The sequence below is a fragment of the Pseudomonas sp. GL-B-12 genome, assembly GCF_019955895.1.
Lineage (GTDB): Bacteria > Pseudomonadota > Gammaproteobacteria > Pseudomonadales > Pseudomonadaceae > Aquipseudomonas.
The window spans coordinates 57,672-115,342 of sequence record NZ_JAHBCX010000002.1 but is presented as its reverse complement, the minus strand read 5'-3'; the positions used below and the strand labels follow the sequence as shown (position 1 = coordinate 115,342).

Annotated in this window: 50 protein-coding genes and 1 other RNA gene (2 of these 51 cut by a window edge); 43 read left to right on the top strand and 8 right to left on the bottom strand. The window is 60.1% G+C overall.

Annotation, left to right across the window (positions count from 1 at the left end):
- From sctC to KGA85_RS01090, 28 genes are all read left to right on the top strand, one after another.
- A protein-coding gene (gene sctC, locus KGA85_RS01225) for a type III secretion system outer membrane ring subunit SctC (RefSeq protein WP_223542847.1) crosses the window boundary here: on the top strand, positions 1-1,423 show its 3' portion. Its footprint begins 224 nt before the window's first position; 1,423 of the gene's 1,647 nt are visible here — the last part of the coding sequence; its start codon lies off the left edge, out of view; it ends in the stop codon at positions 1,421-1,423.
- Positions 1,420-2,526, top strand: a complete 1,107-nt coding sequence (sctW, locus tag KGA85_RS01220; RefSeq protein WP_223532534.1) for a type III secretion system gatekeeper subunit SctW — start codon at positions 1,420-1,422, stop codon at positions 2,524-2,526. The genes sctC and sctW overlap by 4 nt, the downstream gene beginning before the upstream one ends.
- A gap of 23 nt (positions 2,527-2,549) precedes the next feature.
- Positions 2,550-4,601, top strand: coding sequence for an EscV/YscV/HrcV family type III secretion system export apparatus protein (locus KGA85_RS01215; RefSeq protein ID WP_223454970.1), 2,052 nt, complete (start codon positions 2,550-2,552; stop codon positions 4,599-4,601).
- Positions 4,602-4,614: 13 nt separating this feature from the next.
- Positions 4,615-5,022, top strand: coding sequence for an Invasion protein B family (locus KGA85_RS01210; protein WP_223532536.1), 408 nt, complete (start codon positions 4,615-4,617; stop codon positions 5,020-5,022).
- On the top strand, positions 5,019-6,305 hold the full coding sequence (sctN, locus tag KGA85_RS01205) for a type III secretion system ATPase SctN (RefSeq protein WP_223532599.1): 1,287 nt from the start codon (positions 5,019-5,021) through the stop codon (positions 6,303-6,305). Before KGA85_RS01210 ends, sctN begins: the two co-directional genes overlap by 4 nt.
- Positions 6,302-6,757 (top strand): type III secretion protein, encoded by a 456-nt coding sequence (locus KGA85_RS01200; RefSeq protein ID WP_223454964.1) that lies wholly within the window; start codon positions 6,302-6,304, stop codon positions 6,755-6,757. Before sctN ends, KGA85_RS01200 begins: the two co-directional genes overlap by 4 nt.
- Positions 6,754-7,647 (top strand): invasion protein, encoded by an 894-nt coding sequence (locus tag KGA85_RS01195; RefSeq protein ID WP_223454962.1) that lies wholly within the window; start codon positions 6,754-6,756, stop codon positions 7,645-7,647. Before KGA85_RS01200 ends, KGA85_RS01195 begins: the two co-directional genes overlap by 4 nt.
- Entirely contained in the window at positions 7,644-8,567 is a 924-nt protein-coding gene (locus KGA85_RS01190) for a FliM/FliN family flagellar motor switch protein (RefSeq protein WP_223454960.1), read from the top strand. Before KGA85_RS01195 ends, KGA85_RS01190 begins: the two co-directional genes overlap by 4 nt.
- Complete coding sequence (locus KGA85_RS01185) at positions 8,564-9,223, top strand: EscR/YscR/HrcR family type III secretion system export apparatus protein (protein WP_223454958.1); 660 nt, start codon at positions 8,564-8,566, stop codon at positions 9,221-9,223. The genes KGA85_RS01190 and KGA85_RS01185 overlap by 4 nt, the downstream gene beginning before the upstream one ends.
- A 9-nt stretch (positions 9,224-9,232) precedes the next feature.
- Complete coding sequence (locus KGA85_RS01180) at positions 9,233-9,487, top strand: EscS/YscS/HrcS family type III secretion system export apparatus protein (RefSeq protein ID WP_223542846.1); 255 nt, start codon at positions 9,233-9,235, stop codon at positions 9,485-9,487.
- 4 nt (positions 9,488-9,491) lie between these two features.
- The gene (sctT, locus tag KGA85_RS01175; RefSeq protein WP_223454956.1) at positions 9,492-10,298 is read left to right on the top strand and encodes a type III secretion system export apparatus subunit SctT; all 807 of its coding nucleotides are present in this window, start codon (positions 9,492-9,494) and stop codon (positions 10,296-10,298) included.
- Positions 10,273-11,307, top strand: coding sequence for an EscU/YscU/HrcU family type III secretion system export apparatus switch protein (locus KGA85_RS01170; RefSeq protein ID WP_223454955.1), 1,035 nt, complete (start codon positions 10,273-10,275; stop codon positions 11,305-11,307). The genes sctT and KGA85_RS01170 overlap by 26 nt, the downstream gene beginning before the upstream one ends.
- Before the next feature lie 119 nt (positions 11,308-11,426).
- The gene (gene sicA / locus KGA85_RS01165; protein WP_223454953.1) at positions 11,427-11,918 is read left to right on the top strand and encodes a type III secretion system translocator chaperone SicA; all 492 of its coding nucleotides are present in this window, start codon (positions 11,427-11,429) and stop codon (positions 11,916-11,918) included.
- A complete protein-coding gene (gene sctE, locus KGA85_RS01160; protein WP_223542845.1) occupies positions 11,911-13,680 on the top strand; it encodes a type III secretion system translocon subunit SctE in 1,770 nt (589 codons plus the stop codon). The genes sicA and sctE overlap by 8 nt, the downstream gene beginning before the upstream one ends.
- Before the next feature lie 25 nt (positions 13,681-13,705).
- Positions 13,706-14,815 (top strand): cell invasion protein, encoded by a 1,110-nt coding sequence (locus KGA85_RS01155; RefSeq protein WP_223454949.1) that lies wholly within the window; start codon positions 13,706-13,708, stop codon positions 14,813-14,815.
- A 14-nt stretch (positions 14,816-14,829) separates the two neighbouring features.
- Positions 14,830-15,915 (top strand): IpaD/SipD/SspD family type III secretion system needle tip protein, encoded by a 1,086-nt coding sequence (locus KGA85_RS01150; RefSeq protein ID WP_223454947.1) that lies wholly within the window; start codon positions 14,830-14,832, stop codon positions 15,913-15,915.
- Positions 15,916-16,033: 118 nt separating this feature from the next.
- Positions 16,034-16,279, top strand: coding sequence for a phosphopantetheine-binding protein (locus tag KGA85_RS01145; protein WP_223454945.1), 246 nt, complete (start codon positions 16,034-16,036; stop codon positions 16,277-16,279).
- Positions 16,280-16,438: 159 nt separating this feature from the next.
- Positions 16,439-18,100: a winged helix-turn-helix domain-containing protein gene (locus KGA85_RS01140; protein WP_223542844.1), complete on the top strand. Its 1,662-nt coding sequence runs from the start codon at positions 16,439-16,441 to the stop codon at positions 18,098-18,100.
- Complete coding sequence (locus KGA85_RS01135; protein ID WP_223454941.1) at positions 18,097-18,549, top strand: transglycosylase SLT domain-containing protein; 453 nt, start codon at positions 18,097-18,099, stop codon at positions 18,547-18,549. The genes KGA85_RS01140 and KGA85_RS01135 overlap by 4 nt, the downstream gene beginning before the upstream one ends.
- A 126-nt stretch (positions 18,550-18,675) precedes the next feature.
- Positions 18,676-19,848: a PrgH/EprH family type III secretion apparatus protein gene (locus tag KGA85_RS01130; protein ID WP_223542843.1), complete on the top strand. Its 1,173-nt coding sequence runs from the start codon at positions 18,676-18,678 to the stop codon at positions 19,846-19,848.
- A 10-nt stretch (positions 19,849-19,858) separates the two neighbouring features.
- Positions 19,859-20,119: a type III secretion system needle filament subunit SctF gene (gene sctF, locus KGA85_RS01125; RefSeq protein ID WP_223454938.1), complete on the top strand. Its 261-nt coding sequence runs from the start codon at positions 19,859-19,861 to the stop codon at positions 20,117-20,119.
- A gap of 60 nt (positions 20,120-20,179) precedes the next feature.
- Positions 20,180-20,488, top strand: coding sequence for a type III secretion system inner rod subunit SctI (sctI, locus tag KGA85_RS01120; protein ID WP_223454936.1), 309 nt, complete (start codon positions 20,180-20,182; stop codon positions 20,486-20,488).
- Positions 20,485-21,207: an EscJ/YscJ/HrcJ family type III secretion inner membrane ring protein gene (locus tag KGA85_RS01115; protein ID WP_223454934.1), complete on the top strand. Its 723-nt coding sequence runs from the start codon at positions 20,485-20,487 to the stop codon at positions 21,205-21,207. The genes sctI and KGA85_RS01115 overlap by 4 nt, the downstream gene beginning before the upstream one ends.
- Positions 21,194-21,760: a secretion system protein gene (locus KGA85_RS01110; protein ID WP_223454932.1), complete on the top strand. Its 567-nt coding sequence runs from the start codon at positions 21,194-21,196 to the stop codon at positions 21,758-21,760. The genes KGA85_RS01115 and KGA85_RS01110 overlap by 14 nt, the downstream gene beginning before the upstream one ends.
- Positions 21,732-22,451: an oxygen-regulated invasion protein OrgB gene (locus tag KGA85_RS01105; RefSeq protein ID WP_223454930.1), complete on the top strand. Its 720-nt coding sequence runs from the start codon at positions 21,732-21,734 to the stop codon at positions 22,449-22,451. The genes KGA85_RS01110 and KGA85_RS01105 overlap by 29 nt, the downstream gene beginning before the upstream one ends.
- Positions 22,441-22,878: a hypothetical protein gene (locus KGA85_RS01100; protein ID WP_223454928.1), complete on the top strand. Its 438-nt coding sequence runs from the start codon at positions 22,441-22,443 to the stop codon at positions 22,876-22,878. Before KGA85_RS01105 ends, KGA85_RS01100 begins: the two co-directional genes overlap by 11 nt.
- 43 nt (positions 22,879-22,921) lie before the next feature.
- Entirely contained in the window at positions 22,922-24,286 is a 1,365-nt protein-coding gene (locus KGA85_RS01095; protein ID WP_223532550.1) for a hypothetical protein, read from the top strand.
- A 129-nt stretch (positions 24,287-24,415) separates the two neighbouring features.
- Complete coding sequence (locus KGA85_RS01090; RefSeq protein ID WP_008048626.1) at positions 24,416-25,435, top strand: quinone-dependent dihydroorotate dehydrogenase; 1,020 nt, start codon at positions 24,416-24,418, stop codon at positions 25,433-25,435.
- Between the two features lie 192 nt (positions 25,436-25,627).
- On the opposite strand, the gene rmf is transcribed toward KGA85_RS01090, so the two are convergent.
- Positions 25,628-25,843: a ribosome modulation factor gene (gene rmf, locus KGA85_RS01085; RefSeq protein ID WP_003223300.1), complete on the bottom strand. Its 216-nt coding sequence runs from the start codon at positions 25,841-25,843 to the stop codon at positions 25,628-25,630.
- A gap of 530 nt (positions 25,844-26,373) precedes the next feature.
- Between rmf and rlmKL the strand changes: the two genes are divergently transcribed.
- Both rlmKL and KGA85_RS01075 read left to right on the top strand, forming a co-directional pair.
- Complete coding sequence (gene rlmKL, locus KGA85_RS01080) at positions 26,374-28,644, top strand: bifunctional 23S rRNA (guanine(2069)-N(7))-methyltransferase RlmK/23S rRNA (guanine(2445)-N(2))-methyltransferase RlmL (protein ID WP_223542842.1); 2,271 nt, start codon at positions 26,374-26,376, stop codon at positions 28,642-28,644.
- A gap of 142 nt (positions 28,645-28,786) precedes the next feature.
- Positions 28,787-31,186 carry a GGDEF domain-containing protein gene (locus KGA85_RS01075; protein ID WP_223542841.1) on the top strand — a complete coding sequence of 800 codons (2,400 nt, stop codon included), beginning with the start codon at positions 28,787-28,789 and terminating at the stop codon, positions 31,184-31,186.
- A 137-nt stretch (positions 31,187-31,323) separates the two neighbouring features.
- On the opposite strand, the gene dacB is transcribed toward KGA85_RS01075, so the two are convergent.
- The gene (dacB, locus tag KGA85_RS01070) at positions 31,324-32,784 is read right to left on the bottom strand and encodes a D-alanyl-D-alanine carboxypeptidase/D-alanyl-D-alanine-endopeptidase (RefSeq protein ID WP_223454921.1); all 1,461 of its coding nucleotides are present in this window, start codon (positions 32,782-32,784) and stop codon (positions 31,324-31,326) included.
- A gap of 234 nt (positions 32,785-33,018) precedes the next feature.
- Between dacB and KGA85_RS01065 the strand changes: the two genes are divergently transcribed.
- On the top strand, positions 33,019-33,363 hold the full coding sequence (locus KGA85_RS01065; RefSeq protein WP_223454919.1) for a YggL family protein: 345 nt from the start codon (positions 33,019-33,021) through the stop codon (positions 33,361-33,363).
- A 60-nt stretch (positions 33,364-33,423) separates the two neighbouring features.
- On the opposite strand, the gene KGA85_RS01060 is transcribed toward KGA85_RS01065, so the two are convergent.
- Positions 33,424-34,614, bottom strand: a complete 1,191-nt coding sequence (locus KGA85_RS01060; RefSeq protein WP_223542840.1) for a benzoate/H(+) symporter BenE family transporter — start codon at positions 34,612-34,614, stop codon at positions 33,424-33,426.
- A 257-nt stretch (positions 34,615-34,871) separates the two neighbouring features.
- On the opposite strand from KGA85_RS01060, the gene KGA85_RS01055 reads away from it, so the two are divergent.
- Positions 34,872-35,636 (top strand): GntR family transcriptional regulator, encoded by a 765-nt coding sequence (locus tag KGA85_RS01055; protein WP_007993504.1) that lies wholly within the window; start codon positions 34,872-34,874, stop codon positions 35,634-35,636.
- Positions 35,637-35,814: 178 nt separating this feature from the next.
- Here KGA85_RS01055 and guaD read toward each other — a convergent pair whose 3' ends face one another.
- From guaD to xdhA, 4 genes are all read right to left on the bottom strand, one after another.
- Positions 35,815-37,119: a guanine deaminase gene (gene guaD / locus KGA85_RS01050; protein WP_223454915.1), complete on the bottom strand. Its 1,305-nt coding sequence runs from the start codon at positions 37,117-37,119 to the stop codon at positions 35,815-35,817.
- Positions 37,120-37,142: 23 nt separating this feature from the next.
- Positions 37,143-37,985, bottom strand: coding sequence for a xanthine dehydrogenase accessory protein XdhC (xdhC, locus tag KGA85_RS01045; protein ID WP_223454914.1), 843 nt, complete (start codon positions 37,983-37,985; stop codon positions 37,143-37,145).
- A gap of 118 nt (positions 37,986-38,103) precedes the next feature.
- Entirely contained in the window at positions 38,104-40,503 is a 2,400-nt protein-coding gene (gene xdhB / locus KGA85_RS01040) for a xanthine dehydrogenase molybdopterin binding subunit (protein WP_223535022.1), read from the bottom strand.
- A complete protein-coding gene (gene xdhA, locus KGA85_RS01035) occupies positions 40,496-41,950 on the bottom strand; it encodes a xanthine dehydrogenase small subunit (protein ID WP_223535020.1) in 1,455 nt (484 codons plus the stop codon). Before xdhA ends, xdhB begins: the two co-directional genes overlap by 8 nt.
- Before the next feature lie 278 nt (positions 41,951-42,228).
- Between xdhA and KGA85_RS01030 the strand changes: the two genes are divergently transcribed.
- From KGA85_RS01030 to ffs, 6 genes are all read left to right on the top strand, one after another.
- On the top strand, positions 42,229-42,888 hold the full coding sequence (locus tag KGA85_RS01030) for a GntR family transcriptional regulator (protein WP_223454909.1): 660 nt from the start codon (positions 42,229-42,231) through the stop codon (positions 42,886-42,888).
- Between the two features lie 2 nt (positions 42,889-42,890).
- Positions 42,891-46,379 carry a chromosome segregation protein SMC gene (gene smc, locus KGA85_RS01025; protein ID WP_223532556.1) on the top strand — a complete coding sequence of 1,163 codons (3,489 nt, stop codon included), beginning with the start codon at positions 42,891-42,893 and terminating at the stop codon, positions 46,377-46,379.
- A gap of 284 nt (positions 46,380-46,663) precedes the next feature.
- The gene (gene zipA / locus KGA85_RS01020) at positions 46,664-47,524 is read left to right on the top strand and encodes a cell division protein ZipA (protein ID WP_223454905.1); all 861 of its coding nucleotides are present in this window, start codon (positions 46,664-46,666) and stop codon (positions 47,522-47,524) included.
- A 233-nt stretch (positions 47,525-47,757) separates the two neighbouring features.
- On the top strand, positions 47,758-50,115 hold the full coding sequence (gene ligA / locus KGA85_RS01015; protein WP_223542839.1) for an NAD-dependent DNA ligase LigA: 2,358 nt from the start codon (positions 47,758-47,760) through the stop codon (positions 50,113-50,115).
- Between the two features lie 170 nt (positions 50,116-50,285).
- A complete protein-coding gene (locus KGA85_RS01010; protein ID WP_223532560.1) occupies positions 50,286-51,452 on the top strand; it encodes a putative zinc-binding metallopeptidase in 1,167 nt (388 codons plus the stop codon).
- Positions 51,453-51,563: 111 nt separating this feature from the next.
- An RNA gene (ffs, locus tag KGA85_RS01005) (signal recognition particle sRNA small type) lies at positions 51,564-51,660 on the top strand.
- 60 nt (positions 51,661-51,720) lie between these two features.
- On the opposite strand, the gene KGA85_RS01000 is transcribed toward ffs, so the two are convergent.
- Positions 51,721-52,518, bottom strand: coding sequence for a substrate-binding periplasmic protein (locus KGA85_RS01000; protein ID WP_223454899.1), 798 nt, complete (start codon positions 52,516-52,518; stop codon positions 51,721-51,723).
- A gap of 123 nt (positions 52,519-52,641) precedes the next feature.
- On the opposite strand from KGA85_RS01000, the gene dnaX reads away from it, so the two are divergent.
- The 5 genes from dnaX to KGA85_RS00975 form a co-directional block, all read left to right on the top strand.
- Positions 52,642-54,723, top strand: coding sequence for a DNA polymerase III subunit gamma/tau (dnaX, locus tag KGA85_RS00995; RefSeq protein ID WP_223454898.1), 2,082 nt, complete (start codon positions 52,642-52,644; stop codon positions 54,721-54,723).
- A 67-nt stretch (positions 54,724-54,790) separates the two neighbouring features.
- Positions 54,791-55,129, top strand: coding sequence for a YbaB/EbfC family nucleoid-associated protein (locus tag KGA85_RS00990; RefSeq protein ID WP_007971455.1), 339 nt, complete (start codon positions 54,791-54,793; stop codon positions 55,127-55,129).
- A gap of 199 nt (positions 55,130-55,328) precedes the next feature.
- A complete protein-coding gene (locus KGA85_RS00985; protein ID WP_223454896.1) occupies positions 55,329-56,363 on the top strand; it encodes an NADP-dependent oxidoreductase in 1,035 nt (344 codons plus the stop codon).
- 79 nt (positions 56,364-56,442) lie between these two features.
- Positions 56,443-57,045 carry a recombination mediator RecR gene (gene recR / locus KGA85_RS00980; RefSeq protein WP_223454894.1) on the top strand — a complete coding sequence of 201 codons (603 nt, stop codon included), beginning with the start codon at positions 56,443-56,445 and terminating at the stop codon, positions 57,043-57,045.
- 191 nt (positions 57,046-57,236) lie between these two features.
- Positions 57,237-57,671: the start of an acyl-CoA dehydrogenase family protein gene (locus tag KGA85_RS00975; protein WP_223454892.1), read on the top strand. It continues 714 nt past the right edge of the window; the window shows 435 of its 1,149 coding nt (coding positions 1-435); its start codon is at positions 57,237-57,239; the stop codon falls past the right edge of the window.

The following is a 57,671-nucleotide window of genomic DNA, read 5'->3' as shown; positions in this document are numbered from 1 at the left end:
GCAACGGACCTTCGAGCGGGTCAGCGCACAGATGGGGTTGATCTGGTACAGCGATGGCCAGGCGATCTATCTGTACGACGCCGCGGAAGTGAAAAACTCGATGATGTCGCTGCAGACCCTGACCGTGGCCAGGCTTCAGGCGTTTCTCGAGCGGTCCGGGCTGCTCGATGGCCGTTATCCGTTGCGCCATGACGGCCTGCATACGTTCCATGTGTCGGGGCCGCCGATGTATGTAGATCTAGTGGTGCAAGCGGCCGGTCTGATGGAAAACCAGCGCTCGGAACTGTTGCTGGGCAGGCAGCAGATCGGCGTTATCCAGGTGCACAACACCTTTGTCAGCGACCGTAAATACGAGCTGCGCGATGACAAGGTGACCATCCCCGGGTTGGCAACCGTGATCGAGGATCTGTTGCGCGGCGAGAAGCGCGAGGTCGAGCCGGCCGTTGCGCAAGCCCCGGCGCAGCGAGCGATGCCGGCGTTTCCCCTGGAAGGCCTGGCGACCACATCCCCCGATCAGGACCCGGCCGCGCCGCGGATCATTGCCCGGGAGATGGCCGCCGGAAACATTCGCGTGGTGGCCTATCCGGACACCAACAGCCTGCTGGTCAAGGGTTTGCCGGAGCAGGTGCGCTTTATCGAGAATCTCGTGAGTGCACTGGATACGCCGAAACGACATGTGGAGTTGTCGTTATGGATCATCGATTTGCACAAGGACGAACTCAATCAGTTGGGCATCAACTGGCAGGGCGCATTGAAGTCCAGTGGGACATTCACCGTATCGCTCAACGCCGGCTCGGCGACCACCCTTGATGGCGCTTCGTTCGTCGCCCAGGTCATGGCCCTGGAGCGCACCAACCGGGCGAATGTGGTCTCGCGTCCGGTGATCCTGACACAAGAGAACGTGCCGGCGATCTTTGACAACAACCGCACGTTTTATGCGCCGCTGGTGGGGGAGCGCAGTGTCGATTTGCAGCACGTGACCTATGGCACGCTCGTCAGCGTTCTGCCCCGTTTCGCCAAGGCGGACGAAATTGAAATGTCACTCAGTATTGAAGACGGCAACGAAGTAGAAAAACCTGACCGGGACAAGCAACCCGGCAGTTTGCCGACGGTCGGGCGTACACGGATCAGCACGGTGGCGCGGGTGCCCCAGGGCAAGAGCCTGTTGGTCGGCGGTTTCACCCGCGATGACAACAGCGAGCAAATCGGACGGATACCGGTGCTGGGTTCGATTCCGTGGGTCGGCCGATTGTTCAGCTATCGGCAGAACCGCTCGGCCAATACGGTGCGGGTGTTCCTGATTCAGCCCAAGGAAATTCTCGACGCCCTTGAGCCCGCCACGGTTGAGCCGGATGCGCGATTGCTGAGCCCACAGCAGCATGAGCGGGTGCGTCGATCCTTTTTCCGGGCGGCAGAAAAATGATCCTGCCACCGATTTCCACCGGTGGGCGAGCGGCCCAGGCACGCTTGAATGCCGAGAAGGCCGCCCAGCATCCGCAACCGCAGGTCGATGCAGAGCTTGATCTTGACGATGGCACAACGGCCGACGTGGCCCGGCGCTTTGTGCAGATCAGCGATGAAATGTCTGCAGCCTTGACCCAGTTCCGTGGCCGGCGGCAGTTCGAGCTCAAGTCCGATGCGTTGACCGACTCCTTCGAAAAAGTCCTGGAGGACGATACCGTGCCCAAGGCGCGGCAGGTGCTGAGCCTGGCGCGGCTGGCGGACAAGTCCGACAGCTGGTTGCTGCAGATGGTACGCAACCTGTTTCCCGACGATAGCGACCTGGCATTGGTGCTGCGCGAACTGCTGCGCCGGAAAAAACTCGAGACACGGACTCGTCAGCGGCTTGAAATGCTATTGCAGACGGTGGTTGCCCAAGGCTCCCCCAAGCGCATGAGTGCCGGGATCAATACCGCCCTCAAAGCCAGAATGTTCGGTGCGAGCATGACGGTGCGTGCAGGCCTGTTGCGCGAGACCTACCGGGATTTTATCGAGTCCGATTGCGGGCCGGTCAGTTGTTATCAGGACTGGATCGCCCTGTACGGTCCGTCGCAACGCAGCGCTGTGCTGGCCTTCATTGAAGCGGCATTGCTTACCGACATCAGCGCCCAGGATCCCAGTTGTTCGCAAGTGGAGTTCGGTCAACTGCTGGCCCGGGTGAACGACCTCAAACGCCTGCGTTCAGCCGATGACCTGTTTATCCGCGGCCTGCTCGGTGATGCACTCATCTGCCGGCACAACCCCGATGAGCCCGACTGGCTGGTGTTCCTGTTCGGTGTGCTGACCTACCCCGATGAACTCGACCAGCTGTTGCTCGGCGTCCTGGGTGAGCGAGTGCTGTTGAGTGCGCACCATGAGCGTTCGACGGTGCTGCAGAAGGTGCGCCGGCTCAGCCTGCAATTACCGGCGCCGCTGTTTGCCGATGAACAGGCGCCGCTGCGTCTGGCAGAGCAGTTCACGCGCCTGGCGGACATTGCCTATGCCCTCGAATGTATTGAGCGGCGTCGTCCCGGCGGCAGCTCATGACTTTTTCCCGGAACTGACCCGCCATGCTCAATGTGTTTTTGCGCAACGTCAGCGCTCGCCCGGAGCTGCTGATCCTGTCGCTGATGGTGATGATCATCGCCATGCTGATCATTCCGCTGCCGACGGTGCTGGTGGATTTTCTCATCGGCCTGAACATCGTGATTTCGCTGCTGGTGTTCCTGGGGTCGTTCTATATCGAACGCATCCTCAGTTTCTCGACCTTTCCGGCGTTGCTGCTGTTGACCACCCTGTTTCGCCTGGCGCTGTCGATCAGCACCAGCCGGCTGATCCTCAGCCAGGCTGATGCGGGGGAGATCATCGCCTCTTTCGGTGAGTTCGTGATCGGTGAAAGCCTGGTGGTGGGCTTCGTGATCTTTTCCATTGTCACTATTGTCCAGTTCATCGTGATCACCAAGGGCTCGGAGCGGGTGGCCGAAGTCGCGGCGCGCTTCTCGCTGGACGGCATGCCCGGCAAGCAGATGAGCATCGACGGCGACCTCAAGGCTGGCGCCATGACAGCCGAGGAAGCCAAGGAAAAGCGCAGCGTGCTGGAGCGCGAAAGCCAGTTGTACGGCTCGTTCGACGGCGCGATGAAGTTCATCAAGGGCGACGCCATCGCCGGCATCATCATTATCTTCGTCAACTTCATCGGCGGCATGGCCATTGGCGTCGGGCAGATGGGCATGGACCTGTCCACAGCTTTGTCGACCTACACCCTGCTGACCATAGGCGATGGTCTGGTGGCTCAGATTCCGGCGTTGCTGATCGCCATCGGCGCCGGCTTCATCGTTACCCGCGTCAACGGCGATGATGCCAACCTGGGGCGCAACATGCTCGCCCAGATGCTGGGTCATCCGTTCGTGCTGGGGGTGACGGCGCTGCTGGCGGTGGGTGTCGGCCTGTTGCCCGGTTTTCCGCTGCTGACCTTCCTGCCCATCGCCGCGGCCCTGGCAGTGCTGGTGTTCGTTCGCCGGCGCAAGGCCTCCAGGGTCGAGGGCCAGGGTGACAGCCGGCCATCGTCGACGCAGGGTGAAGCCTTGCAGACCGGCTCGGGCCTGCTCGAGGACATCGATAATGTCGCCACCGAAACCATCCCGCTGATGTTGTTGGTGCCCACCGCGCGCCTCGATGAGTTGACCAGGGCCCGTTGGGCGGCGCGTTTTCGCAGCCAGTTTTTCGTCGATTACGGTCTACGCATACCCGAGCCGCAATTGCGCGCCAGCGAAGCATTGCCGGCGCATCAAGTGGCGGTGCTGATCAACGAAGTGCGCGCCGAGCAGTTCGATATCCATTTCGATCACTGGCGGTTGCTCGACTACTCGCCGGAGCTGGAATCCATGGGCTTTGCCCTGGTGCACGGCAGTGACAGCAATCGCCTGGGCGGGGTGTGGGTCAACGCCACCGACCAGGAACGGGTGCAGCAATTGGGCTATCACCTGCGCCCGGCGGACGAGGAATGCTACCGCTGCCTGGTCACCTTGCTGGCGCGCAACATCCAGGAGTTTTTCGGCGTGCAGGAAACCAAGCAACTGCTCGACGAAATGGAAACCCGCTGCCCCGATCTGCTCAAGGAAGTCTATCGCCACGTCACCGTGCAGAAGGTCACCGAAGTGCTGCAGCGCCTGATCGGCGAGCGTATTTCCGTGCGCAACATGAAGCTCATTCTTGAGTCCCTGGCCCATTGGGCGTCCCGGGAAAAAGACGCGCTGGCGCTGGTCGAGCACGTTCGTGGCTCGCTGGCCCGCTACATCAGCAACAAGTTTGCCCAGGGTAATGACTTGCGGGTGTTGCTGTTGTCGGCTGAGTTCGAAGAGGTGGTGCGGCGCGGGATTCGGCAAACCTCGGCCGGCAGTTTCATCAACCTCGAGCCGGCCGAATCCGAAGAGCTGATGGATCGCCTGAGCGTCGCCCTGGACAGTGTGCACATTGCTCAAAAGGACATGGTGCTGCTGTGTTCGGTCGATGTACGGCGCTACGTCAAGAAGCTTATCGAGGGGCGTTGTCGCGAGCTGGACGTGATGTCGTTCGGCGAAGTCTGCGAGACCGTCTCCGTCAATGTGATCAAAACCCTGTAAGGAAACCCCGTAAATGATGTCAATGGATATTGCCGATCTGTTGCGCGAAGCGCTACGTCATAGTGGCTGCAAGGACAGCCAGATAGGGCATTTCGATAGTCACAGCACCATTGAAATGCAGATGAAGAATCTGCCCGATATCAACGTGGCGATGGTCGATGGCGATGTCTGGGTCTGGACGACGGTCGCAGAAGCGAGCCCGGGTGCAATGAACCATTGTGCCTTCGATTTGATGCGGTTTTTGTTTGAGGGCAATGCTTTTTCCCGCACCGGGCAATTGCACCTTTGCGTCGTTCAGGAACGGCTCGAACTGCGTTTGATGGCCAATTCCCATGCCCTCGGCGACGCTGAACACTTCGCGCAAGCCCTGGATGCTTTCGTGCAGGCAACCGAAACGCTGTGCGAACTTTTACGTCGATGAACACCCGGCTGGAAAGGCATGCGGCCCATCCCTTGCGTTTGAGCGGTCCCCTGATCGAAGCCGTTTTGGGCGATGTGGTAGTGGGCGAGGTCTGCGAAGTACGGCGGCATTGGCGCCTGCCTCAGGTCGTGGCCCGGGCGCAGGTCATCGGCTTCAAACCCGACGCTGTTCTGCTCAGCCTGCTCGGTGATGCGAAAGGCTTGTCCAGGGAATCGATGATTGTGCCCACGGGTTCGACCCTGCAACTGACGTGCAGTGACGCCTTGCTCGGCAGCGTAGTCGACCCTCAGGGCACTATCGTCGAGCGTCTGGCACCGTCTACGGCGCTGGCGCAACAGGACTATCCGGTGGATGCCGACCCGCCGTCGTACCAGCAGCGGCGCCCGGTGGTGGAGCCGTTGTGCACGGGCATTCGGGTGATCGATGGATTGTTGACCTGCGGTATCGGTCAACGCATCGGCATTTTCGCCGCCGCCGGCTCCGGCAAAACCACCCTGATCAATATGCTGATCAACCACACCGACGCCGATGTGTTTGTCATCGGCCTGATCGGCGAGCGCGGCCGCGAAGTGACCGAATTCATCGCGCACCTGCGCCAGTCGGAAAAACGCGCCCGCTGCGTGGTGGTGTACGCCACGTCGGATTTTTCCTCGGTGGACCGCTGCAACTCGGCGCTCCAGGCCACCGCCATCGCCGAGTATTTCCGTGACCAGGGCCAGCGTGTGGTGTTGTTGCTGGACTCGTTGACGCGCTATGCCAGGGCCCGTCGCGACCTGGCCCTGGCTGCGGGTGAAGCACCGGCGCGACGGGGCTATCCGGCCTCGGTGTTCGATGCCTTGCCGCGCCTGCTGGAACGACCGGGTGTGACCGCTTCCGGCAGCATTACCGCCTGGTACACGGTGCTGCTGGAAAGTGACGACGAGCCGGACCCGATCGCCGAGGAGATTCGTTCGATTCTCGACGGACACATCTACCTCAGTCGAGCCTTGGCGGCCAAGGGTCACTACCCGGCAATCGATGTATTGCGCAGCGTCAGTCGCGTGGCGACGCAAGTCACCCCGCCGCAGGTGCAGCAACTGGCGGCGGCGACCCGGGATACGCTGACGCGGCTTGAGCAGTTGCAGGTTTTTCTCGACATGGGGGAGTACAGCCCAGGCGCGGACGCCGCCAATGACCAGGCGCTGCAACGCCGCGCAGCCCTCCACCAGTGGTTGCGCCAGCCCACGGGCGAATGCTGTGAACCGGACGAGGCCCTGGGCCAATTACAGGGGCTCATGGCATGAATCCATTAGCCGATCGCCTTCGCCTGTTGGCGCTCAGCCAGTTCCGTCGGCAACGCGCTGAACTGCTGATAGCGCGTACCCGGCAGCAACTGCAGCCGCTGGTGCAGGAGCGGGCCGCTTTCGACGGACAAGAAGCGGCGCTACACAGTTTGTTGGCCAGCCATCGCGCCAATGACTGTGTGCTCGATCACGGGCAACTGTTGGCACTGTTGCGAAGGCAGGCGGTCATTCGGCGGCAGATAGATCTGTTGCGCCTGGAGCGTGACCGGGTCGATCAGCAGTGCCGGGAGATTGAGCAAGCGTTGCAGGAGCAGAGCGAGCAACTGCGGTTCGCGCAGCGCAAGCACGACAAGTACGAAGGGGCTGTTCAGCAGCTGTTACGCAGGCAACGGCTGGAGCAGATGCGCCGGGATGAAAGAGAAGTGGAAGAGATGAACGGAGTTCCGCGATGAGCAATGTATCTGTAATTTCACCCTTGCCGGTTCAACCCTTGGACCCCGTCACCGAACAGCCGATGGATGAGTTGCACGACAGGCTGGTGCCGGTGCAGGAGGATGAGCTGCCACAAGGTGTTCTGGAGCTGATGGCGCCGTTGATCCTGTGTCATCGACCCCTGATGGACACTGGTCGCGCAATCACTTTGCAGACGATGGTCACGCTCCCGGAAAAGCTGGTTGCTGAACTCGACGAAGTACGGCCGCTCACACCGCAGTCTCATCCACAAGCGCAGCCGCTGTTGAGTAAACCTGTGCAGCCTCGGTTGTTGTCACCTGTGGCTGACGTTGCGCCTGTTGTCGACAGAGTTGTCGCGTCGGCACCGATAAACCTGGCGACTCCGATCATTGTTGAGTCAGGGCCGATCCAGCCCCCATCAAACATCGTCGAACCGCTCCCGGTCGAACGTGCCGCCATTCCAGGTGCACCCCCGATACCTGAGTTCGAAGGGCAAAGGCCCGAAGCCTTATCGAGCCTCCCGACCGCACGCCATGTGCCGACAGTTGCATCACCTGCGGCCTCGGCGCCCGTGATGCCGCCAGCACCGCATGCCCTCGACCCGATCATCGAAACCTTGTCGGTTGCCGACCGGAGCTTGCTGCAGGTTCCGTTCAACAAAGGAACCGTCAGCGGGCAGGTGACGATCAGCCGCGTGGCCGATGAGCCCACCCGCAACCTGCAACTCAGCCCGAGCAATGCCCAGGTTTTCGAACAACTCAAAGTGTCGCTGGAGCACGTCCGCGAACCCGCCTGGCACCTGACCGATAGCGACGGCGAACAGCAGCGCCAGGGCTCGCGGCAGCCGCCGGACGACGAGCAGACCGAAGACGCCGGGCAGGGCGCATGAGCGCACTGAAGTTGCGCCGGATCAACGCCCAGGCGCATACCGCCGCGCAAGCGATACGACGCTGGCGGAGCGCGGATGTCGACGCCGGTTCAGGCCATCCGCCAGGGCAATCGGGCTACCTGTGTTTTCGCGCATCAGGCGAGGGCGGGGAATGGCGGGGTTTGATCGACGCCCGCGACTGGTTGTATCAATCACTCCCGGGTTTGCGGTCGTTACTGACGGTCGAGTGCTCGCTGATGAACATCGCCGAACTGTTCCGCGCGGTGCCGCAACCCTTGCTGCTGGAGGTAGACGACTTGCACTACCAGCAAGTATCCGACGTCGATGGGGTCCTTCCCGGGCAATTGCCGCCGCAAGAACTGCCATGGCTCGACACGCCTCGTGGGCGCCTGTGGTTGACCCGATTGCCACCGGCACGGGCCGCCAGCCTGCCCCTGGACGCCGACTCATGGCTGAGCGATTTGCCGCTGCGCCTGGAGCTGATGCTGGGGTCGAGTCATCTCAGACATGGGATACGGCTGAAGGCGGGCGATGTCCTGCGAATCATCCAGCGTTCGCAACGATGCTGCCTGGGGCATCAATGCCTCGGCGTTTTCACCTTTACTGAACAGGGGATACACATGCAATCGACCGCGACCGACGTCCAAGGCTCGGCAGATTCCGATCCCGATTTTGACCTCGGCGCTTTGCCGGTGCGTCTGCAATTCGTGCTCGCGACCCAGGAAATCAATCTGGCCACGCTGTCGCGGATCATCGAGGGACAACTGATCCCGCTGACGGACGATGCGGCGCGGCACATCGAAGTGCGCGCCAATGGCAAGCCGGTGGCCCGTGGCGAACTGGTGCAACTGGAAGAGCAGTTGGGTGTGGAGTTGCTCGAGGTCTATCGCAACGGCTCACCGGACGGAATGCCGCGATGAATGACGTCTCGCTTATCGCGCTGCTGGCGTTCGCTTCACTGCTGCCGTTTCTGGTGGCGGCAGGCACCTGCTACATAAAATTTTCCATTGTCTTTGTCATAGTGCGTAACGCCTTGGGCTTGCAGCAGGTGCCCTCGAACATGGCCCTCAATGCGATTGCCTTGATGCTGGCGATTTTCGTGATGACGCCGGTGCTCAAGCAAGGCTATGACTATTACAAGGAAGAACAGGTGGCTTTTACCGACATCGAGTCGGTGGTGAATTTTGCCGAGAACGGGTTGGGGGGATACAAGGAATACCTGCGTAAATACACCGACCCGGAACTGGCACTGTTCTTCGAGCGGGCGCAAGCGGTGCAGAGTGAGTCCGACATCGGTCTGCCCGCCGATGAAGAACTCACGCCGTCGCTGTTTTCCCTGCTGCCGGCCTACGCATTGAGTGAAATCAAAAGCGCCTTCAAGATCGGCTTCTACTTGTATTTGCCGTTCGTCATCGTCGATCTGGTGATCTCAAGCATCCTGCTGGCGCTGGGCATGATGATGATGAGCCCGGTGATCATTTCGGTACCGATCAAACTGGTGTTGTTTGTTGCACTGGACGGCTGGGCGTTGCTGTCCACCGGGCTGGTCAAGCAATACCTGACCTTGCTGGCGTAGGGGCGGCTCATGAACGACCTGGTCTATGCCGGTAATAAAACCCTGTGCCTGATCCTGTTGATGGTGGCCTGGCCGATCATTGTCGCCACGGTGGTCGGCCTGGTGGTCGGGTTGATTCAGACCGTGACCCAATTACAGGAGCAGACACTGCCGTTCGGTTTCAAGTTGTTGGCCGTCGCCGCGTGCCTGTTCCTGCTCTCGGGCTGGTACGGTGAAACCCTGCTCGATTTCAGCCGTGAAGTCATACGTCTGGCGTTGGGTTAGCGCAATGTCGGTGACGTTGTTTTTCGATCTGTACGCCTGGTTCGCCGCTGCCATTCTTGGGGTTGCACGCCTGGCGCCGATTTTTTTCATGTTGCCGTTTCTCAACAGCGGCGTGCTCACGGGGGCGCCACGCCAGGCCGTCATTGTGTTGGTGGCGACGGGATTCTGGGTCTATGTGGGCGTGCCGCTGCCTGCTCTCGACGGGTTGGCATTCTTCGGTCTGGTGTTGCGTGAGGCCGGCATTGGCGTGCTGCTTGGATGCCTGCTGTGCTGGCCGTTCTGGGTGCTGCATGCCATGGGCAACCTGATCGACAACCAGCGCGGCGCAATGCTCAGCAGCACAGTGGACCCGGCCAACGGCGTCGATACCTCGGAGCTGGCGAATTTTCTCCAGTTGTTCGCCGCGGTGGTTTATCTCGAAGGCGGCGGCATGTTGCTGATGCTCGAAACCGTTGGCCACAGCTACCGTATTTGCACGCCGGCCAATGGTTGCGAGATGCACCTGCCATCAGTCCTGAGCCTGCTCGATGCTCTGGTGAGCAAGACGCTGGTGATCAGCGCGCCGGTGGTGGCCACACTGCTGGTCAGCGAAGCGCTGCTTGGCTTGCTCTCGCGGTACGCGCCACAAATGAACGCATTCTCGGTGTCGCTGACGGTCAAGAGCCTGGTGGCGCTGGTGGTGTTGATGCTGTATTTCGGCGTGCACCTGCCGGATGAAGTCATGCGCATGGGCATGAAATCCCATGGGCTGGAGCGCTATCTGGGTGTCGACGGGGAGGCCGCCGATGTCGTCCAGCGCCTCGAAGACTGAGAAACCCACCGCCAAGCGACTGCGCGATGCGTCACGCAAAGGGCAGACGTTCAAGGCCAAGGATCTGGTGGTCACCTGCCTGACCCTCTGCGGCATCACTTACATGGTGTTCAACAGCTCATTGTTCGAGGTCATGGAAGTCTATCGGCGCATCATCGCCAGTGACTTTGACGTGGAGATGCAAGTGTACTCGGCGATGCTGGTGCTGGTCGGGCTCAAGGCATTGCTGCCGTTGCTGCTGGTGTGCGTCTTGGCCAGTGCACTACCTGCGTTGTTGCAAAGCGGCTTTGCACTGGCCAGCGAGGCGTTGAAGCTCAATCTCGGTGCGCTGAATCCGATCAATGGATTCAAAAAACTGTTCAGCCTGCGCACCGTCAAGGACACGGTCAAAGCGTTGTTGTACCTGGGCAGCTTTGCCATGGCGCTGTGGATCGTCTGGATCACGCAGCGGCAACTGCTGTTTGCCCAACTGTTCACCCAGGCACCGGAGCTGTTCGCGATCTGGGGGCACTTATTGCTGGTGCTGGTGTTGGCGTTCCTGGGATGCGTGCTGCTGATCGTCGTGCTGGATGCGTTGAGTGAATACTGGTTGTTCATGAAAGATCAGATGATGGACAAGGACGCAGTCAAGCGCGAACACAAGGAGCAGGATGGCAATCCACAAATCAAGGGCCGTCGGCGTGACCTGCATATGGAGCTGCTGTCCGAGCAGGTCAAATCCGATGTGCGCAGCTCGCGGATGATCATCGCCAACCCGACCCACATTGCCATCGGTGTGTACTTCCGCCCGGAAATCACTGTGCTGCCGTTCATCTCACTGATGGAAACCAACCAACGCGCCCTGGCGGTACGAGCCTATGCCAGGGAAGTCGGGGTACCGGTGATCAATGACATCGCATTGGCCCGGCGGATATTCAAAACCCACCAGCGCTACAGCTTCCTTCAGGTGCAGGAAATCGAAGAAGTATTGCGTCTGTTGATCTGGCTCGAACAGGTCGAGCAAGCCTGATTTCTCCCTTTTCCGTTTTCCCCCGAACGTTGGCATGAGCGCAATTTGGCAGCGTGCTCACCAGCGCTTTGGCTCAATGCAGTCGTCAGCAGCGCTGACGTTTTTCAGGAGTGTGGCTGATGAGTCGCGACAAACAACAAGATGAACAAGTGGCCCTCGAAGTCGTGGATGCAGTGCTCGGTGGCGCGGCGTTGAAAGACGTACAAGGCATCAGTGACGAGCACATGAACAGCCTCTACGCCTTCGCTTTTCAGTTCTATGAACAGGGACGGCTGGATGATGCCGAGAAGTTCTTTCACTTCCTGTGCATCTACGACTTCAACAACAGCCATTACTGGATGGGGTTGGCCGCCGTACACCAACTCAAGCACAACCACCAGAAAGCGATCGATCTGTATGCGATCGCCTTCGCCCAAGGCAAGAACGACTACCGGCCCATGTTGTACACCGGCCAGTGCCACCTGGCGCTGGGCAAGATCGGCAAGGCCAGGTTGTGTTTCGAATATGTGCTTGAACAAGCCACGGAAGACGATCTGCACAAGCAGGCTCAGGTGTATCTCGACACCTTGAGTCACATTGAAAAGGATTGTTCGGAGACAGAACATGAGTGAGATCAGAAGCACCTTCAACCCGATATTTTCAGGCTCGACAGGTCGAGACGAGGCCTTTGAGAAATATGGCAAGGCGGCCAGCCAGGTCGCCAGGACGGCTGACTTTCAGAAGGCCGGCCAAGAGGCATTGGCGCGCCTGACGTCGGTGAGCTACGAAAGCCAATCCGGCCCATCCGTCGCCAATGCTGGCAGGCCCGTGCTACATACGCCACCACCACGCGCGGACGGCAACAAACAGGAAACCAATGGTGACCTGTTCACCCTGTTGATGGCGATGATCAGCGAGATGCTCGGCGAGGTCGACGTCAACAAACTGAAAAATCGCCTGGCGATGCTGCAAAGCATGGCCGGTGCCAGGCAGCAGGGGCATGAAAAACTGGCGGCTGATTACGCTGCAGCCGTCGAGGCGCTGGAGGTTGCCGAGGGCGAGATCGGGAGCAGCCAGGAGCACCTCGATCAGTTGCAGGAACGGGTTCGGCATGTCCAGGGATTGCTGGATGAGAGTGAAGCACGGCTGGCGGGGCTGGATCCGGAGTCACCAGAGTATGCGAGTGAGCTGGCGCTACGTGACAAACTCAAAGGTGAGCTGGCGGGCCATACCCAGACACTGCAAAAGGCGACCGACGCCCACCTGAAACTGATCGAGCTCGCCAACGCCTGCGCCAAAACGCTGGCCGCGGTGGCCGTGAAAGTGCAGGAAACCGGGCTCGGCGGACCCTCGGTGAAGGAGTCCAACGAAAAGGCGCTGAGCAGCAGCGCACTGGCATTGCTGAACCGCTTGAAGATCATTGAATTGCTGGGTGATGCCGCGCAGAACAAGGAAGAGATCAATCAAGAGCTGTTCCTGGAGCTGCAAGCCAAGCTTCAGGAGCACATGAAGCTCGAGTCGGAAAAGTATCTGGAAGAAGTCCGCAAGGCCGAGGCGTTGCAGAAAACCATGGGTTGCATTGGCAAAATCGTCGGTGCGATCTTGACCGTCGCGACCATCGTCGCCGGCGTGTTGACCGCCAACCCGGTGCTGATCGCGGTGGGTGTGATTGGTGCGGCGATCATGATTTCCGACGCCGCGGTTGAGGCGGCGACCGGTATGTCGTTCATGGCCGAAGCCATGAAGCCACTGACCACTGTGATGCAGGAAGCGATCAAGCTGTTCACCGAGCTCTATACAAAATTGCTGGTGGCATTTGGTGTCGACCCTGAGACCGCCAAAGACATCGCGCAAATCGCCGGCATGATCCAGGGGATCGCGGCAACGCTGGCTGCCGTTGCGTTGGTGGCCGTGGTCGGGGCACAGGTGATCGGGCCGATGGTCGGCGCCATCGCCTCGAAACTGGCCTCGGCAATCAGTGGTGTCGCGCCTGCCGCGATGCAGGTGTTCAAGCAGGCGGCCTCATCGGCCAGTAACTCACTGACCCAGATGCTGACCCAGTTGCGCGGCTTCATCACCAATGGCGCCGATGCTGTGTCCCTGGCCCGTTACGGAGCCAATCTGCAGATTGCCCAGGCCGTCACTGAGTTCGGCAATGTGGCCGTGCAGGGCGGTTTGCAGATCGCCAGCGGCGATCACCAGGCCCAGGCCGCCGTGCACCTGGCTGACGTGCGGGTACGTATGGCAATCAGCGAAGAGATCACCGCCTACCTCACCCGCCTGGTCGAAGACTACGGCCAGGCGATGCAGGTCCGTACCCGACAAATCGAGCAGGTCTTTGCCGACATGCAACGCAGCCATTCCGTCAGCCTGCAAATGGCCCGGCATGTTTGAATTCACTGATTAAAGGTAATTTGTCATGTCCACCATTCACACCACGATCAGGCCTGCGCCAACGGTATTGACTCACGTTCTGGACAAAGATCGGATCAACGATGCCGGGCTGAGCGAGTTGATCGCTCAGGAGCAATTTTCCAAGGATCTTAAAGGCAAGCGTCTTTCTGGATCGGCAATCGATCAACTCGCGACCAAACAAGTACTTCCGAACACCAAATTCACACTCCCTACCGCTGCGGAACTCAAGAGTGATATCGACGCCTACCAGCCCGATGAAGCGAGTTGGCAAGATTTCAATGCGGCTTTGATGATGCTCCCCGATGAAGTGCGCGAGGATCTGATGTTCGACCCGGGTGCTTGGGAAAAACATGCGAATGTACTGATCGCTGCCATTATTGCGCTGAACATCGCCAGGGTCGTCAACGCACAATTGCGCGGGCATTTTGGCGTCATGGCGGCGGAGGCGGCGAAGTCCCAGGGCGCAGCCATTGTGGAGTCCGGCAATGCGGCCTTCTACAGTGCCGTTACTGCTGCCGTAGTGTCCGGAGCAATCGCCGGTTTCGCCATGTTCAAGGCGCTCCAGGGGCTGGGGCTTAAACATACGGATATCAACCTGCATAAACGCAACGCCCTGGATGCCAGCAATATCAAGAGCGACCTTGAGCAGCATCGTTCTCGTAATGAATGGGACCCGCAAACCACCTACAAGATAAAAACCTTCGATGACTTCGGCCGCACGACTTCAGTCGATTTCAAACCCAAAGGTTCCACCTTGACGCCTCAGGAGCAGGCGTGGTTTGACGGGGAAATCCTCAAGACGCAAAAGGTTGGGCAAACCTCCGACTGGCTGAGCCAAATGGGCGGCAAGGGCATAGAGAAGAAACTGGAAATCGGCCGCTCGCTCAGCGCAATGTCGATGAACCTGAGTCAGGTCGTGTCCAACCTGGTTCGTATGGCCGAACACACAGCGCGGGAGAAAGAAGTCCTGCAGCAAAGCGCACAAAATACCCAGAAGAGTTTGAGTGACGAAGTCGGCCAGAAAGACTCGGCTGATGCTGCACTCCTGCAAAAAATCATGGACATCGTGATGCAGCTTTTCCAATCGCGTGCGGATGTGATGAAGATGGCCTAAATGAGGAAAACAATATGAGAATTGCAGAGTCCTCACATCCAGGAAACAGTTTGCCCGCTGACTCCAATGCCATCGTTGATGCACCGCTGCCTGCCGAAATACCTGTCGAGGTCCATGCGGGGTTTTCCCTTACACAGTTGCTCGAAGTTTCGGTAAAGGCGCTGAATCGTAATCTGGAAAATATGCTCAAGTGCCCGGCGGGAGTTCCAAGGGAGCTTCAAGGGTCGCCTGCCGAGATCTTGGCGCAATATTTCTCGTCAGCTGAATTTGCCGAGCAGGTCCACGCAAAACGTATTCGATCGCTGATGTGGACACACCCGATGCGGCAGAGTGGAACGGTGTTCAACCATTGCCTCGAAACGCTGCCAATGGAGCAACGTCAGCAACTCTACGATGAGAAAGATCGTATTCTCGATGAGCTGAGAGAAATGTCGGTGCCGGATGAGATCGCTGACGAGTTCGATCTGAGAATTAATTCTTCAAATGAGTTTTTTGACAAGCTGCTCGATCTGATTGACCTGATCAAGAACGGTTACCTGGCTGGTTACGAACATATCATCGCGGCCTACTCGAACTTCTTTTCCGACTTCAATGCGGAAGTTACCGCGAAGATGAAAGACTGGATTAACGGCGCCAATGAGGGCAAGGATGTCAATTTGAATGCCGGTGAGTTGAGAACCGCACTTTATAACCTGATTACTAAATACACCCATCCAAATCCTGCATCCGTGCTGTTTCCCGAACCCGGAAAAGGAGGCGTGAGCAGGGCGGAAGCAGAAAAATGGCGAGAAGCGCTGGGGCTGCCTGCAAGTTGCCTCAAGCAAAATTCCGACGGCAGTTACTGTGTCGTCATAGACACCGGGCCGCTATGGAGAATGCGCGACAGTGTTTCAACAGGCAACTGGGTCACTTGGGACACCGCAAAATTCCAAGCCTGGCAAACCGGCTTCAATGCCCAGGAAGAACGCATGAAAAACATGCTGCAGTCCTTCACCCAGAAGTATTCGAATGCCAACTCTTACCACGATAACTTCAATAAGACCTTGTCTTCACATCTGAATCAGTACGCAGATATGTTGAAGGCCATGTTGAATTTTTGAAGCGAAACTACCGCCTATCAATAAAAGTAAAAGAATGTTCTTGAAGCGGGCATGCTCCGGGCTTGTCCAGTCTGGAGTTGTGCCCGATTTTTTGTTGGAGGGAGTAATGTCGGGTTCCATGAGTGATGATCTTGAACGTCAGGTTATAAAGTTGCTGTCAGGCTATTTGCGAGTTGATCGACGGACGATCAACTCGGATTCACGACTGGTGGAAGATTTGTGCGTTGATTCCGTGGGTGTTGTAGAAGTTGTCATGTCAATCAATGAGGCGTTTGATATCGATCTGCCAGATGCTGATGTGACGGAGTGGCGAACGGTCGGTGACATTTGTTGTTTGGTAAGAAAGTGCATAATTTCTAAATAAAGCCTACTGCTTATGTCGTATTTTCCTACGTCATAGAATTACTAGTCCTACGGAATCCTCCCTCTCAACTTCCTATAGTCACGCGGCTTGTCATCTCGAGCCTGATTACCCACAGGCTTGATTGCGCTTGAGTAACTTTCTATAGAGAAATTTCAAAATATGGACAGTGCAACTGATCAATCGCCGGTCAAGTCATTCGTTTTTGACCATTGGCTATTGCAAGGCGATGGAACGCTGATGCGGGATGGAGAGGGGGTTCACGTCCCACCCAAAGAGTTGAGCGTACTGCGCCTGCTGCTGAAGTCGGCGGGGTCGGTCGTCAGCAAGGATTATTTGCTGGACCAGGTATGGCCCGAGATGGATGCAGCCGAAGAATCGTTGACCCGCTGCATTTATGCATTGCGCAAGCTGCTCAGGGAAAACAAGGATTTCATTGCGACCGTGTACGGCCAGGGTTATCGATTTACCTGTGCGGTTGTCGAACTCGACACACCGGGTCAGGCGAGGGCCGTGGCGCCTTCGCTGGCTGTCCTGCCGTTTCGCAATCTGGGGGAGACGGCAGCGCTGGATCTGCAGGATGTGATGATCCGTCAGTTGACGTTGGCGTTCGGCGAGGTGTTGCACGTCATTCCCTCGGGATTGATGGCGGCCTATGCACAACCGGTCGATATGCGGTCGCTGATCGGGCAGTTGTCTGCGAACTACTGCTTGAGCGGGCGCTGCAGCGGCCCGAGCGATCAGCAGCAATGGTCGGTCGAGTTGATCCGTGGCCGCGATCACGCTCTGCTGCATGGGCAGACACTGGATGCCCGTGATCCCGGGGCGTCGCTTGGGGCATTGACGTGCCTGGTTGCGCAGCGCATTCCCGGTTTGAGCCTGGTCGGTGATGCCTGCGCGTCATACCCGGCCGCGGTGGCGTACCTGCGTGGTTTGTGCAGCGTGCAGCAGCACACTCCGCAGAGTCTGCGCGATGCGCTGGTACAGTTTCGCCAGTGCCTGAAGCTCGATACCGGGCACACACTGTCCTGGTATGGCCTGGCGGATGCCTGGCTGGGGCAGGCAATGATCGGATCCTGTGATCAGGGTCGGGCAATCGATGAGGCACAATCGGCGATTTCCAATGCCCTGGCATTGGACCCTGGCAACATCCCTGCATTGGCTCGCCTGGCTTTGCTCACCAGTCTGCGCGGCAGCGAACAGGCGGCCCAGGTGCTTTTCCGACGCTGTCTGCTGAATGCCGATCAGGCTGACGTTCATTACTTGCATGCCTGGCATCACTGGTTCTGGCGGCGCAACGAGCAGGCTGCGCAAAACATCGACAATGCTCTGCGCCATGATCCTGATTGCGTAAGGGCGCAGGTCTTGCGTATGCGCATTGCGCTTGTCGCAAGTCCCGAGTTGGCCTTGCAGATGGCGCGTCGAGCCCTGCAACAAGGCGCCTCGGGCAATTCGTTGCTGGTGATTCTGTATGCCGTGGTATTGGCTTATTTTGACCAGCACGCGGCAGCCTGGGGTGAACTCGAGCAGGCCGGGCTCTGCGAAAGCGCAATCGGTGAACAGGGCCTGGCTGCCTGGAATGTGCTGTTCGGCGTCAATCCATTCAATGCCCGCGACCTGTATGCGAACTGGTTGGCTCTGGCCAGGCTGCGATCCGTTGATGACATGTCGCCAACCCGTGGGTCCGGTTTGACAAGTAGTCCAGTGGTCGCGCCGCTCTGGAGCTCTTTGCAACGAGAACCTGATGTGGGCTACCAGGCATCGACGCAGGATCATCCTGCCCGCGAGCGACCGACGCTGGTCAGCGAGCGGCATCTGGCATGACGCCGCGCAGAATCAAGTGGCTAACGGTGCTGGTGTGCCTTGGCGCGAGCCAGGCACAAGCCTGGTGCTGGAGCCAGGCGGGGACGCGACATGCGATCGAAGCGGAACTGCTTCGAGCGATTGCCGATGTCGAATCAGGACAGAATCCGAATGCGATTAACTACAACAAGGACGGTTCGCGAGATATCGGGTTAATGCAGATCAACAGCTATCATCTGCCCCGTTTGAGCGCTCAGGGCATCACTGAGCAGCGCCTGTTGGATGATCCTTGCCTGTCAGTTGAAGTCGGTGCGTCGGTGCTTGCCGAATTTATCGGGCGTTACGGCTACAACTGGACGGCAGTGGGTGCCTATAACGCCGGCAACTCTGCGCAACGGCAAGCCGCGCGCCTGCGCTATGCGCGCAAGGTCTGGCAGCGTTATCAGGAGTATTCCCAGGCTCGACAATGAGGGTGCCATGAGAGCAGGCGCAAGATTCTGATCCTGCGCAGGGCGCGATCGGCAGAATTCGATCATGAAGGCTGCAGCCAGCCTTTCTACCATGCCCGTTCATTTCATAGCCCTGGAGCTTGAACGGTGACACTTCTTTCGGCCCCCGCCCCGCAACCTTGCGTTCTACGGATACTCAACGGCGCGCTGCAAGGTTGCGAATTCCCCCTCGGCGAAAGCACAACCCTGTTCGTGGTAGGGGCAGTGGATCTGCTGGGAGAGGGGGGACTGACTGCCAGCGTCCCGGCGGATGCCATCTTCGTTCCGCTGGAGTCGGGGGGATGCAATTTTGAGGTGTTGGCCGATCAAGTCACGCCGGATGGCCTGCCGCTGCGGGTGCTCGAAGAGTCAACGGAAATACGCCACTGTGCTTTCCACACCAGGGTGCAGATCGGCGGCCTGCAAATCGCCTTGCGGCCTGAAGACCAATCCTGCGCACCTGAACTTCTCGGGCTGCAACCTGACGCTACCTCTGATGCCGCCGTTGTCGTGTGGTGGCGTGCCCCTTGGTCTGGATGGGTCGCCAGCGGTCTGGCGCTGGCTGCCCTGGTCACCGCGGTCGGCATCTGGTCGGTGCCTGGACCCACACCTGAAACCGATGTTCGCGCGTTGATCACCGGAGCCAGTGACGAAGCCAAGGTGTTGAGCGGTCGTGACAATGCGATCTATGTGTTCGTGGCTTCCGAACGCGATGCGGGTTGGAGTCGGCAAGTGCTGGTGCGCCACAACACGCTGAGCGGCAAAGTGCTGGTGATGGACCAGGAGCGTCGTCGGCTGGAGCATTTGCTGGTTGACCATGATCCACAACTGGCCTGGCACTCCATTGATCTGAAGGATCCATCGGTACCGCGACTGTTGCTGAGTGCACAACGCAATCTGCTCACACCTCAACAACAGGCAAAACTGCTCGATGCACTGCTCTCGGCCGCGCCTTATGCCCAGGACATAACGGTGCAAATGCAGGATGACAGCCTGCTCGTCGATCTGGCGCAAGAGGGTTTGCAGCGCCTGTCACTGGCCTTCAGCCGCATTGAGCACGAGGACAGTGTCACGTTTGCCGTTGCAGGCAATTTGCAGGATTCCGAACTGGCGAACGCCCGCCGGTACATCGACAGCTTTTACCGGCAGTGGGGTGATCGCTACGTGCACTTCACCGTCGAGCTCAAGGACGACTCGCTCAAGGACAAGTCGTTCCAGACCGGCCCGCAGGGCTACATCAAGATGACCTCGTCATCCTGGCATTTTCCTACACAACACTAAAAGGTGACTCATGGCCGACATTGCTATCCCCATCGACTTTGCCGATGACTTTCTCGGGCGTCAGGCCGAGGCGTTCGAAAACGGTGCCGCCTCCCTCAAGACCGCGCTGGACAAAGCACTGGATGACTTGAAGCAGGATGCATCGGACCCTGGTCTGCTGGCGGCTTATCAGGCCGCGTTTTCGTCCTACACGGTGTTTCGAAACGCCCAGACCAACACGATCAAGGGCTTCAAGGATATCGACATGGCGATCATCCAGGCAGCCCGCTGACTCTTCCTTTTTTGACCGGCCATTGGTACGTGTCAATGGCCATTTTCATGAGTGCATTGCATGGCTATTCAAAACATTTCCCTGTCTGGCATCGGCCGGGCAGTCTTTACGGAATTGCGCGGCCCCCACGAAGGACCGATCGTATCCCTTGAGTCCCGATTGATCGAAGCGTTTGCCGGTTCCGCGGTCAATAGCGAGCAGGACGTTTCAGCTATCAATCAGATGCTGCAGCGCCCGGATATCACCCATCCCGAAGTACTGGCCCAGTTGCAGGAGCTGACCGGACAATACAACGTGGACATCAACTTGCTTAACGTACTGGTCCGCAAAGCGGTAGGCACTGCCGAAACCCTGCTGCGTGCCTCATGAAGCCAGGCGTTTTGTTGATACTGTTGTGCCTGGTGCTGTCGGGGTGTCGCCAACCCAATCTGCTCGAAGGGCTGGATCAGCAGCAGGCCAATGAAGTGCTTTCGGTGCTGCAGCGCAACAACATTGCTGCGGTGAAAGTCGATGCCGGCAAAACCGGCTATGCGGTGAAAATCAATCAGGTCGATTTTTCCGCGGCGGTCGATTTGCTTAACCTCTATTCCTTGCCTTCGCGGCCGCGCCTGCAAGTGGCAGAGATGTTTCCTGCCGACTCGCTGGTAGCCTCGCCCCGCGCTGAAAAAGCCCGGCTTTATTCGGCGCTGGAGCAGCGAATCGAACAGTCGCTGGGTGTGCTCGAAGGCGTGGTGTCGGCGCGAGTGCATGTCAGTTACGACCTGGAGGCTGGCGAAGGCGGGCGCAAGACGCCGCCTGTCCACCTCTCGGCAGTGGCGATCCATGAGCTCGACGTCGACCCGCAATTGCTGATCACCGACATCAAGCGTTTTCTCAAGAACAGTTTTGCGGCGGTCGAGTACGAGAACATCTCGGTGGTACTGTCCAGGCGTTCCCCGACCCAGCATGTCGCGCCGTCCGTGGCCGCAACGCAAGGGCACTCGCACTGGGTCTGGTGGTTGACCGCGGTGACCGCATTGCTGTTGGCCAGTGGCGCAGCCTGGGCTTACCGCCAATCAAGCGCAGGGCAGCGTAATGTCGCACGCTGAGTGCTTATCGGAGATTCTCGCCGAGCCCCTGAGCTATCTGCATCCGCAGCGCCTGCCTTTGCCGGAGGAATTTGCCGGGCCTGAGGCACGAGGTCTGCTCAACCGAATACTGCTCGAGGGTCTTGAAAAACGGGGGGCATCGCCTGCGACGCCGCTGACGGCCGTGGCGCAGCAATGGGTTCGCCATTGGCGACAGTTACCTTATATCGCCAGGCTGATGGGCGCTTATCGCTTGATGCCCGATCTGGCGCGAGGCGCGACGTTGCTTCGCCTGCCATTGCCTCTGCGTCGGTTCGCCGGTTGCAGCCTGGGTGTTCGATGCGCCCTGCCGATCGGGAACTCGCCTGTTTCGATAGAACAGGTCGAAGCCGCCGGCCTCAATGCGTTATGGAGTTGGTACGAGCAGGTACCGCCAGCCTTGCTCGAACGCCTGACCCTGCAATTTTCCGAACCGGTTGTTCGCCTGCACAGGCAATGGCCCATCACGCAACCCGATACAGCTCTTTTCTTTTTGGCGGTGCAACATGCTCGACGCTATCCGAACCCTGACTGACCTTCCCGCGGCGAGCGATGCGCTTGTGTCCCGCGAAGACATCGCCGCCGCGCGTCGGTGTCGAGCGTTGCAGCAACAGGCTCAGCGCTGGGCCCGTGATTGTGTAGAGCAGGCTCGGCGTGACGCCGAAGCGGTGCATGCCCAAGCCTTTCAGGAAGGCTATGCCGCGGGCATCTTGCTTGCGACCGAGCATCTGGCCAAGGGCTTGCTTGAATCCCAGGCGTTGGGGCAGCAATTGCGCAGCGACCTTGCTCAGGCCGCCCGCGATTTGCTCGCAGACGCGTTGAAGCGTCCCGAATGGCTGGACGAAATGTTCGAGCGTTGGCTGATGGCACAACCGGCCGGCTCGGGCGCGGTGTTGCAAGTGCTGTTGCCGATGCATTGTCGGCCGCAGGGCAATGAATTGCGCGAGCGCTTGAGCAGGCTCTGGTCCGGCGAACTGGTCCTCGACTATCACCCGCAAGAGCGCTATGTGGCGCGGCTTGCGGATCAACTGCTGGAATTCGATCTGGAAACGACGAGGCAACGACTGGAACCGCGCTTGCTGGCGTGCGTGGCGAACCTGCCGGAGTCGGTTCGCGCTCTGGACCGGGCTTCCATGCAGGCGCTCACGGATCTGTATTCGACCTTTGCCGAACGCTCGGCCGGTTCCACGCAAACTGCCCCTACCGAGGTCCGCCATGAAGATTGAAAGCGGTTTGAGTCTGCGCACGACTGAGAGCGGGGGGCGCGCAACGGTCGAGTCGCTTGAGTCACGTGTGCTTGCGGCCAACCAGAACGTGCCTGAAAACAAGCGCCCGGATCCCGAATTCGAGCGTTTGTATGAACGGCTGTCAGCCATGGAGGGGCAGGGAGAAAAGGCTATCCATGCGTTTCTCCGTTCGCTTCGAGGTGCAGATGGCGAATCACCCGCGTACCCCACTGCGAAGGCGTTGATGGCGATCACGCTGCAGGTGCTGTTCCGATTGAAGGACGACGGGCTGGAAAAGTCGCAGCTTTATAAGGAAATCAAAGGTGCCAATGGCCTCGCGTTCAGCATGGACGTCTTCGTCAAGGGGATCATGCGTGATGTGTTTCAACCGATGGAGGATGAGGCTTGGCAGAAGAGTGAGTGGTGAGGCAGAGCAGTAAGAATTCAATTAGCTGATCAGGGAGACGAGGATGATTAACTCGATTGGTGGTTCAACAGGAAACATCTTTGCCATTTCAGGCAATGACACCTCACGCGTCAGTTCAGCTGCCAGCGGTTTGATGGAAGCTCTTGATCTCGTGAGCCCGGATTTTCATGCGGGAAAGCTGGGATCACCCAGGCAAATTGCTGCGGGGGTGACGCTCCTGCGTAACAAGATTGATAGCGAGTTGGAGTTGCTCCTTGAGGCGCAGGGCGAGACGGGCCGCGATTTGGCGGCAGCGGTGTGGAGCTTCATTGGCGATGGGCCCCCTCTGAAAGGGGCGCAACATGGGGCGCTAGCCGTTGTAATCGACGGGTTCCATGCACGTGATACCCAGCAAACCCGCGAAAGTCGAATGCAGTCCGTTGTTGCTGCGGGCATGGAGTTTCTTGAGAGCGCCCGAGGGCCCGGGCTGAACCTGCTTAATGTTGCGGCACGCACAGGTCTGGTCGTCACGCTGACCACAGTATTGCGTCAGTTGGTCGGTTTCTACGTGGAGAAAGCTATCCGGGAGGGCGATTCACCCGAGGCATCTCGCGCATGGGAGGTGGCCGCCATCACGATGATTGGTCCCGCGATGAGTCTGATGGGCGCCATCCGCGACGAGTGCGCGGGAACGGCCAGTCTTCAGTCACGACTGGGGCGCGTGTGCATGGCCTGCATTACGATGGGCGCGCTGTTTGCCGCGCACCTGAACGGTGCTTCGAGCAACATGCTTTCGGGCATCATCAATACCAATATCTATACGGTGGCTCGAGATCTGGCCAACGCCTTCTTCCCTTTGCAGGACAACGCAGGCGCAGCCAGTATCGGGGCTACCGGGGTCACCACGGTAGCTTTTGGCACCGTGCAATTTTTGCTGGCGGAGTTGGGAGCCTTGATGCCGCTGAGCGGTCCGGGTCGATACGCGGCCGAACTTGGCTACAGCCTGGGCGCGGATGTCATCCAGGGTGCACTGAATGCCACGGGCGCGGTCATTGACGATTTCATTTTTATCCTGTGCAGAAGCTGGCCCTTGTTGTCTCCTTCGGCTGGACTGGGTTCAGTGCTGTCCGACCCGGAGTCACTGCAGCAAAGTGTGCTGCAAGTACGTGCCGGGGCACGCCTGCCGTCACGGGAACAGCTGGCTGATGCGCTGCTGAATGTCAGCGCGTCCCGGACTTCGGCATTTCAGGCCATCAATCTAGCGGTGGCGGCGGCAGCGGTCGAGTTGGCTTTTTCTGATATGGGAGAGAATGCTCAAGGTCACGTCGTGAATGTCTGTTTAATGGCGATGCTGATGCTTATCTACTTCCCGTTCATCTGGTCGTGCTCGCAACGTCCTCCTGACGCCAAGCCCGAGTTACCGAGATAAAGGCAAGAGGGGAGAGCGCAGCGGATTCTGTATGGGTCTGGCGCTCTCCTTTCATGCATCTCTCGCTCATCACCCTTCAGCCCGGCTATAATCGCCGCCACTTTTCGCCGCCCTGAGTCCAACCCGCCCATGTACACCCTGGCCCGTCAGCTGTTGTTCAAACTCTCCCCGGAAACCTCCCACGATCTGTCCCTGGACCTGATCGGAGCGGGCGGGCGTCTTGGGCTCAACGGCTTGCTGTGTAAGGCCCCGGCGAAGCTGCCGGTGAATGTCATGGGCCTGGACTTCCCGAATCCGGTGGGGCTGGCCGCCGGCCTGGACAAGAACGGCGCGGCCATCGATGGTTTCGCCCAGCTGGGTTTCGGTTTTGTCGAAATCGGCACCATCACCCCGCGCCCGCAGCCGGGCAACCCGAAGCCGCGCCTGTTCCGTTTGCCGGAAGCCGAGGCGATCATCAACCGCATGGGCTTCAACAACCTCGGCGTCGATCACCTGCTGGCCCGCGTGGCGGCGGCCAAGTACAAGGGCGTATTGGGCATCAACATCGGCAAGAACTTCGATACGCCGGTCGAGCGTGCCGTGGACGACTACCTGATCTGCCTGGACAAGGTCTACGCCCACGCCAGCTATGTGACGGTCAACGTCAGTTCGCCGAACACGCCGGGCCTGCGCAGCCTGCAATTTGGCGACTCGCTCAAGCAGTTGCTGGCCGATCTGGCCGAGCGCCGCGCGGAACTGGCATTGCGTCATGGCAAACATGTACCGCTGGCGATCAAGATCGCGCCGGACATGAGCGACGAAGAAACCGCACAAGTTGCGCAAGCGCTGATCGAAACCGGAATGGATGCGGTCATTGCGACTAACACCACCCTGAGCCGCGTAGGCGTCGAAGGCATGGAACATGGCGAAGAAGCCGGTGGTCTGTCCGGCGCACCGGTTCGTGACAAGAGCACTCACACCGTGCAAGTGCTGGCGTCGGAGCTAGGCGGGCGTTTGCCGATCATTGCGGCGGGCGGCATTACCGAAGGCAAGCACGCGGCCGAGAAAATCGCTGCAGGCGCGAGCCTGGTGCAGATCTACTCGGGTTTCATCTACAAAGGCCCGGCGCTGATTCGTGAGTCGGTAGACGCAATCGCAGCGCTACGCTAAAGGTTGCTTGGGGGCTTTTGTGGCGAGGGGGCTTGTCGGATCGCCACACAGGGTTCCTCGTTAAATTTGTTGCAGGCATAAAAAAGGGCTCCATAAAGGAGCCCCTGGGCCGGAGCCCGCCGTCCGGATGGGACGTGCGTGGTTAATTCAGTACAAAATCAGATTGTCGTGTCGGAGTGTTGTGCCCTGTAATTAGCCGACGGCGTGAAGTTCGTTGAGTCTGTGGATTCCCGCAGTGCCGGTCATACCGTCCCAGTTGTCGCCGCGTCCTTCTCGCCAGCCGTTGATCCAGGCTTGACGTACCGACGGTAGAGTAAATGGGCAAAGCTCACGGGATTTGCCACCAACGCCATATTGATATCCGCGCAAAAAAGCTCTTTCCAACGGATCACGCTTAAGTCTTCTCATAGGGTGTTGCCCTCACTTGTTGACTGTATTTATCGCGTCGACCTCTATTGAGGTCTGGCAGAAAAACTCTGCCGTTGGCGGCTCGTTGCCGGCGTCACGAGCCAAGGTGTTGGCGTCATTGCGGCGCCAACCTGTATTGAGTTCTAACCAATGCGTCACATCGAGGGAATGATCGTTTTGTCATAAGGACGTAACTATTGATGTGCTAAGGCCATAAGTAACAGCGTGTTTTTAGCGTATTTATTGGCCAAACCCCGGTATGATCGGCTCTGCGCTGGATGATGGGCTTAATCCTTTAGTGAGAATGGCTCCCGTTGCCGGGATGCACTATTCGACGAAGGGTCGATTTATGACATTTTGTTGCATCAACTTTTTTATCTGTCCTTGCATCTAAGCTCATTTAACCCGGGCAGCAGGGGTGGAACGGCACACCTTCGTGCCACGCGGGCGCTCTTCGAGAAAAGCGCCTGATTGAAAACCGGACCGGCAATGCGTTGCCCGGTCACTCAGCTAAAGGTTCTGGAATTCCCATGTCCGATCATTTCGAACTCTTCCTCACTTGCCCAAAAGGCCTTGAAGGCCTGCTCATCGAGGAAGCCGTCGGGCTTGGCCTTGAGGAAGCGCGCGAGCACACCTCTGCCGTACGCGGCATGGCCACCATGGAAACCGCTTATCGCCTGTGCCTGTGGTCGCGCCTGGCCAACCGCGTGCTGCTGGTGCTCAAGCGTTTCCCGATGAAGGACGCCGAAGACCTGTACCACGGCGTGCTGGACATCGAGTGGCAAGACCACATGCTCAATGACGGCACCCTGGCCGTCGAATTCAGCGGCCATGGCTCGGGTATCGACAACACCCACTTCGGCGCGCTGAAGGTCAAGGACGCCATCGTCGACAAACTGCGCACCCCGCAAGGCGACCGTCCGTCCATCGACAAGCTCAACCCGGACCTGCGCATTCACCTGCGCCTGGACCGTGGCGAAGCCATTCTTTCCCTGGACCTGTCGGGCCACAGCCTGCACCAGCGCGGCTATCGCCTGCAGCAAGGTGCGGCGCCGCTCAAGGAAAACCTCGCGGCCGCCATCCTGATCCGTTCCGGCTGGCCACGTATCGCGGCCGAAGGCGGCGCGCTGGCCGACCCGATGTGCGGTGTCGGCACCTTCCTGGTCGAAGCGGCGATGATCGCCGCCGACATCGCGCCGAACCTGCGTCGCGAGCAGTGGGGCTTCACCGCCTGGCTCGGTCACGTGCCGGCGTTGTGGAAAAAACTGCATGAAGAAGCTTCCGAGCGCGCCGCTGCCGGCCTGGCCAAAACACCATTGTGGATCCGCGGCTACGAAGCCGATCCACGGCTGATTCAACCGGGCCGTAACAACGTCGAGCGAGCCGGCCTGAGCGAGTGGATCAAGATCTACCAGGGCGAAGTCGCGACTTTCGAGCCGCGCCCGGACCAGAACCAGAAAGGCCTGGTCATCTGCAACCCTCCGTACGGCGAGCGTCTGGGCGATGAGGCGAGCCTGCTCTACCTCTACCAGAACCTCGGCGAGCGCCTGCGTCAGGCCTGCCTGAATTGGGAAGCGGCGGTGTTCACCGGCGCGCCGGACCTGGGCAAGCGCATGGGCATCCGCAGCCACAAGCAGTATTCGTTCTGGAACGGCGCCTTGCCGTGCAAGCTGCTGCTGATCAAGGTGCTGCCGGATCAGTTCGTCACTGGCGAGCGCCGTACTCCGGAACAGCGCCAGGTCGAGCGTGAGCAAGCCGCTTACGATCAGGCGCCGAACGAACCGCAAGAACGCAAGTTCAACAAAAACGGCAACCCGATCAAACCGACGCCGACACCGGCTCCGGTGGTCGAGCAGCCGCGCCTGAGCGAAGGCGGGCAGATGTTCGCCAACCGCCTGCAAAAGAACCTCAAGACCCTGGGCAAGTGGGTCAAGCGTGAAGGCATCGACTGCTACCGCGTGTACGATGCCGACATGCCGGAATACTCCATGGCCATCGACCTGTATCAGGATTGGGTCCACGTCCAGGAGTACGCCGCACCGAAATCCATCGATCCGGAAAAGGCCTCGGGGCGCATGTTCGATGCCCTGGCAGCCATCCCGCAGGCGTTGAACATCGACAAGAGCCGCGTGGTGGTAAAACGCCGCGAGCGTCAGAGCGGCACCAAGCAGTACGAGCGCCAGGCGGCGCAGGGCAAGTTCGTCGAGGTCAATGAAGGCGGCGTGAAGCTGCTGGTGAACCTCACCGACTACCTCGACACCGGTCTGTTCCTCGACCATCGGCCGATGCGCATGCGTATCCAGAAAGAGGCGGCGGGTAAACGCTTCCTCAATCTGTTCTGCTACACCGCGACGGCCAGTGTGCATGCGGCCAAGGGCGGCGCGCGCAGCACCACCAGTGTCGACCTGTCGAAAACCTATCTGGACTGGGCGCGTCGCAACCTGTCGCTGAACGGTTTTTCCGACAAGAACCGCCTGGAGCAGGGCGATGTGATGGCGTGGCTCGAAGCCAGTCGTGACGAGTACGACCTGATCTTCATCGATCCGCCGACGTTCTCCAACTCCAAGCGCATGGAAGGTGTCTTCGACGTGCAGCGCGACCAGGTGCAACTGATCGACCTGGCCATGGCGCGACTGGCGCCAGGCGGCGTGTTGTACTTCTCCAACAACTTCCGCAAGTTCGAACTGGAAGCCAATCTTGGCGAGCGTTATGCGGTCGAGGAGATCAGCGCCCAGACCATCGATCCGGATTTTTCCCGCAACGCCAAGATCCATCGCGCCTGGAAAATCACGGCTCGCTAAATAGCTGTGCTGATTCCCTGCAGGAGCGAGCAAGCTCGCTCCTGCAGGACCCGATCAATGCTGGTCAAATTAGTGGCTAATAGCTATAACTCAACGCACAGCCAAAGGGCTTCCCCGCACCTGGCGTTTTGAGTTGCGTTCTATGTCGTTGCACGCCGTGCGCCCCAAGATCCTGGGATTTATCAGCGAAGATGTCTCGGCCTGGCTGGTCGCACTGCTGGTATTGCTGGTTGGCGGGGTGCTCACCGGGTTGCTGGCGTGGTCGACACTTAATCTGTTTCACCATCAATTGCGGCAACGTTTCCAACTGCTGGCCAGTGAACGTTACAGCCGTATCGAAGAGCGTTTCGAAGATCAGGAGCAGCGCCTCGATGGCCTGCGCCGGTTTTTCGCCAATTCCGATTCGGTTTCCCGAGCGGAATTCGACGGCTACACCCAACCTTTACTTCTGCGAACCCAGGCTTATTCCTACGCCCAGCGGGTCACCCGTGACGAGCGGGCGGCGTTCGAGCGTCGGGTGCGTGACGAAGGCTTGAGCAGCTTCACCCTGAGAGAGCTCAACGCCGACGGCCAATTGCAACTGGCGGGCGAGCGAGATGAGTACGTGGCGGTGCTGTATAGCCAGACGCAAAGCAAACTCGGCGCTCCCCTCGGTTACGACTTGCTGGCCCAGCCGCTACGGCGTGCCACGCTCGATCGGGCCGATCAACTTGGCGGCATGGCGGTGTCGCAACCGATGCATCTGGTGAGCATCGAGCCGGCTTATGCGCGCGGCGTGCTGCTGGTCGCGCCGGTCATGCAGCGCAACAGTCAGGACCACAAAACCACGAAGCCCTACGGTTATGTCATGGCCGTGATCAGCATGCGCCAATTGCTGGCGGACGGCCTGCCGGAAGCGAGCCGTGACTATCTCTCGGTGCGCATCCTCGATTTGTCGATCGACGACCAGCACGAAGTGCTGTTCGAGTCGCCCAACCCGCCGGCCATCAGCGAACTGTCCGCCACGCGCCTGTTGCGCATGGCCGACCATGACTATCAAGTCGATATCCAGCCCAGCGACGCGTTCGTGCAGGCCAACCATTCCTCCGTCACCAGTCTGGTGGTGTTGGGTGGATTGCTCAGCGTGATGCTCAGTGCCTTGTTGTATGTGTTGGTCAGTCAGCGGCAGCGGGCGTTGAAACTGGTCGAGCAACGCACCCGGGAGCTGCGCGATCGAGAACAGGAGCTGCACGGCACCCATGGCCAGTTGCGTGGCGTGCTGAATGCCGCCACCCAGGTCGCGATCATCGCCACCGATCTGCGTGGCGTCATCAGCACCTTCAACGCCGGTGCCGAGCAGATGCTTGGCTATACCAGTGCCGAAGTGGTCGGCCATATGACCCTGGAGAACCTGCACCTGCCCCGGGAACTGCTCGCTCGCTCGGCAGAGTTGGGCGCACGCTATGGCAAACCGGTGCCGACCTGCCAGGCGATGCTGGTCGAAGGCGACGTGGAGGGCGGCCACGAGGCGCGGGAGTGGACGCTGGTGCGCGGCGATGGCAGCCATTTGATGGTCAACATGCTCGCCACGCCAGTGCTCGACGAGCAAGGCCTGTGGGTCGGGCACCTGGCGGTGTGCATCGACATCACCGAACGCAAACGGGTCCACGAAGCGCTTGCGGCGCGGGACCTGCTGTTGAAGAAACTCAGCGCCCACGTGCCCGGTGGCATCTACCAGTTCAAGATGGAGTTCGACGGGCGTTTTAGCGTGATCTACGCCAGCGACGGTATTCGCGAGATCTACGAGCTGGAACCCGACGTGCTGCTGCTCAATGCCGAAGCGATTTTCACCCGGATTCACCCCCAGGACACCACCCGTGTCCGCGCCTCGATCCGCGCCTCGGCCGACACCCTCAGCCCCTGGCGCGAAGAATACCGTGTGCAATTGCCGCAACGCGGTCTGCGTTGGGTGCGTGGCGAGGCCACGCCGGAGGCGCTGCCCGGTGGCGGCGTGCTGTGGCACGGCTACATCTCGGACATTTCCGATATGAAGCGGGTGGAAGAAAAGCTGCGCGCGTTGTCGGTCACCGATTCGCTGACCGGTATCCACAACCGGCGCTATTTCCAGGAACGCCTGACCACCGAAATGGCCCGGGTGGAGCGCGGTGGTGGGGATCTGTCGGTGATCATGCTCGATATCGACCATTTCAAACGCATCAATGACCTGCATGGCCATGCCATCGGTGATCGGGTGTTGCAGGCCGTGTGCCAGCGGATCGGCCGCCGGCTGCGTCGCACCGATGTGTTCTGCCGCCTGGGCGGTGAGGAGTTCATGGTGCTGTGCCCGGATATCAGCGGCGAAAATGCCTATATATTGGCCCATCAATTGTGGCAAGGCTTGCGCAGCTCACCCATTGAAGGTGTCGGTACGGTCACCGCCAGTTTCGGGATTGCCAGTTGGCGGGTCGGGGAGGGTGCCGATGCCTTGCTGTTGCGCGCGGATTCGGGAGTTTACGCGGCGAAGCAGGCGGGAAGGGATCGGGTAGAAGGGGAGATGAATTAACCCGGGTTGTACGCTAACCCTGTGGGAGCGGGCTTGCTCGCGAAAGCGGTTTGCCTGTCACATCGATGTTGGATGTGCCGCCGTCTTCGCGAGCAAGCCCGCTCCCACAAAGGATCAACTGTGTTCTTTAGGTCCGGTTACAACACCGAAGCCGTCTGCGGCATTTTCGGTTGTCGGTACAGGTCCAGCAGCACCTGATCGAGCACCGACGAAGCGCCGAACGGGGCCTTGTCGTTGAGGATCGCCACCACCGCCCAGGTGTTGCCGTTGACGTCGCGACTGAAACCGGCAATCGCCCGCACGGTGTTCAGGGTGCCGGTCTTGACGTGGGCTTCACCGCGCATGGCAGTGGTCTTCAGGCGTTTGCGCATGGTGCCGTCGGTGCCGGCAATCGGCATCGAACTGATGTACTCGGCGGCATACGGGCTGTGCCACGCAGCTTCGAGCATCGAGGCCATTTCCCGGGCGCTGACGCGCTCGGCACGGGACAGGCCGGAGCCGTTCTCCATCACCAGGTGCGGCGCGGTGATGCCCTTTTTCGCCAGCCACTGGCGCACGACACGCTGGGCGGCCTTGGCGTCGTCACCATCGGCATCGGTGCGGAAGCGTTGGCCGAGGCTCAGGAACAACTGCTGGGCCATGGTGTTGTTACTGTATTTGTTGATGTCGCGGATGATTTCCGCCAGGTCCGGCGAGAACGCCCGGGCCAGGACCTTGGCGTCTTTCGGAGTTGGCGCCAGCACATCCTTGCCCTGAATGCTGCCACCCAGCTCCTTCCAGATCGCGCGGACGGCGCCGGCGGTGTAGGTCGCGTGGTCGAGCAGCGACAGGTAAGTCTGCGAGCTGCAGCCTTCACCCAGTTGGCCGCCGACCGTCACGGTCACGCTGCCATCGGCCTGTGCCACCGGGTTGTAGCGCACGCCACCGGTGCATTGCTTGGAGTTGAGGGCCTTGACCTGGTTGTCGATGCGGATGGTCGCAATCGGCGGCTCCACCGAGACCAGCACCTTGCCCGAGTCATTGCGCGCGACGAAGCGCAGCGCCTTGAGGTTGACCAGCAGCGAGTCGGGTTTGACCAGGAACGGCTTGTTCTCGTCGTTGCCGTCGTCATTGAACTCCGGCAGTTGCGGTTGCATGAAGAAGGTTTTGTCCAGCACCAGGTCGCCGGTGACCTGGGTGACGCCGTTGGCACGCAGATCGCGCATCAGCAGCCAGAGTTTTTCCATGTTCAGCTTCGGATCGCCCCCACCCTTGAGGTAGAGGTTGCCGTTGAGAATGCCGCCACTCAAGGTGCCGTCGGTGTAGAACTCGGTTTTCCACTGGTGGTTCGGGCCGAGCATTTCCAGCGCCGCGTAGGTGGTGACCAGTTTCATGGTCGACGCCGGGTTGACCGACACGTCGGCGTTGAACACCGTCGGGGTGCCGGGGCCGGTGAGCGGGATCATCACCAGCGACAGGGCGTTGTCCTGCAACTTGCTGGCTTTCAGGGCTTTTTCAACGCTGGGCGACAACGCGGTATTGATTGGAGCGGCGGAAACGGAGAGGGCCAGGGGGAGAAGAAAACCGGCCAGCAGCAATGGACGCAAAGATTTGATCATCTGAAATAAAACCCTACAGTCGAGGGGAAAAAAGACGAGGGCATGGAGATAAATTCCCTCAATGGTCATGAAAGTGTCGGCATTATGCCCCAAGGTGTCACGGCTTGTGCCGTGCGCGGGCATTCTGATCGGCTATTTTTTTACCGACGGTAGGCGTGGTGGCCCAGAGAGTCAGGCAATCGGCGGCTTAAACTGCTAAAGTGCCGCCCGTTATTACTTAAGAGGATTGTTCCAATGGCGACTAACCGTTCCCAGCGTCTGCGCAAAAAACTGTGCGTCGATGAATTTCAAGAGCTGGGTTTCGAACTGAACCTGGATTTCAAAGAAGATTTGGCTGATGAAGCCATTGATGCTTTCCTCGATGCGTTCCTCAAAGAAGCCATGGAAGCCAACGGTCTGGGCTATGTTGGCGGCGACGACTACGGTCTGGTTTGCCTGCAGAAGCGTGGCTCGGTCAGCGCTGAACAGCGCATTGCCGTTGAAGCCTGGCTCAAAGGCCGCACCGAGCTGACCAGCGTTGAAGTCAGCCCGCTGCTGGACGTCTGGTACCCGGAAAAGCCGATCAATCCGGTAGCTTGATGTTCTAAAAAAACGGCGACCCAAGGGTCGCCGTTTTTTTATGCCCGGGTTTTGTGTATTTCAGGCCTTGCGCCAGTTCAGAATCACCAGCGTCACTACCCCCGCGACAATCCCCCAGAACGCCGAACCGATGGAAAACAGCGTCAGCCCCGATGCCGTGACCATGAAGGTGATCAGCGCCGCTTCACGTTCCTTCACTTCGCTCATGGCGATGCTCAAGCCGTTGATGATCGAGCCGAACAGCGCCAGCGCCGCAATCGACAGCACCAGTTCCTTGGGCAGCGCGGCGAACAATGCCGCGAGCGTCGCACCGAACACGCCGGCGATCCCGTAGAAAATCCCGCACCAGACGGCTGCGGTGTAGCGCTTGTTTCGATCCTCATGGGCGTGCGGTCCGGTGCAGATCGCTGCGCTGATCGCCGCCAGGTTGATCCCGTGGGAGCCGAACGGTGCCAACAGCAAACTGGCGATGCCGGTGGTGGTGATCAGCGGCGAGGCTGGCACCGTGTAACCATCGGCGCGCAATACGGCGATGCCGGGCATGTTTTGTGAGGTCATGGCGACGACAAACAGCGGGATGCCGATGCTGATGGTCGCGGCCAGGGAGAAGTGCGGCGTGGTCCAGACCGGCGTGGCCACTTCCAGGTGGAAACCGCTGAAGTCCAGCAGCCCCATGAAGTCTGACAATGCCGTGCCGATCAGCAATGCTGCCAACACCGCGTAGCGCGGCGACAGGCGCTTGACCACCAGATAACTGACAAACATCCCCAGTACCAGGGCGGTGCGGTGTTGCGCCGCGACGAAAATCTCGCTGCCGATCTTGAACAGGATCCCCGCCAGCAGGGCGGCGGCCAGGGATGCCGGAATCTTTTTCATCAGTCGTTCGAAGCTGCCGGTCAGCCCGCAAATCGTCACCAGCACCGCGCAGGTGATGTAGGCGCCGATGGCTTCGCCGTAGCTCACGCCGCCCAGGCTGGTGATCAGCAGCGCGGCGCCGGGGGTCGACCAGGCAATGGTGATCGGCGTGCGATAGCGCAGTGACAGGCCAATGGAGCACACCGCCATGCCGATGGAAATCGCCCAGATCCACGACGAAATCTGCCCGCTGCTCAGGCCCGCCGCTTGCCCGGCCTGGAACATCAGCACCAGGGAGCTGGTGTAGCCGGTCATCATGGCGATGAAGCCGGCAACGATGGCCGAGGGCGAGGTGTCGGCCAGCGGGCGGATTTGCGTGTGGGTGGCGTCGTTCATGACGGTGGTGTTCCTTTTACAGATGAAGATGTCCGCTCCCACAGGGATTACGTCAAAAGGCGGATTCTGCGAACAAGCCTAAACTCAAAAGTAATCAGGCGTTGCAATACAGCCGAGGCAACATTCAGCCGTACAGTCGTGTTGCCACCCTCCATTGTGTACAATTGCAGTGTTTTTTACGCGATACTTGCCAGCGACCCACTGTGCCGTATTACAGTCGCGGTCAATTCGCCGCAGTTCTTCCGACTCGAGTGCCCATGAACGAACAGTTGCAACCCCTAAAGAAACAACCGCGAGCAGGCAAAGCCGGCCGCAGCGGTACCCAGGACGATATTGTCTACGCGCATATCTTCGAGGCCATCCTCGAGCAGCGTCTGGCGCCCGGCACCAAGTTGAGCGAAGAAGCGCTGGGGGAAATTTTCGGGGTCAGCCGCACCATCATTCGCCGCGCCTTGTCGCGCCTGGCCCATGAAGGCGTGGTGTTGCTGCGTCCGAATCGCGGCGCCGTGGTCGCCAGCCCGAGCGTCGAAGAAGCCCGCCAGGTGTTCATGGCCCGCCGTCTGGTGGAGCGAGCGATCACCGAGCTGGCCGTTCAGCACGCGACCGCCGAGCAGATTGCCGAATTGCGCCAGATGGTCAACGACGAACGCGACAGCTTCTCCCGTGGCGATCGTGGTGCCGGCATCCGCCTGTCGGGCGAATTCCACCTGAAACTGGCCGAAGCGGCGAAAAACGCGCCGCTGATCAGCTTCCAGCGCAGCCTGGTGTCCCAGACGTCGTTGATCATCGCCCAGTACGAAAGCGGCAACCGTTCCCATTGCTCCTACGACGAGCACACCCAGTTGATCGACGCCATCGAAAAACGCGACGCTGAACTGGCGGTCGACCTGATGATGCACCACATGGATCACATCGACAGCAAGCTCAACCTCGACGAGGAAAGTGCGTCGGATGATCTGCATGCGGTGTTCTCGCATTTACTGCAGACCAAGAAGCCTGGGCGGTCGACTGCGAAACTCTGATCTGTAGGAGCGAGCTTGCTCCGGGCGGCGTTCCGACGATGGTCGTGAACGATAACGCGGGGCGCTTGAATTGCTGCGGCGCTCTCGGGTTCTTCGCGAGCAAGCTCGCTCCTACAGAGGATCAAAAAAATCCCCCGGAATCTGATGATTGCGGGGGATTTTTTATGTCTTGAGAAAACTAGCGCTGATGCACCAGATTCCCCGCCGCATAAGTCTGCTGAACAGTCCGGTCATCCCCCAGGGTCATCAACACAAACAACGTCTCGGCAATGTTATTGGCCTGCTTCAGGCGATAGCCCAGCAGCGGCGTAGCGTTGTAGTCCAGCACCAGGAAGTCGGCGTCGGTGCCCGGTTGCAGGTTGCCGATCTTGTTTTCCAGGCGCAGTGCGCGGGCGCCGCCGAGGGTGGCCAGGTACAGCGACTTGAACGGGCTCAGGCGTGCACCTTGCAGCTGCATGACCTTGTAGGCTTCGTTGAGGGTTTGCAGCAGCGAGAAACTGGTGCCACCGCCCACATCGGTGCCGATGCCGACATTGAGCTTGTGCTTCTCGGCCATCGGCAGGTTGAACAGGCCGCTGCCGAGGAAGAAGTTCGAGGTCGGGCAGAATGAGATGGCCGAACCGGTTTCCGCCAGGCGCGCGCACTCGTCATCGCACAGATGCACGCCGTGGGCGAACACTGAGCGCTCGCCGAGCAACTGGTAGTGATCGTAGACGTCCAGGTAACCCTTGCGCTCCGGGAACAGTTCCTTGACCCACTCGATTTCCTTGAGGTTTTCGCTGATGTGGGTCTGCATGTACAGATCCGGGTATTCGGTCAGCAATTGGCCGGCGAGGGTCAGTTGTTCCGGGGTGCTGGTCGGTGCGAAGCGAGGGGTGACCGCGTAGTGCAGGCGACCCTTGCCGTGCCAGCGCTCGATCAGCGCCTTGCTTTCGATGTAGCTGGATTCGGCGGTGTCGGTCAGGTAGTCCGGGGCGTTGCGGTCCATCATCACCTTGCCGGCGATCATCCGCAGGTCGAGCTGCTCGGCGGCTTCGAAGAACGAGTTCACCGATTGCGGGTGCACGCTGCCGAATACCAGCGCAGTGGTGGTGCCGTTGCGCAACAGTTCCTTGATGAAAATGTCCGCGACCTGGTCGGCGTGGGCCTTGTCGGCGAATTGGCTTTCGCACGGGAAGGTGTAGGTGTTGAGCCAGTCCAGCAATTGCTCGCCATAGGCGCCGACCATGCCGGTTTGCGGCAGGTGGATGTGGGTGTCGATGAAGCCGGGGGTGATCAGTGCGTCCTGATAGTGGGTGATTTCGACGTCAGCCGGCAGGGTCGGCAGCAGTTCGCTGGCGTGGCCCAGGGCGCTGATCTGGCCGTTATCCACAACCAGCAGGCCGTCTTCGAAATACTCGTAGGAGGCTTCGATGCCCACGATGGCTGGGTCGGCGATGCTGTGCAGGATGGCGGCGCGGTAAGCTTTGCGAGTCAGAGTCATGGGCGTTCTCAAGTTGTGGCTCTTTAGTTCGAAGCGTGGCTGCGGCGTGACGCAGGCAGCAGTTTGGCAATCGATCCGGCGCTGACGGTGTGCTGGCCGAAGTTCGCGTTATAGGTGGCGATGATCTCGCCGGCGATGGAGATGGCGATTTCCACGGGCAACTTGCCTTTGACTTCGCCGATGCCCATCGGGCAGCGCATGCGTTGCACGACGCTGTTGTCGAAACCGCGGTCGCGCAGGCGATGTTCGAACTTCACCCGTTTGGTCTTCGAACCGATCAGGCCGAAGTAGGCGAAGTCGTTGCGCTTGAGGATCGCTGCGGTCAGCTCGAGGTCGAGTTGATGGTTGTGGGTCATCACGATGCAATAGCTGCCGGCCGGCAGATCATCGATTTCATCCACCGGTTCTTCGCTGACGATCTTGCGTACGCCATGGGGGATCTGCTCGGGGAATTCATCTTCCCGCGAATCGATCCAGCGCACCCGGCAAGGCAGGCTGGCCAGCAGCGGCACCAGGGCGCGGCCGACGTGGCCTGCACCGAACACGGCGATCTGCGCCTGAACCTGGCCCATCGGTTCGAACAGCAAAACGGTTGCACCACCGCAGCACTGGCCGAGGCTGGCACCGAGGCTGAAGCGCTCCAGATGGGTGTCCTGCTTGCCACTGGCGAGCATCTCGCGGGCGATCTTCATGGCCTTGTATTCCAGGTGCCCGCCACCGATGGTGTCGAAGCTCTGGTTCGCGCTGATGACCATCTTCGAGCCAGCGTTGCGCGGCGTCGAGCCGAGCTCTTCGATGATGGTGACCAGCACGCAGGGCTCACCCCGGTTTTGCAGGTCGGCGAGGGCGTCGATCCAGTTGTACATGTTTCACCTCAACATCTCTGTTGTCTGTACCGGCCTCTTCGCGGGCAAGCCTCGCTCCTACAAGGATTGTGCAAAACCTGTAGGAGCGAGGCTTGCCCGCGAAGGCCGCACTTCGGTCTTAGAGCGAAGCCAACTCGGTCTCAGCCTCGACAGCCTTCGCCGCCTTCAGCTGGCGCATCTGCTCACAGCCCCACAACACCCGCTCCGGGGTCGCCGGTGCGTCGATTTTCGGTTGATGCCTGTAATCGCCCAGGCTCGCCACGGCGTCCTTGATCGCACACCACGAGGCGATGCCGAGCATGAACGGCGGCTCGCCCACGGCCTTGGAGTGGAACACCGTGTCTTCCGGGTTCTTGCGGTTTTCCACCAGCTTCACCCGCAGGTCCAGCGGCATGTCCGCCACGGCCGGGATCTTGTAGCTGGCCGGGCCGTTGGTCATCAGCTTGCCCTTGTTGTTCCACACCAGCTCTTCCATGGTCAGCCAGCCCATGCCCTGGATGAAACCGCCCTCGACCTGACCGATGTCGATGGCCGGGTTCAGCGAGGCGCCGACGTCGTGGAGGATGTCAGTGCGCAGCATCTTGTATTCGCCGGTCAGGGTGTCGACCAGCACTTCGCAGCACGCCGCGCCAAAGGCGAAGTAGTAGAACGGACGGCCGCGAGCCTGGCTGCGGTCGTAGTAGATTTTCGGGGTCTTGTAGAAGCCGGTGCTCGATAGCGACACCTGGGCGAAGTACGCCTGCTGGATCAGTGCTTCGAAGGTCAGGATGTGATCGCGAACCCGCACGTGGCCGTTGTGGAATTCCACGTCTTCTTCGCTGACCTTGTACTGGCGAGCCGCAAATTCCACCAGGCGTTGCTTGATGGTTTCGGCGGCGTTCTGCGCGGCCTTGCCGTTCAGGTCGGCACCGCTGGAAGCGGCGGTTGGCGAGGTGTTCGGTACTTTGTCGGTGTTGGTCGCGGTGATCTGCACGCGGTCCATTTCCACCTGGAACACTTCGGCCACCACCTGCGCGACCTTGGTGTTCAGGCCCTGGCCCATTTCGGTGCCACCGTGGTTGAGGTGGATGCTGCCGTCGGTGTAGACGTGCACTAGCGCGCCGGCCTGGTTGAGGAAGCTGGCGGTGAAGGAAATGCCGAATTTCACCGGGGTCAGCGCCAGGCCTTTTTTCAGGATCGGGCTATTGGCGTTGTAGCGACGGATCGCTTCGCGACGCTCGGCGTACTGGCTGCTTTCTTCCAGTTCGGCGGTCATCTCTTCGAGCATGTTGTGCTCGACGGTCTGGTAGTAGTGGGTGACGTTGCGCTCGGTCTTGCCGTAGTAGTTGGCCTTGCGCACGGCCAAAGGATCCAGGGCCAGATGGCGGGAGATGGCGTCCATCACTTCTTCGATGGCGACCATGCCTTGCGGGCCGCCGAAACCACGGTAGGCGGTGTTCGACGCGGTATTGGTCTTGCAGCGGTGACCGTTGATGGTCGCATCGCCCAGGTAGTACGAGTTGTCCGAATGGAACATCGCGCGGTCGACGATCGACGCCGACAGGTCAGGCGAGCAACCGCAGTTGCCGGCCAGCTCCAGGTTGATGCCGTGCAGGCGACCAGTGCTGTCGAAGCCCACGTCGTACTCGACGTAGAACGGGTGACGCTTGCCGGTCATCAGCATGTCTTCGACCCGTGGCAGACGCATCTTGGTCGGTTGGCCGGTGAGGTGTGCGATCACCGCGCACAGGCACGCCGGGCTGGCCGCCTGGGTTTCCTTGCCGCCGAAACCACCGCCCATGCGACGCATGTCGACGACGATCTTGTTCATCGACACGTCGAGTACTTCGGCCACCAGTTTCTGCACTTCGGTGGGGTTTTGCGTGGAGCAGTAGACGATCATGCCGCCGTCTTCGGTCGGCATCACCGAAGAGATCTGGGTTTCCAGGTAGAAGTGTTCCTGGCCGCCGATGTGCAGCGTGCCCTGGATGCGATGTTCGGCGGTGGCAAGCGCCGTGGCCGAATCGCCGCGTTTGTGGGTGTGGCTGTCGAGTACGAAGTGGCGCTTGCGCAGGGCTTCGACGACATCCAGCACTGGCTCAAGGTCTTCGTATTCGATGATCGCGGCCATGGCCGCCTTGCGCGCGGTTTCCAGGTCTTTCGCCGCCACGGCGACCACCGGTTGACCGACGAATTGCACGGTATCGATGGCCAGCAGCGGATCGCCCGGCAGCAACGGACCGATGTCTTTGAGGCCCGGTACGTCTTCGTGGGTGATGGCGATGCGCACGCCTTCGAAGGCGTAGCAGGGCGCGGTGTCGATGCTGATGATCCGGGCGTGGGCACGGTCCGACATGCGCGCATAAACGTGCAACTGGTTCGGAAACTCCAGGCGATCGTCGATGTACTGCGCTTCACCGGCCACATGTTTGGCGGCGCTGTCGTGCTTGACGCTGCGGCCGACACCGGTGGTCAGGTCCTTGGCGAACAGTTCAGCCAATTCGGCTTGGGTCTTCTCTACGGCGTGATGATTAGACATAAGCGGTCACCCGAGTCTCGATGTGCGGTGTTTGCAGTTCGATGAAGTATTTGCGCAGCAGGTTCTGCGCGCTGAGCAGGCGATATTCCTTGCTGGCGCGGAAGTCCGAGAGCGGCGTGAAGTCTTCGGCCAGGGCAGCGCAGGCGCGTTCAACGGTAGCGTTGTTGAATGGCGAGCCGAGCAACGCGGCTTCGCAGGCAGCGGCGCGTTTCGGGATGGCCGCCATGCCGCCGAAAGCGACGCGGGCTTCAGCGACTACGCCGTTTTCCAGGCGAATGTTGAAGGCGGCGCACACGGCAGAAATGTCATCGTCCAGGCGCTTGGAGATCTTGTAGGCGCGGAACAGTTTTTCGACGCTGGCGCGCGGCACGATGATTTTCTCGATGAACTCGCTTTCCTGGCGCGCAGTGACGCGGTAATCGATGAAGTAATCTTCCAGTGCCAGGGTACGGCGGGTTTCGCCTTTGCACAGCACGATTTGCGCGCCGAGGGCGATCAGCAGGGGCGGCGAGTCACCAATCGGCGAGGCGTTGCCGATGTTACCGCCCAGGGTGCCCTGGTTGCGGATCTGCAAGGAGGCGAAGCGGTGCAGCAATTCACCGAAGTCCGGGTACTCGGCGTTCAAGGCCTCGTAGCAATCGGAAAGGGCCGTGGCGGCGCCGATTTCCAAGCGATCGTCAAAACGCTCGATGCGCTTCATCTCGGCGACGTTGCCGACATAGATCATCACCGGCAGGGTGCGGTGGAACTGCGTGACTTCCAGCGCCAGGTCGGTACCGCCAGCCAGCAGGCGGGCCTGTGGATAAGCGTCGTAGAGATCGGCCAGGTCGGCCACGGTCAGCGGCACCAGGCAGCGTTTGTCACCGCTGTTGAGTTCGCCGATATCGGTCGGGGCAATCGCTTTGAGGCGCGCGATGGTGTCGGCCTCGCGGGCGTCGAACTGGTCCGGTTGCTTGGCGCAGCAGGACTGCTCGGCAGCTTCCAGGATCGGCCGGTAGCCGGTGCAACGGCAGAGATTGCCGGCCAGTGCTTCGTGGGCCTTGGCATGATCCGGTGCATCGCTGTTCTTTTGCAGGGCAAACAGCGACATCACGAAGCCTGGGGTACAGAAGCCGCATTGCGAGCCGTGGCACTCGACCATGGCTTTCTGCACACTGTGCAGCTGACCCTTGTGCTTGAGGTCTTCAACGCTGATCAGTTGTTTGCCGTGCAGGGACGACACGAAGGTCAGGCACGAGTTGAGGCTGCGATAGCGAATGTGTTCGCGACCGTCGTCATCGGTCTGCAATTCGCCGACCACCACGGTGCAGGCGCCGCAGTCACCGCTGGCGCAGCCTTCTTTGGTGCCGGGTTTGCCCACATGGTCGCGCAGATAATTGAGCACGGTCAGGTTCGGGTCCAGGGCGTGCTCGCTACGGAGTTCCTGGTTTAGTAAAAACTGGATCACGGAAGGCCTCGCAGACTCATTATTGTTGTTAACCGATAGGAACTGAATTTAGCAGGTCTGACTTTTCGGTCAATGATTTTCTGACTTAAAGGTCAGGAAACTGCAATTTGTCGATTAACCACCTGTTCCTTAATTATTGTCGTTGGTTCGATAGCCTGCCTTTTTGCTTGAATTTGCTTGAATCGTGCCAAAAAACCTCCGGGCGGGCACTCCGCCCTGACGCAGCAATTGCGCTACACTGCGCCGCTTGTACAGATCAAAGAGTTTGAAGGACAACCATGACGTTCAAGGCGCCGGACAGCCTCGCCGAGCAAATCGCTCACCACCTCGCCGAACGCATCATTCGCGGCGAAATGAAGCCCGGGGAGCGCATCCAGGAACAGAAGGTCACGCTGGCCCTCAACGTCAGCCGTGGTTCGGTCCGCGAGGCCTTGCTGATCCTTGAGCGTCGGCACCTGATCGCGATCCTGCCGCGACGTGGCGCCCACGTTACCGAGCTCACGCCGCACAAGGTGCAGAGCCTGTGCAAGCTGATGAGCGAGCTCTATATTCTGCTCGGTAACTCGGTGGCCAGCGGCTGGAAAACCCAGGCCGACATGGCGCCGTTCGTGCAGATCCAGCAACGCCTGACTGCCAGCTACGAGCGTCAGGACATCCGCTCTTTCGTCGATGACAGCTTCAATGTGATGCGCGCCGCGTACCCGTTCGCCAACAACCCGTACTTGCAGGAAACCGTCGAGAATCTGCAGCCGGCCATGAGCCGTGCGTATTTCCTCGCGCTGGACCAGCGCAAAGCGTCGATGAGCGAATTCCTCGAACTGTTCGAACGCTTGCTCGCTGCCGTGCTGGCCCGTGACTTTGCGCAGATTCGCGTGGTGCTGACGGCTTACGCCCAGCGCAGTTGCGATCTGGTGATCTCTGCCCTGACGGACGCCTGAGGGTGCGGCTCAAGTGCATCAAACTGGCGGGGTTCAAGTCCTTCGTCGACCCGACCACGGTGAACTTCCCCAGTAACATGGCGGCGGTGGTCGGGCCCAATGGTTGCGGCAAGTCGAACATCATCGACGCCGTGCGCTGGGTGATGGGCGAGAGTTCGGCGAAGAACCTGCGCGGCGAATCGATGACCGACGTCATCTTCAACGGCTCCACCAGCCGCAAGCCGGTGAGCCAGGCGAGCATCGAACTGGTGTTCGACAACTCCGACGGCACCTTGCTCGGGGAGTACGCCGCTTATGCGGAAATCTCCATTCGCCGCAAAGTGACCCGCGACAGCCAGACCACCTACTACCTCAACGGCACCAAATGCCGGCGCCGTGACATCACCGACATCTTCCTCGGCACCGGTCTTGGCCCGCGCAGCTACTCGATCATCGAGCAGGGGATGATCTCCAAGCTGATCGAGTCCAAGCCCGAAGACCTGCGTAACTTCATCGAAGAAGCCGCAGGCATCTCCAAGTACAAGGAGCGCCGGCGCGAGACGGAAAACCGCATCCGCCGCACCCACGAAAACCTTGAGCGCCTGACTGACCTGCGCGAAGAGCTTGAGCGTCAGCTCGAACGCTTGCACCGCCAGGCCGAGGCCGCCAAGAAGTATCAGGAACTCAAGGGCGAGGAGCGTCAGCTCAAGGCCCAGCTGTCGGCCCTGCGCTGGCAGGCGCTGAACGATCAGGTCGGCCAGCGTGAAGCGATCATCGGCAACCAGGAAGTTTCTTTCGAAGCCCTGGTGGCCGAACAGCGCAATGCCGACGCAAGCATCGAGCGCCTGCGTGACGGACACCACGACCTCTCGGAACGCTTCAACCTGGTGCAGGGGCGCTTCTACTCGGTCGGTGGCGACATTGCTCGGGTCGAGCAGAGCATCCAGCACGGTCAGCAGCGTTTGCGCCAGTTGCAGGATGACCTGAAAGAGGCCGAGCGCGCACGCCTGGAAACCGAATCGCACCTGGGCCACGACCGCACGCTGTTGCTGACCCTCGGCGAAGAGCTGGACATGCTCACCCCTGAGCAGGAAGTCACCAGCGCCGCCGCCGAAGAGGCCGCTGCCGCGCTGGAAGAATCCGAAACCACCATGCACGGCTGGCAAGAACAGTGGGATACGTTCAACCTCACCGCCGCCGAGCCGCGCCGTCAGGCCGAAGTGCAGCAGTCGCGGATCCAGCAGCTGGAAACCAGCCTGGAGCGCCTGGCCGATCGCCAGAAGCGTCTTGGCGAAGAACGTGCCTTGCTCTCGGCGGACCCGGAAGACGCAGCGATCATGGCGCTCAGCGAGCAGCTCGCGGAATCCGAAGCGACCCTTGAGGATTTGCAGACCAGCGAAGAAGCGCAGGTCGAAAAGCTTGAGCAATTGCGTCAGGAACTGCAGCAGGCGCTGTCGGCGCAACAGCAGGCCCAGGGTGATTTGCAGCGCCTCAACGGTCGACTGGCTTCGCTCGAAGCCTTGCAGCAAGCTGCGCTCGATCCGGGCACCGGCACTGCTGAATGGCTGCGCGAACAGAATCTTGCGAATCGCCCGCGCCTGGCCGAAGGCCTGAAGGTTGAGGCCGGTTGGGAACTGGCGGTGGAAACCGTGCTCGGCGCCGACCTGCAAGCGGTGCTGGTGGACGATTTCAACGATTTCGATCTGTCCGGGTTTGCCCAGGGCGACTTGCGTTTGCTCAGCCCGGCCAGCGATGGCGTACGAGTGCCGGGCAGCTTGCTGGACAAGGTCGAGGCGCAGCTCGATCTGTCGCCATGGCTGGGGCAGGTCAAGCCGGTGGACAGTCTCGAACAGGCCTTGGCCTTGCGGGATCAATTGGCTGTCGGGCAGAGCCTGATCAGCCGTTGCGGTTACTGGGTCGGACGGCATTTTCTGCGGGTGCGTCGGGCCAGTGAAGCGGAAAGCGGCGTGCTCGCTCGCGGTCAGGAAATCCAGCAACTGGGCCTTGAGCGCGAAGAGCGCGAAGCCGCCGTCGAAACCCTGGAAACCCAACTGCAGAATCTCAGGGCGCAGCAGCGTCAGCAGGAGAACGGCCGCGAACATTTGCGCCGTTTACTGCAGGACGAAGCGCGTCAGCAAGGTGAATTAAAGGCTCAATTGTCCGCCGGCAAAGCCAAGGCCGAACAATTGACCCTGCGCCGCACCCGCCTCGACGAAGAGCTCACCGAGCTGGACGAACAGCGGGCCCTGGAGCACGAAAACATCGGCGAAGCGCGCCTGCAATTGCAGGAAGCCCTCGACAGCATGGCGCTGGACACCGAGCAGCGTGAGTTGCTGCTGGCCCAGCGCGACAGTCTGCGGGAGCGTCTGGACCGGGTGCGTCAGGAAGCACGGCAGCACAAGGATCACGCCCACCAGCTGGCGGTGCGTCTGGGCTCGCTCAAGGCCCAGCACGATTCGACGCGCCAGGCGCTGGAGCGACTGGAGATGCAGTCCGAGCGCCTGACCGAAAAGCGCGAGCAACTGAGCCTCAATCTGGAGGAGGGCGAAGCACCGCTGGAAGAACTGCGTTTGAAGCTCGAGGAGTTGCTCGACAAGCGCATGACCGTCGACGAAGAACTCAAGACCGCGCAGATCGCCCTCGAAGACGCCGACCGCGAACTGCGCGACGCCGAGAAGCGCCGCAGCCAGGCCGAACAACAATCCCAGTTGATTCGCAGTCAGCTCGAAACCCAGCGTATGGAATGGCAAGCCCTGACCGTGCGCCGCAAGACCTTGCAGGACCAATTGCTGGAAGACGGCTACGATCTCCACGGCGTACTCGCAACATTGACCGCCGAGGCCAGCGAGAAGGATGCCGAGGAAGAACTCGAGCGCATCGCTGCGAGGATCCAGCGCCTGGGCGCGATCAACCTGGCGGCCATCGATGAGTACCAGCAACAATCGGAACGTAAACGTTATCTGGATGCGCAGAACGACGATCTGGTGGAAGCGCTCGATACCCTTGAGAACGTGATTCGCAAGATCGACAAGGAAACCCGTAACCGTTTCAAGGATACCTTTGATCAGATCAATGGCGGTTTACAGGCGCTTTTCCCAAAAGTTTTCGGTGGAGGCCGCGCGTATTTGGAACTGACGGGCGAAGATCTACTCGATACAGGGGTAACAATCATGGCGCAGCCGCCAGGAAAGAAGAACAGCACCATCCATTTGCTCTCCGGCGGCGAAAAAGCCCTGACCGCATTGGCCCTGGTTTTTGCGATCTTCAAATTGAACCCGGCGCCGTTCTGCATGCTCGATGAGGTTGACGCGCCACTGGATGACGCTAACGTTGGACGCTACGCGCGATTGGTAAAAGAGATGTCACAGACAGTGCAGTTCATCTATATCACCCACAACAAGATCGCCATGGAAATGGCCGAACAACTGATGGGTGTGACGATGCACGAACCCGGTTGTTCACGTCTGGTGGCCGTGGATGTCGAGGAGGCGATGGCGATGGTGGACGCCTAGCGGCGAGCATCAAGCTGCAAGCTTGAAGCTTGAAGCTTGAAGCTTGAGCTGTGTGGGCCATACGACGCTCTATCGGTGGAATGAAGATGGCAAATCGACATAATTTGCGCAGCGATTTTGGTAGACGGTGTAAAGTTGCCTTTGGTCGTGCTAGTTTAATGTCAATTTTTCGTATACGTGGGCAAAACGCCTGTCAGAACATAGAGTTGGCGCCACGTTTTAAAGCGGTTTGCAGGTTGTAAACCCCTTATTTTTCAGCATTTTTTATAGAGGCACGGGATTACATGGAAATCGGTCTGCGCGAGTGGCTGATCGTCATCGGCATTATTGTCATTGCCGGTATTCTTTTCGATGGCTGGCGCCGTATGCGCGGCGGCAAGGGAAAACTGAAGTTCCGTCTTGATCGAAGTCTGTCCAATCTGCCGGACGAGGACAGCAGCACCAGCGCCGAACTGCTGGGCCCGCCGCGCGTGCTGGACACGCATAAAGAGCCGCAACTGGACGAGCACGATCTGCCGTCGGTGAGCATGCCGGCCCGCGAGCCTCGCGAGTCGGGCTCCAAGCGCGGCAAGCGTGGCCACGGCGAGCCTTCCCAGGGCGACATGAACCTCAGCCTGGATCTGGACGGCGGCCCGAGCTTCAGCAGCCGCGACGACGATTTCCCGGATGACACCAAGGCTTCGCCAGCGGTCAACGACAAAGAGCAACCGCAAGCTGAAGAAGTGCTGGTGATCAGCGTGATCTGCCGCGACGCTGCCGGCTTCAAGGGCCCGGCGCTGTTGCAGAACATTCTGGAGAGCGGTTTGCGTTTCGGCGAAATGGACATTTTCCATCGCCACGAAAGCATGGCCGGCAACGGTGAAGTGCTGTTCTCCATGGCCAACGCCGTCAAGCCTGGCGTATTCGACCTGGATGACATCGACCACTTCAGCACTCCGGCGGTGAGCTTCTTCCTGGGTCTGCCAGGCCCTCGCCATCCGAAGCAAGCCTTCGACGTGATGGTGGCAGCGGCGCGTAAATTGTCCCAGGAGCTCAACGGCGAACTGAAGGACGACCAGCGCAGCGTACTGACCGCCCAGACGATCGAGCACTACCGTCAGCGCATCGTGGAATTCGAACGTCGCGCCTTGACCCAGAAGCGCTGATTGAAAAGGTTGGAGCGAGCTCTTGTGGCGAGGGAGCTTGCTCCCGCTGGGCTGCGAAGCAGCCCCAAAACCATCCCCCTCGTTGTGTCAGGTTCAACGCGATTGCAGGATTTACGGCGGCTTCGCCACCGAGCGGGAGCAAGCTCCCTCGCCACAATGGCCATAGCCTTGAGCTACTGTATTTAAAAAATTGAGCAGCCTCGGCTGCTCTTTTGCTTTATGAGAGAACACCCATGACCGCCGCCAAGAACCGTATTTTAGAGCTGCGCGCTGAGCTGGATCAGCACAACTATCGTTACCACGTGCTCGACGAGCCGAGCATTCCGGACGCCGAATACGACCGCTTGTTCAACGAGCTCAAGGCTCTGGAAGCGGCCAATCCCGAACTGATCACCAGCGACTCGCCAACCCAGCGAGTGGGCAGCGCGGCGCTGTCGGCGTTTACTCAGGTGCGTCACGAAGTGCCGATGCTCAGCCTCGGCAACGCCTTCGAAGAAACCGACATGCGTGAGTTCGACCGCCGGGTGACCGAAGGCCTGGACCTGCCGGCCGGCGACCTGTTCGGTGGCGGCGCGACAGTCGAGTACAGCTGTGAACCCAAGCTCGATGGTTTGGCCGTCAGCCTGCTGTATCAGGATGGCGTCCTGGTGCGCGGCGCGACCCGCGGCGATGGCACCACTGGCGAAGACATCAGCGTCAATGTGCGCACCGTGCGCAACATCCCGCTCAAGCTGCACGGTACTGGCTGGCCGGCGACTCTGGAAGTGCGCGGCGAAGTGTTCATGTCCAAGGCCGGTTTCGAGCGGCTCAACGCCACGCAACTGGAAGTCGGCGGCAAGACCTTCGCCAACCCGCGCAACGCAGCGGCGGGCAGTTTGCGTCAGCTGGATTCGAAGATCACCGCCAATCGTCCGCTGGAGTTCTGCTGCTACGGCATCGGCCAGGTGTCGGCGGACATTGCCGATACGCACATCGGCAATTTGCAGCAACTCCAGGCCTGGGGCATGCCGATCAGCCATGAGCTGAAACTGGCGCACGGCATCGCTGAGTGCCTGGATTACTACCGCGACATCGGTGAGCGTCGCAGCGCGCTGCCGTATGAAATCGACGGCGTGGTGTTCAAGGTCAACAGCATTGCCTCCCAGCGCGAACTGGGTTTTCGCGCCCGTGAGCCGCGTTGGGCCATCGCCCACAAATTCCCGGCGATGGAAGAACTCACCGAGCTGCTCGATGTGGAGTTCCAGGTCGGTCGCACCGGGGCGGTGACGCCGGTGGCGCGACTGAAACCGGTCAAGGTCGCCGGTGTCACGGTGGCCAACGCCACATTGCATAACATGGATGAAGTGGCACGCCTGGGCCTGATGATCGGCGACACGGTGATCATCCGTCGCGCCGGTGACGTGATTCCGCAAGTGGTGCAAGTGGTCATGGAGCGTCGCCCGGAAAACGCCCGGCCGGTGCAGATTCCCGAGCAGTGCCCGGTGTGCGGTTCCCATGTCGAGCGCACGCAGCTGATCAAACGCAGCAAGGGCCGCGAGACGGTCAGCGAAGGTGCGGTGTATCGCTGCGTCGGTCGTCTGGCCTGCGGTGCGCAGCTCAAGCAGGCGATCATTCACTTCGTTTCCCGTCGCGCCATGGACATCGAAGGCCTGGGTGAGAAGAGCGTTGAGCAACTGGTCGACGAAGGCCTGGTGAGCTCGCCGGCCGATCTGTACGCCCTGACCTTCGAGCAGATCGTCGATCTGGAAGGCTTTGCCGAACTGTCGAGCAAGAACCTGCTCGGCGCCATCGAAGACAGCAAGAAGCCGGGCCTGGCACGGTTCATCTACGCCCTCGGGATTCCCGATGTCGGCGAGGAGACGGCCAAGGTCCTGGCTCGCTCCCTGGGTTCGCTGGAGCGGGTGCAGCAGGCTCTGCCGCAGGTGCTGACGTACTTGCCGGACGTCGGGCTGGAAGTCGCGTACGAAATCCACAGCTTCTTCAAGGACGCGCATAACCAGCAGGTGATCGCTGATTTGCTCAAACACGGCATGCAGATTCAGGATCAGGGCGAGTTGGGTGCCGAGTTTTCGGCGAGCACCACACTGGGTGGTTTCCTCGACAAGTTGCATATTCCGTCGGTTGGTCCGGGCGGGGCGCAGAAACTGGCGGATAAATTCGGCTCGCTGCAGGCGGTTATCGGTGCTGACTGGCTGGATATGCGCCAGGCACTGCCGGAAAAACAGGCCAATTCGGTGCGCGAGTTTTTTGCGGTCGAGGACAATCGCCAATTGGCCGAAGCGGCGGAGAAGCAACTGGCTGATTTCGGCATGCATTGGCAGAGCGAGAAGAAGGTCGTCGAAGGCTTGCCGCTGGCCGGGCAGACCTGGGTGCTGACCGGCTCGCTGGAGCTGATGAGCCGCGATATCGCCAAGGACAAACTCGAAAGCCTTGGGGCCAAGGTAGCGGGCTCTGTGTCGGCCAAGACCCATTGCGTGGTCGCAGGGCCCGGTGCCGGTTCGAAGTTGACCAAGGCCAATGAGCTGGGGCTGAAGGTGCTGGATGAAGAGGCGTTTGTGGTGTTCCTGAAGGATCACAACATCCCGATCTAGCCGGAGAACCTGTGGCGAGGGAGCTTGCTCCCGCTGGAGCGCGAAGCGGTCCCTATAGTTCTGGCGCCTGCTACGCAGGCGAACGGGAGCAAGCTCCCTCACCACAAAAAAGCGGAACGATGTGCGAGCAAGAATGATCTAGTCTCTGCAAGCCTCAGGGAGAGATCGCCATGTACCCGTTCTTCGAGCAGCTCAGCTCGCGCATCGCCGCGCCGTTCATGGGCGAAAGCTCGCGCAACAGCAAGGTCTGGCACTGTCGTTGCGGGCAGTCCCTGTTCTTTCGCAACAGCCAGTGCCTGGCCTGTTCGGCGGCGTTGGGTTATCAGCCGGAGCAGAGTCGCCTGTCTGCGCTGCAACCGGGTGTGCAAGCGGGCACCTGGCAGCTTGATGTCGATCCGGGGGCTGGCCTGTTTCGACGCTGCGCCAACCTCGACTCCCCGGCGGCCTGTAATTGGTTGCTGCCTGCCAATGACCATGACGTCTTGTGCATTGCCTGCAGCCTCAATCGCACCATTCCTGACCTGTCGTTAGACGACAACCACGAGCGCTGGCGCAAGGTGGAAACCGCCAAACGGCGTCTGGTCGCGCAATTGCTCAGCCTGGGGTTGCAGGTAATTCCCAAGACCGTCGATGAAGAGATAGGCCTTGCCTTCGATTTCATCGGCGTGGACCTTGACGGAAAAACACCGACCACCGGCCATGCGAACGGCTTGATCACCCTCGATATCAAGGAGGCGGACGATGCCCACCGCGAACAGGTACGGGTGCAAATGCACGAACCCTATCGCACGTTGCTCGGGCATTTTCGTCACGAAGTCGGGCACTACTACTGGGACCAATTGATCGCCAATAGCCAATGGCTTGAGCCTTTTCGCGGATTGTTTGGCGATGAACGCATCAGTTATGCCGACTCCCTCGAACAGCATTATCAACAAGGCGCGCCGCTCGACTGGCAGCAGCACTACGTCAGCGCCTACGCCACCATGCACCCGTGGGAAGACTGGGCTGAAACCTGGGCGCATTACCTGCACATGATGGATGCGGTGGATACCGCACTGGGCTTTGGCATGAGTGCCCGGGAAATGGACTTCGACTATCAGCCGTTTCCGTTGGATACCCTCTACGATCCACAGCGCCCCGGCGGCGCGGCGTTCCTGTCGTTCGTCAACGCCTGGATCGAACTGGCTGGCATGCTCAATGAGCTATCACGCAGCATGGGGCAGCCGGATTTCTATCCGTTCGTCCTGCCGCCAGCCGTCATTGCCAAGCTGCACTTTATCCATCTGGTGATTCAGCAGGAGGGCGGCAGGGCGCATGAGGTGCTTGAGGCGCAATAGCAAGTGCTTGAACCCCCTCATATTTTTAATCCGAAACCAACGGTTGTAACTTCGCCTCAGATAGGTACAATGGCGCGGCTCGCCGACAGGTGAGCGTCGTTATGGTGACCCCATCGGTCCCCCCGCAACGATCAACCGTGAACCCGGTCAGGCCTGGAAGGGAGCAGCCGCAGCGGTGACATTGTGTGCCGGGGTGTGGCTGGTGGGGTTACCACCTTAACGCCACGCGAGTGTTCTCTCGCGTTATCTTTCTGAAATCAGACTTTCGCTAGCTGCCAGGATCTTGTCCGGGGTGGTTTTTTGTCGTTTCCGATTTATCCACAGCCGCAGGCTCGCCACCGATATACAGCCGGACAATCTGATCGATCTCCCCGGACATCTTCATCCGAACCAGGGTGCGCAGAATGCGCTGCACCGGCACTTGCGGGTCGTTGCGCACGTAGCAGCCGACATTCTGCTCCTGCAGCACCGACACGCTGTGCAGTTGTTGCTCTGGCAGCAGGCGCTGATTGAACCAGTTCAGGCTCCATTGATTACTGACGGCATAGCGATTGCGGCCGGCCAGGAGTTTTTCCAGCACTTGTTCCTGATTGCGTGCGTCGTCGCGATACAGTTGGCCGGCGTCGAACAGCGGCTGCAGGGTCGGGTAGCTGTAACCCAGCACGGTGCCAATGGACTGTTGCGGCAAGTCGGCGGGTTTGACTGCGGTGGACGGTGCTTGCCGGGTGATCAACACGTCAGGTTGGGTGAAGAGCGGGATGCTCCAGAGATAATCGCCAGACTGATTGGGCAGCCACGATTGCGCGGCATAACAGCGGACATCGACCTCGCCTTGCTCCATGGCGTTTTGCACTCGTGCGCGGGGCAATACATGGAATTCGGCCGGCACGCCGACCTGGGTCGCGAGACTGAGCATCACGTCATACAGGATGCCCTGGGTCGGTTTACCCTGTTCAAGCTGCACCATGGGCATGCTCCAGCTGTCGGTTATCACGAAGCGCAGCGGTGCTTGCGCAGCCACGCTGTCCAGGCTGATCAACAGCAATGCCCCCAAGGCCAGCCGCATAAACACTCCGTTAAAAGCCCCCGATGTGCAGCTTAGCCAGAATACACGAGCGCACCGGATGCAATTTGTCCCTTGCTCCGCTAGCATTAGCCGCTTCTGCTTCCTTCGCTGCGACGGTTTTCGATGAGTTATCAGGTTCTTGCACGTAAATGGCGTCCGCGCTCGTTCCGCGAAATGGTCGGCCAGACCCATGTGCTCAAGGCTCTGATCAATGCCTTGGACAGCCAGCGGCTGCACCACGCCTACCTCTTTACCGGTACCCGTGGGGTCGGCAAGACCACCATCGCGCGGATCATTGCCAAATGCCTTAACTGCGAGACAGGTATCACTTCGACCCCCTGTGGCGAGTGTTCGGTGTGCCGCGAAATCGATGAAGGCCGCTTTGTCGACCTGATCGAGATCGACGCCGCGAGCCGCACCAAGGTCGAAGATACCCGCGAATTGCTCGACAACGTGCAGTACGCCCCGAGCCGCGGGCGCTTCAAGGTCTACCTGATCGACGAAGTGCACATGCTCTCCAGCCATTCCTTCAACGCACTGCTCAAAACCCTCGAAGAGCCGCCACCCTACGTCAAGTTCATCCTGGCGACCACTGATCCGCAGAAACTTCCGGCAACAATTCTGTCGCGGTGCCTGCAGTTCTCCCTGAAGAACATGACGCCAGAAAGGGTAGTCGAGCACTTGACCCACGTGTTGGGTGTCGAGAACGTGCCGTTCGAAGACGATGCACTGTGGTTGCTGGGGCGTGCCGCCGACGGGTCGATGCGTGACGCCATGAGCCTGACCGACCAGGCGATTGCCTTCGGAGAGGGCAAGGTCATGGCCGCCGACGTGCGGGCGATGCTCGGGACCCTCGATCACGGGCAGGTCTACGACGTCCTGCATGCGCTGATCGAAGGCGATGCCAAGGCGTTGCTCGAAGCCGTCCGCCACCTGGCCGAACAAGGCCCGGATTGGAACGGCGTGCTTTCGGAAATTCTCAATGTGCTGCACCGCGTCGCCATCGCCCAGGCCTTGCCGGAAGGTGTCGATAACGGTCACGGCGACCGTGATCGCGTGCTGGCACTGGCCCAGGCCTTGCCGGCCGAAGACGTGCAGTTCTACTACCAGATGGGCCTGATCGGCCGCCGCGACCTGCCGCTGGCGCCGGATCCCCGGGGCGGATTTGAAATGGTGTTGCTGCGGATGCTGGCGTTCCGGCCCGCAGACACCGCGGACGCCCCGAGGCAACCGCTAAAGCCAGTGGGGATCAGCCAGGCCACAGTTGATTCCGCAAACTCAGTGGCTGCCGCGCCGGTGGTTGTGCCGGTAGTCGCTGCGGCCGTTGCTCCGGTAGCAGCCGCGCCAGTGGCGGCTCCAGCGCCTGCACCGGAACCGGTTGCGCCGGTCGTTGTGCCAGAACCTGCGCCTGTGCCTGTGGTTGAAGCGGTCGTAGTCGAAGAGGTTGTCGACCTGCCGTGGAATGACCCGGTCGAGCCAGCGCCCGTTCAGCAACCGGCAGTGGAGCCGCTGCTGGAAACCGCCAGCGAACAACCCGAATTACCACCGATGCCGTTGCCGACGCCGGACAGCGTGGTGCCGGACGCCCCGGAGTGGGCCGCCGCGCCGATCCCGGAACCATCGGTGGCCGACGTCGATGCCGCGACGCCGGGCATGGACCTGGATGACGAGCCGCCGCTGGACGAGGATTACATCGAGCCGGACATGGATTCGGCCTACAGTTACCTCGACGAGCTGGCCAGCGAGCATGCCGCCGACCCGGCTCCGGAGCCCGAGCCTGAGCCCGCAGCGATGCCGGCCACCGGTCTGGCCCTGCAATGGCTGGAGCTGTTCCCGAAATTGCCGATCTCCGGCATGACCGGCAGCATCGCCGCCAACTGCACGCTGATCGCGGTGGATGGCGACAATTGGCTGATGCACCTGGACCCGGCCCACAGTGCCTTGTTCAACGCCACTCAACAGCGTCGCCTCAACGATGCGCTGAACCAGTATCACCAGCGCACGCTGACCCTGAGCATCGAGTTGATCAAGCCCGAGCAGGAAACCCCGGCACAAGCGGCTTCGCGCCGCCGCGCCAACCGTCAGCGCGAGGCGGAGGAATCGATCCACGGTGATCCGTTCATCCAGCAAATGATGCAGCAGTTCGGTGCGGTAGTCCGTAACGATACTATTGAACCTGTCGACGCCCTGGTCGCTCAGGGCTAATAACGCAAGGCGCTCGGCCACATGGGCCGGGTGCTGTTTTAATCCAAGTACTTTTGAGGTGATTACCATGATGAAAGGTGGCATGGCCGGCCTGATGAAGCAGGCGCAGCAGATGCAGGAAAAAATGGCCAAGATGCAGGAAGAACTGGCCAACGCCGAAGTCACCGGTAAGGCCGGTGGCGATATGGTCACCGTGGTGATGACCGGTCGTCATGACGTCAAGAGCGTGACCATCGACCCGAGCCTGGTTGAAGGTATGAGCGAAGACGACAAGGAAATGCTGGAAGCGGTCATCGCATCCGCGGTCAACGATGCCGTGCGCAAGATCGAAGCCAACAGCCAGGACAAAATGGGCAGCATGACTGCCGGCATGCAACTGCCGCCGGGCATGAAACTGCCATTCTGATTCGCCTTCAGGCGGCAGATGAGTTACAAAAATGCCAGGCATAGCGCCTGGCATTTTTGTTTCTGGCTGACAGGGATGCGGTGCCTGTGAAGTCGCGAAGAATTCACCCCGGTGTAACTGAAAACACATCGAACGCCATACCGCCACAAAGGTCTGCTCCCTATATCACTGAACCCCATCGATCACAGGAGACGCTGCCATGTCCGACACCATGACCCTCAATCAACGCATTGTCCTGGCTTCTCGCCCGGTGGGCGCGCCAACGCCGGAAAACTTCCGCATGGAGCGGGTGGCGCTGCCGGACCTGGCCGACGGTCAGGTGCTGCTCAAGACCGTTTTCCTGTCGCTGGACCCCTACATGCGCGGACGCATGAGTGACGCACCTTCCTACGCCGCGCCAGTGGAAATCGGCGAAGTCATGACCGGGGGCGCTGTCAGCCGGGTCGAGCGGTCGCTCAATCCGAAGTTTCAGGAAGGTGATCTGGTGGTCGGTGCCACCGGTTGGCAAAGCCACAGCATCAATGACGGTCGCAGCATCATCCCGGTGCCGTCGGGGTTGCCAAGTGCGTCGATGGCCCTCGGGGTGCTGGGGATGCCGGGCATGACTGCGTACATGGGCCTGATGGACATCGGCCAGCCCAAGGCCGGCGAAACCCTGGTGGTTGCAGCGGCGTCCGGGGCGGTGGGCTCGGTGGTCGGCCAGGTGGCGAAGATCAAGGGCCTGCACGTGGTCGGTGTGGCGGGTGGTGCGAACAAGTGCCGCTATGTCGTCGAAGAACTGGGCTTCGATGCCTGCATCGACCACAGGAGCCCGGATTTTGCCGATGAACTGGCCAAGGCCTGTGGCAAGGGGGTCGACATCTACTACGAAAACGTCGGCGGCAAGGTATTCGACGCCGTGGTGCCATTGCTCAATTCCAAGGCGCGGATTCCACTCTGCGGCCTGATTGCCTCTTATAACGCCTATGAAGCGCCGAGCGGCCCGGATCGCCTGCCGCTGTTGCAGCGCACCCTGTTGACCAAGCGGGTGCGCATCCAGGGCTTCATCGTGTTCGATGACTATGGCGATCGCCAGCCGGAATTCCTCAGTGCCATGGCGCCCTGGGTACGCGATGGCAAGGTGAAGTTCCGCGAAGACGTGGTCGATGGCCTGGAACAGGCGCCTGATGCGTTCATCGGCATGCTGGAAGGGCGCAACTTCGGCAAGCTGGTGGTTCGGGTTTCCCGGGACTGAGTAATTGACGCTGCAATTTGACGCTCAACCGAGGCGCGGGTATAAACCGCGTCTCGTTGTTTTGTCGGACTTTTCCACCATGAGCTTCAGCCCTTTGATTCGCCAACTGATCGACGCCCTGCGAATTCTGCCCGGCGTGGGTCAGAAAACCGCCCAGCGCATGGCGTTGCAGTTGCTCGAACGCGACCGCAGCGGCGGCTCGCGACTGGCGCTGGCCCTGAGCCAGGCCATGGAAGGGGTCGGTCACTGCCGCTTGTGCCGTACGCTGACGGAAGATGATCTTTGCCCGCAATGCGCCGATACCCGTCGCGACGACACCTTGCTCTGCGTGGTGGAAGGCCCGATGGACGTCTATGCGGTGGAGCAGACCGGTTTTCGCGGGCGCTATTTCGTGCTCAAGGGGCATCTGTCGCCGCTCGACGGCTTGGGGCCGGAAGCCATCGGCATTCCCCAGTTGATGGCGCGGATCGAAGAGGCCGGCACATTCGCCGAAGTCATCCTGGCCACCAACCCGACCGTGGAAGGTGAAGCCACAGCGCACTACATCGCCCAATTGCTCAGCAACAAAGGCCTGATCGCCTCGCGCATCGCCCACGGCGTACCACTGGGTGGTGAGCTGGAACTGGTGGATGGCGGGACGCTGGCGCATTCGTTTGCCGGGCGTAAGCCGATTTCGCTCTGAGTCTTGTGGTGTCTTGACTGACGCCTTCGCGAGCAAGCCCGCTCCCACAATGTGACCTGTATTCGCAGATCAACTGTGGGAGCGGGCTTGCTCGCGAAAGGCGCACCTCGATCTATCGAGTTCACACAATCCTGTTGAAAACCAAGCAAGCGCTCGGTTAACTTCACTGACCCCTTCAGTGGAGCTCGCCGATGTCTGCCTTTCAGGAATACTTCGACCCCAGCCACCAATTGGTCCGCGACAGCGTCAGACGTTTCGTCGAACGCGAGATTCTTCCTGATATCGAGCAGTGGGAAGAAGCCGAAAGCTTTCCTCGCGAGCTCTATCTCAAGGCCGGCGCGGCGGGGATTCTCGGCATCGGTTATCCGGAAGCTTACGGAGGCAGCCATGAAGGGGATCTGTTCGCCAAGGTTGCCGCCAGTGAAGAGTTGATGCGCTGCGGCTCAGGCGGGTTGGTTGCCGGCCTGGGGTCGCTGGATATCGGCCTGCCGCCCATTCTCAAGTGGGCCCGCCCCGAAGTGCGCGATCGTGTACTGCCCCAGGTGCTGTCGGGCGAGAAGATCAGCGCCCTGGCCATCACCGAGCCTGGCGGCGGCTCCGACGTCGCCAACCTGCAAACCCGTGCC

Excerpts from the sequence above, each read along its gene's own strand:
- xdhC (WP_223454914.1), bottom strand. The coding sequence starts at position 37,985 with ATGTACAACTGGATCGACGCCCTCGCCGACCTGCAAAACCGGGGTGAG.
- KGA85_RS01030 (WP_223454909.1), top strand. The coding sequence starts at position 42,229 with ATGACGTTCAAGGCGCCGGACAGCCTCGCCGAGCAAATCGCTCACCAC.
- recR (WP_223454894.1), top strand. The coding sequence starts at position 56,443 with ATGAGCTTCAGCCCTTTGATTCGCCAACTGATCGACGCCCTGCGAATT.
- KGA85_RS01145 (WP_223454945.1), top strand. The coding sequence starts at position 16,034 with ATGAGTGATGATCTTGAACGTCAGGTTATAAAGTTGCTGTCAGGCTAT.
- sicA (WP_223454953.1), top strand. The coding sequence starts at position 11,427 with ATGAGTCGCGACAAACAACAAGATGAACAAGTGGCCCTCGAAGTCGTG.
- KGA85_RS01195 (WP_223454962.1), top strand. The coding sequence starts at position 6,754 with ATGAGCAATGTATCTGTAATTTCACCCTTGCCGGTTCAACCCTTGGAC.
- guaD (WP_223454915.1), bottom strand. The coding sequence starts at position 37,119 with ATGACTCTGACTCGCAAAGCTTACCGCGCCGCCATCCTGCACAGCATC.
- ligA (WP_223542839.1), top strand. The coding sequence starts at position 47,758 with ATGACCGCCGCCAAGAACCGTATTTTAGAGCTGCGCGCTGAGCTGGAT.
- KGA85_RS01055 (WP_007993504.1), top strand. The coding sequence starts at position 34,872 with ATGAACGAACAGTTGCAACCCCTAAAGAAACAACCGCGAGCAGGCAAA.
- KGA85_RS01075 (WP_223542841.1), top strand. The coding sequence starts at position 28,787 with ATGTCGTTGCACGCCGTGCGCCCCAAGATCCTGGGATTTATCAGCGAA.
- KGA85_RS01065 (WP_223454919.1), top strand. The coding sequence starts at position 33,019 with ATGGCGACTAACCGTTCCCAGCGTCTGCGCAAAAAACTGTGCGTCGAT.
- KGA85_RS01215 (WP_223454970.1), top strand. The coding sequence starts at position 2,550 with ATGCTCAATGTGTTTTTGCGCAACGTCAGCGCTCGCCCGGAGCTGCTG.
- KGA85_RS01090 (WP_008048626.1), top strand. The coding sequence starts at position 24,416 with ATGTACACCCTGGCCCGTCAGCTGTTGTTCAAACTCTCCCCGGAAACC.
- dnaX (WP_223454898.1), top strand. The coding sequence starts at position 52,642 with ATGAGTTATCAGGTTCTTGCACGTAAATGGCGTCCGCGCTCGTTCCGC.
- KGA85_RS01060 (WP_223542840.1), bottom strand. The coding sequence starts at position 34,614 with ATGAACGACGCCACCCACACGCAAATCCGCCCGCTGGCCGACACCTCG.
- KGA85_RS01010 (WP_223532560.1), top strand. The coding sequence starts at position 50,286 with ATGTACCCGTTCTTCGAGCAGCTCAGCTCGCGCATCGCCGCGCCGTTC.
- KGA85_RS01170 (WP_223454955.1), top strand. The coding sequence starts at position 10,273 with ATGTCGTCCAGCGCCTCGAAGACTGAGAAACCCACCGCCAAGCGACTG.
- sctW (WP_223532534.1), top strand. The coding sequence starts at position 1,420 with ATGATCCTGCCACCGATTTCCACCGGTGGGCGAGCGGCCCAGGCACGC.
- KGA85_RS01185 (WP_223454958.1), top strand. The coding sequence starts at position 8,564 with ATGAATGACGTCTCGCTTATCGCGCTGCTGGCGTTCGCTTCACTGCTG.
- KGA85_RS01210 (WP_223532536.1), top strand. The coding sequence starts at position 4,615 with ATGATGTCAATGGATATTGCCGATCTGTTGCGCGAAGCGCTACGTCAT.
- sctF (WP_223454938.1), top strand. The coding sequence starts at position 19,859 with ATGGCCGACATTGCTATCCCCATCGACTTTGCCGATGACTTTCTCGGG.
- KGA85_RS01095 (WP_223532550.1), top strand. The coding sequence starts at position 22,922 with ATGATTAACTCGATTGGTGGTTCAACAGGAAACATCTTTGCCATTTCA.
- sctT (WP_223454956.1), top strand. The coding sequence starts at position 9,492 with ATGTCGGTGACGTTGTTTTTCGATCTGTACGCCTGGTTCGCCGCTGCC.
- rmf (WP_003223300.1), bottom strand. The coding sequence starts at position 25,843 with ATGAGAAGACTTAAGCGTGATCCGTTGGAAAGAGCTTTTTTGCGCGGA.
- KGA85_RS01135 (WP_223454941.1), top strand. The coding sequence starts at position 18,097 with ATGACGCCGCGCAGAATCAAGTGGCTAACGGTGCTGGTGTGCCTTGGC.
- xdhB (WP_223535022.1), bottom strand. The coding sequence starts at position 40,503 with ATGTCTAATCATCACGCCGTAGAGAAGACCCAAGCCGAATTGGCTGAA.
- sctE (WP_223542845.1), top strand. The coding sequence starts at position 11,911 with ATGAGTGAGATCAGAAGCACCTTCAACCCGATATTTTCAGGCTCGACA.
- KGA85_RS01140 (WP_223542844.1), top strand. The coding sequence starts at position 16,439 with ATGGACAGTGCAACTGATCAATCGCCGGTCAAGTCATTCGTTTTTGAC.
- KGA85_RS01180 (WP_223542846.1), top strand. The coding sequence starts at position 9,233 with ATGAACGACCTGGTCTATGCCGGTAATAAAACCCTGTGCCTGATCCTG.
- rlmKL (WP_223542842.1), top strand. The coding sequence starts at position 26,374 with ATGTCCGATCATTTCGAACTCTTCCTCACTTGCCCAAAAGGCCTTGAA.
- KGA85_RS01105 (WP_223454930.1), top strand. The coding sequence starts at position 21,732 with ATGCTCGACGCTATCCGAACCCTGACTGACCTTCCCGCGGCGAGCGAT.
- KGA85_RS01115 (WP_223454934.1), top strand. The coding sequence starts at position 20,485 with ATGAAGCCAGGCGTTTTGTTGATACTGTTGTGCCTGGTGCTGTCGGGG.
- KGA85_RS01110 (WP_223454932.1), top strand. The coding sequence starts at position 21,194 with ATGTCGCACGCTGAGTGCTTATCGGAGATTCTCGCCGAGCCCCTGAGC.
- zipA (WP_223454905.1), top strand. The coding sequence starts at position 46,664 with ATGGAAATCGGTCTGCGCGAGTGGCTGATCGTCATCGGCATTATTGTC.
- KGA85_RS01190 (WP_223454960.1), top strand. The coding sequence starts at position 7,644 with ATGAGCGCACTGAAGTTGCGCCGGATCAACGCCCAGGCGCATACCGCC.
- KGA85_RS01000 (WP_223454899.1), bottom strand. The coding sequence starts at position 52,518 with ATGCGGCTGGCCTTGGGGGCATTGCTGTTGATCAGCCTGGACAGCGTG.
- dacB (WP_223454921.1), bottom strand. The coding sequence starts at position 32,784 with ATGATCAAATCTTTGCGTCCATTGCTGCTGGCCGGTTTTCTTCTCCCC.
- KGA85_RS01200 (WP_223454964.1), top strand. The coding sequence starts at position 6,302 with ATGAATCCATTAGCCGATCGCCTTCGCCTGTTGGCGCTCAGCCAGTTC.
- KGA85_RS00990 (WP_007971455.1), top strand. The coding sequence starts at position 54,791 with ATGATGAAAGGTGGCATGGCCGGCCTGATGAAGCAGGCGCAGCAGATG.
- sctN (WP_223532599.1), top strand. The coding sequence starts at position 5,019 with ATGAACACCCGGCTGGAAAGGCATGCGGCCCATCCCTTGCGTTTGAGC.
- KGA85_RS01150 (WP_223454947.1), top strand. The coding sequence starts at position 14,830 with ATGAGAATTGCAGAGTCCTCACATCCAGGAAACAGTTTGCCCGCTGAC.
- KGA85_RS00985 (WP_223454896.1), top strand. The coding sequence starts at position 55,329 with ATGTCCGACACCATGACCCTCAATCAACGCATTGTCCTGGCTTCTCGC.
- KGA85_RS01100 (WP_223454928.1), top strand. The coding sequence starts at position 22,441 with ATGAAGATTGAAAGCGGTTTGAGTCTGCGCACGACTGAGAGCGGGGGG.
- sctI (WP_223454936.1), top strand. The coding sequence starts at position 20,180 with ATGGCTATTCAAAACATTTCCCTGTCTGGCATCGGCCGGGCAGTCTTT.
- KGA85_RS01155 (WP_223454949.1), top strand. The coding sequence starts at position 13,706 with ATGTCCACCATTCACACCACGATCAGGCCTGCGCCAACGGTATTGACT.